This is a genomic window from Amycolatopsis sp. TRM77291 (assembly GCF_054166285.1).
The window spans coordinates 4297272-4352226 of the sequence record NZ_JBSZHF010000001.1; the positions used below are offsets into that span (position 1 = coordinate 4297272).

The 54955-nt window shown below is 69.1% G+C and carries 58 protein-coding genes and 1 pseudogene (1 of these 59 running past the window's edge); 31 read left to right on the top strand and 28 right to left on the bottom strand.

Annotation, left to right across the window (positions count from 1 at the left end; translation table 11 throughout):
* Positions 1-164 precede the first annotated feature (164 nt).
* Together ACXIZN_RS19715 and ACXIZN_RS19720 are read right to left on the bottom strand one after the other, a co-directional pair.
* Complete coding sequence (locus tag ACXIZN_RS19715) at positions 165-1271, bottom strand: NAD(P)H-dependent flavin oxidoreductase (protein ID WP_457956119.1); 1107 nt, start codon at positions 1269-1271, stop codon at positions 165-167.
* Positions 1272-1455: 184 nt separating this feature from the next.
* Complete coding sequence (locus ACXIZN_RS19720) at positions 1456-3072, bottom strand: acyl-CoA synthetase (protein ID WP_457956121.1); 1617 nt, start codon at positions 3070-3072, stop codon at positions 1456-1458.
* A 58-nt stretch (positions 3073-3130) separates the two neighbouring features.
* On the opposite strand from ACXIZN_RS19720, the gene ACXIZN_RS19725 reads away from it, so the two are divergent.
* Positions 3131-3919: a crotonase/enoyl-CoA hydratase family protein gene (locus ACXIZN_RS19725; RefSeq protein WP_457960559.1), complete on the top strand. Its 789-nt coding sequence runs from the start codon at positions 3131-3133 to the stop codon at positions 3917-3919.
* 67 nt (positions 3920-3986) lie between these two features.
* On the opposite strand, the gene ACXIZN_RS19730 is transcribed toward ACXIZN_RS19725, so the two are convergent.
* On the bottom strand, positions 3987-5546 hold the full coding sequence (locus tag ACXIZN_RS19730; RefSeq protein ID WP_457956123.1) for an acyl-CoA synthetase: 1560 nt from the start codon (positions 5544-5546) through the stop codon (positions 3987-3989).
* Positions 5547-5599: 53 nt separating this feature from the next.
* On the opposite strand from ACXIZN_RS19730, the gene ACXIZN_RS19735 reads away from it, so the two are divergent.
* The 3 genes from ACXIZN_RS19735 to ACXIZN_RS19745 are packed head-to-tail and all read left to right on the top strand — an operon-like array spanning position 5600 to position 8849.
* Entirely contained in the window at positions 5600-6628 is a 1029-nt protein-coding gene (locus ACXIZN_RS19735; RefSeq protein WP_457956125.1) for a Zn-ribbon domain-containing OB-fold protein, read from the top strand.
* An 8-nt stretch (positions 6629-6636) separates the two neighbouring features.
* On the top strand, positions 6637-7692 hold the full coding sequence (locus ACXIZN_RS19740; RefSeq protein ID WP_457956127.1) for a thiolase domain-containing protein: 1056 nt from the start codon (positions 6637-6639) through the stop codon (positions 7690-7692).
* Positions 7689-8849, top strand: a complete 1161-nt coding sequence (locus ACXIZN_RS19745) for a thiolase domain-containing protein (protein ID WP_457956129.1) — start codon at positions 7689-7691, stop codon at positions 8847-8849. Before ACXIZN_RS19740 ends, ACXIZN_RS19745 begins: the two co-directional genes overlap by 4 nt.
* 4 nt (positions 8850-8853) lie before the next feature.
* On the opposite strand, the gene ACXIZN_RS19750 is transcribed toward ACXIZN_RS19745, so the two are convergent.
* From ACXIZN_RS19750 to ACXIZN_RS19765, 4 genes are read right to left on the bottom strand one after another with little or no spacing between them, the layout of a single operon-like run.
* Positions 8854-9060 (bottom strand): hypothetical protein, encoded by a 207-nt coding sequence (locus ACXIZN_RS19750; RefSeq protein ID WP_457956131.1) that lies wholly within the window; start codon positions 9058-9060, stop codon positions 8854-8856.
* 18 nt (positions 9061-9078) lie between these two features.
* A complete protein-coding gene (locus ACXIZN_RS19755) occupies positions 9079-10101 on the bottom strand; it encodes a YhjD/YihY/BrkB family envelope integrity protein (RefSeq protein ID WP_457956133.1) in 1023 nt (340 codons plus the stop codon).
* 48 nt (positions 10102-10149) lie between these two features.
* Entirely contained in the window at positions 10150-10938 is a 789-nt protein-coding gene (locus ACXIZN_RS19760; protein WP_457956135.1) for a transglutaminase-like domain-containing protein, read from the bottom strand.
* Positions 10939-10965: 27 nt separating this feature from the next.
* Complete coding sequence (locus tag ACXIZN_RS19765) at positions 10966-12192, bottom strand: cytochrome P450 (RefSeq protein ID WP_457956136.1); 1227 nt, start codon at positions 12190-12192, stop codon at positions 10966-10968.
* 243 nt (positions 12193-12435) lie between these two features.
* Here ACXIZN_RS19765 and ACXIZN_RS19770 point away from each other — a divergent pair, with 243 nt between their 5' ends.
* Positions 12436-13599, top strand: coding sequence for a steroid 3-ketoacyl-CoA thiolase (locus ACXIZN_RS19770; RefSeq protein ID WP_457956137.1), 1164 nt, complete (start codon positions 12436-12438; stop codon positions 13597-13599).
* A 117-nt stretch (positions 13600-13716) separates the two neighbouring features.
* Here ACXIZN_RS19770 and ACXIZN_RS19775 read toward each other — a convergent pair whose 3' ends face one another.
* Both ACXIZN_RS19775 and ACXIZN_RS19780 read right to left on the bottom strand, forming a co-directional pair.
* Positions 13717-14202 (bottom strand): pyridoxamine 5'-phosphate oxidase family protein, encoded by a 486-nt coding sequence (locus tag ACXIZN_RS19775; RefSeq protein WP_457956138.1) that lies wholly within the window; start codon positions 14200-14202, stop codon positions 13717-13719.
* Positions 14203-14242: 40 nt separating this feature from the next.
* Positions 14243-15088 carry an SCO6745 family protein gene (locus ACXIZN_RS19780; RefSeq protein ID WP_457956139.1) on the bottom strand — a complete coding sequence of 282 codons (846 nt, stop codon included), beginning with the start codon at positions 15086-15088 and terminating at the stop codon, positions 14243-14245.
* A 63-nt stretch (positions 15089-15151) separates the two neighbouring features.
* Between ACXIZN_RS19780 and ACXIZN_RS19785 the strand changes: the two genes are divergently transcribed.
* Positions 15152-16021 carry a GNAT family N-acetyltransferase gene (locus tag ACXIZN_RS19785; RefSeq protein ID WP_457956141.1) on the top strand — a complete coding sequence of 290 codons (870 nt, stop codon included), beginning with the start codon at positions 15152-15154 and terminating at the stop codon, positions 16019-16021.
* 408 nt (positions 16022-16429) lie between these two features.
* Here the strand turns inward: ACXIZN_RS19785 and ACXIZN_RS19790 are convergent, their stop codons facing one another.
* The gene (locus tag ACXIZN_RS19790; RefSeq protein WP_457956142.1) at positions 16430-17335 is read right to left on the bottom strand and encodes an SDR family oxidoreductase; all 906 of its coding nucleotides are present in this window, start codon (positions 17333-17335) and stop codon (positions 16430-16432) included.
* Complete coding sequence (locus ACXIZN_RS19795; protein WP_457956143.1) at positions 17332-18129, bottom strand: SDR family oxidoreductase; 798 nt, start codon at positions 18127-18129, stop codon at positions 17332-17334. The genes ACXIZN_RS19790 and ACXIZN_RS19795 overlap by 4 nt, the downstream gene beginning before the upstream one ends.
* A gap of 91 nt (positions 18130-18220) precedes the next feature.
* Here ACXIZN_RS19795 and ACXIZN_RS19800 point away from each other — a divergent pair, with 91 nt between their 5' ends.
* From ACXIZN_RS19800 to ACXIZN_RS19820, 5 genes are read left to right on the top strand one after another with little or no spacing between them, the layout of a single operon-like run.
* Positions 18221-18970: an enoyl-CoA hydratase family protein gene (locus tag ACXIZN_RS19800; RefSeq protein ID WP_457956145.1), complete on the top strand. Its 750-nt coding sequence runs from the start codon at positions 18221-18223 to the stop codon at positions 18968-18970.
* Positions 18970-19830, top strand: coding sequence for a CoA transferase subunit A (locus ACXIZN_RS19805; protein WP_457956146.1), 861 nt, complete (start codon positions 18970-18972; stop codon positions 19828-19830). Before ACXIZN_RS19800 ends, ACXIZN_RS19805 begins: the two co-directional genes overlap by 1 nt.
* Positions 19827-20552: a CoA-transferase subunit beta gene (locus ACXIZN_RS19810; protein ID WP_457956147.1), complete on the top strand. Its 726-nt coding sequence runs from the start codon at positions 19827-19829 to the stop codon at positions 20550-20552. Before ACXIZN_RS19805 ends, ACXIZN_RS19810 begins: the two co-directional genes overlap by 4 nt.
* Positions 20549-21595, top strand: coding sequence for an NAD(P)H-dependent flavin oxidoreductase (locus ACXIZN_RS19815; RefSeq protein WP_457956149.1), 1047 nt, complete (start codon positions 20549-20551; stop codon positions 21593-21595). The genes ACXIZN_RS19810 and ACXIZN_RS19815 overlap by 4 nt, the downstream gene beginning before the upstream one ends.
* 31 nt (positions 21596-21626) lie before the next feature.
* Entirely contained in the window at positions 21627-22418 is a 792-nt protein-coding gene (locus tag ACXIZN_RS19820; RefSeq protein ID WP_457956150.1) for an alpha/beta fold hydrolase, read from the top strand.
* A gap of 353 nt (positions 22419-22771) precedes the next feature.
* Here ACXIZN_RS19820 and ACXIZN_RS19825 read toward each other — a convergent pair whose 3' ends face one another.
* Positions 22772-23248, bottom strand: coding sequence for a DUF2000 domain-containing protein (locus ACXIZN_RS19825; protein WP_457956151.1), 477 nt, complete (start codon positions 23246-23248; stop codon positions 22772-22774).
* 103 nt (positions 23249-23351) lie between these two features.
* Between ACXIZN_RS19825 and ACXIZN_RS19830 the strand changes: the two genes are divergently transcribed.
* Complete coding sequence (locus tag ACXIZN_RS19830) at positions 23352-23819, top strand: Lrp/AsnC family transcriptional regulator (protein WP_034317178.1); 468 nt, start codon at positions 23352-23354, stop codon at positions 23817-23819.
* Here the strand turns inward: ACXIZN_RS19830 and ACXIZN_RS19835 are convergent.
* The 4 genes from ACXIZN_RS19835 to ACXIZN_RS19850 all read right to left on the bottom strand — a co-directional run bounded on the left by ACXIZN_RS19835 (position 23816) and on the right by ACXIZN_RS19850 (position 27204).
* Positions 23816-24373 carry a sugar O-acetyltransferase gene (locus ACXIZN_RS19835; protein WP_192745445.1) on the bottom strand — a complete coding sequence of 186 codons (558 nt, stop codon included), beginning with the start codon at positions 24371-24373 and terminating at the stop codon, positions 23816-23818. The two genes, ACXIZN_RS19830 and ACXIZN_RS19835, sit on opposite strands and share 4 nt — an antisense overlap.
* Positions 24374-24575: 202 nt before the next feature.
* Complete coding sequence (locus ACXIZN_RS19840) at positions 24576-25697, bottom strand: DUF1996 domain-containing protein (RefSeq protein WP_457956152.1); 1122 nt, start codon at positions 25695-25697, stop codon at positions 24576-24578.
* Positions 25698-25900: 203 nt separating this feature from the next.
* A complete protein-coding gene (locus ACXIZN_RS19845) occupies positions 25901-26656 on the bottom strand; it encodes an anti-sigma factor family protein (protein WP_457956153.1) in 756 nt (251 codons plus the stop codon).
* Positions 26653-27204 (bottom strand): sigma-70 family RNA polymerase sigma factor, encoded by a 552-nt coding sequence (locus tag ACXIZN_RS19850; protein ID WP_034317190.1) that lies wholly within the window; start codon positions 27202-27204, stop codon positions 26653-26655. The genes ACXIZN_RS19845 and ACXIZN_RS19850 overlap by 4 nt, the downstream gene beginning before the upstream one ends.
* Positions 27205-27430: 226 nt before the next feature.
* On the opposite strand from ACXIZN_RS19850, the gene ACXIZN_RS19855 reads away from it, so the two are divergent.
* From ACXIZN_RS19855 to ACXIZN_RS19875, 5 genes are read left to right on the top strand one after another with little or no spacing between them, the layout of a single operon-like run.
* Complete coding sequence (locus ACXIZN_RS19855) at positions 27431-27991, top strand: hypothetical protein (protein ID WP_457956155.1); 561 nt, start codon at positions 27431-27433, stop codon at positions 27989-27991.
* Complete coding sequence (locus ACXIZN_RS19860) at positions 27975-28742, top strand: DUF4142 domain-containing protein (RefSeq protein ID WP_457956156.1); 768 nt, start codon at positions 27975-27977, stop codon at positions 28740-28742. Before ACXIZN_RS19855 ends, ACXIZN_RS19860 begins: the two co-directional genes overlap by 17 nt.
* Complete coding sequence (locus ACXIZN_RS19865) at positions 28735-29340, top strand: ferric reductase-like transmembrane domain-containing protein (RefSeq protein WP_457956157.1); 606 nt, start codon at positions 28735-28737, stop codon at positions 29338-29340. The genes ACXIZN_RS19860 and ACXIZN_RS19865 overlap by 8 nt, the downstream gene beginning before the upstream one ends.
* An 18-nt stretch (positions 29341-29358) precedes the next feature.
* A complete protein-coding gene (locus ACXIZN_RS19870; protein ID WP_007033644.1) occupies positions 29359-29595 on the top strand; it encodes a ferredoxin in 237 nt (78 codons plus the stop codon).
* Positions 29588-30910, top strand: coding sequence for an NAD(P)/FAD-dependent oxidoreductase (locus ACXIZN_RS19875; protein ID WP_457956158.1), 1323 nt, complete (start codon positions 29588-29590; stop codon positions 30908-30910). The genes ACXIZN_RS19870 and ACXIZN_RS19875 overlap by 8 nt, the downstream gene beginning before the upstream one ends.
* Positions 30911-31289: 379 nt before the next feature.
* Here the strand turns inward: ACXIZN_RS19875 and ACXIZN_RS19880 are convergent, their stop codons facing one another.
* Complete coding sequence (locus tag ACXIZN_RS19880; protein ID WP_192745452.1) at positions 31290-31742, bottom strand: winged helix-turn-helix transcriptional regulator; 453 nt, start codon at positions 31740-31742, stop codon at positions 31290-31292.
* Between the two features lie 46 nt (positions 31743-31788).
* Between ACXIZN_RS19880 and ACXIZN_RS19885 the strand changes: the two genes are divergently transcribed.
* On the top strand, positions 31789-32952 hold the full coding sequence (locus tag ACXIZN_RS19885) for an MFS transporter (protein ID WP_457956159.1): 1164 nt from the start codon (positions 31789-31791) through the stop codon (positions 32950-32952).
* On the opposite strand, the gene ACXIZN_RS19890 is transcribed toward ACXIZN_RS19885, so the two are convergent.
* Genes ACXIZN_RS19890 through ACXIZN_RS19905 form a run of 4 tightly spaced genes read right to left on the bottom strand, consistent with a single transcriptional unit; the run spans position 32936 to position 36572 of the window.
* Positions 32936-34087, bottom strand: coding sequence for an acetyl-CoA C-acetyltransferase (locus tag ACXIZN_RS19890; protein ID WP_457956160.1), 1152 nt, complete (start codon positions 34085-34087; stop codon positions 32936-32938). The two genes, ACXIZN_RS19885 and ACXIZN_RS19890, sit on opposite strands and share 17 nt — an antisense overlap.
* A complete protein-coding gene (locus ACXIZN_RS19895) occupies positions 34080-34682 on the bottom strand; it encodes a TetR/AcrR family transcriptional regulator (RefSeq protein WP_016332873.1) in 603 nt (200 codons plus the stop codon). Before ACXIZN_RS19895 ends, ACXIZN_RS19890 begins: the two co-directional genes overlap by 8 nt.
* Positions 34683-34689: 7 nt before the next feature.
* Positions 34690-35457 carry an SDR family oxidoreductase gene (locus ACXIZN_RS19900; protein ID WP_457956161.1) on the bottom strand — a complete coding sequence of 256 codons (768 nt, stop codon included), beginning with the start codon at positions 35455-35457 and terminating at the stop codon, positions 34690-34692.
* Positions 35454-36572, bottom strand: coding sequence for an acyl-CoA dehydrogenase family protein (locus ACXIZN_RS19905; RefSeq protein ID WP_457956163.1), 1119 nt, complete (start codon positions 36570-36572; stop codon positions 35454-35456). Before ACXIZN_RS19905 ends, ACXIZN_RS19900 begins: the two co-directional genes overlap by 4 nt.
* 72 nt (positions 36573-36644) lie before the next feature.
* Between ACXIZN_RS19905 and ACXIZN_RS19910 the strand changes: the two genes are divergently transcribed.
* From ACXIZN_RS19910 to ACXIZN_RS19935, 6 genes are read left to right on the top strand one after another with little or no spacing between them, the layout of a single operon-like run.
* The gene (locus tag ACXIZN_RS19910) at positions 36645-38135 is read left to right on the top strand and encodes a FadD3 family acyl-CoA ligase (protein WP_457956165.1); all 1491 of its coding nucleotides are present in this window, start codon (positions 36645-36647) and stop codon (positions 38133-38135) included.
* A complete protein-coding gene (locus tag ACXIZN_RS19915; protein ID WP_457956167.1) occupies positions 38132-38965 on the top strand; it encodes an enoyl-CoA hydratase in 834 nt (277 codons plus the stop codon). The genes ACXIZN_RS19910 and ACXIZN_RS19915 overlap by 4 nt, the downstream gene beginning before the upstream one ends.
* On the top strand, positions 38965-40098 hold the full coding sequence (locus tag ACXIZN_RS19920) for an acyl-CoA dehydrogenase family protein (protein ID WP_457960560.1): 1134 nt from the start codon (positions 38965-38967) through the stop codon (positions 40096-40098). The genes ACXIZN_RS19915 and ACXIZN_RS19920 overlap by 1 nt, the downstream gene beginning before the upstream one ends.
* Entirely contained in the window at positions 40095-41024 is a 930-nt protein-coding gene (locus tag ACXIZN_RS19925) for an acyl-CoA dehydrogenase family protein (protein ID WP_457956168.1), read from the top strand. Before ACXIZN_RS19920 ends, ACXIZN_RS19925 begins: the two co-directional genes overlap by 4 nt.
* Positions 41021-41992 (top strand): acyl-CoA dehydrogenase family protein, encoded by a 972-nt coding sequence (locus tag ACXIZN_RS19930; RefSeq protein WP_457956169.1) that lies wholly within the window; start codon positions 41021-41023, stop codon positions 41990-41992. The genes ACXIZN_RS19925 and ACXIZN_RS19930 overlap by 4 nt, the downstream gene beginning before the upstream one ends.
* Positions 41993-41996: 4 nt before the next feature.
* Positions 41997-42404, top strand: coding sequence for an HIT family protein (locus ACXIZN_RS19935; protein WP_457956171.1), 408 nt, complete (start codon positions 41997-41999; stop codon positions 42402-42404).
* On the opposite strand, the gene ACXIZN_RS19940 is transcribed toward ACXIZN_RS19935, so the two are convergent.
* Complete coding sequence (locus ACXIZN_RS19940; protein ID WP_457956172.1) at positions 42395-43300, bottom strand: RNA polymerase subunit sigma-70; 906 nt, start codon at positions 43298-43300, stop codon at positions 42395-42397. The genes ACXIZN_RS19935 and ACXIZN_RS19940 overlap by 10 nt on opposite strands.
* Positions 43301-43363: 63 nt before the next feature.
* Between ACXIZN_RS19940 and ACXIZN_RS19945 the strand changes: the two genes are divergently transcribed.
* Positions 43364-43732, top strand: a complete 369-nt coding sequence (locus ACXIZN_RS19945) for a nuclear transport factor 2 family protein (RefSeq protein ID WP_457956173.1) — start codon at positions 43364-43366, stop codon at positions 43730-43732.
* Positions 43733-44122: 390 nt separating this feature from the next.
* On the opposite strand, the pseudogene ACXIZN_RS19950 reads toward ACXIZN_RS19945, so the two are convergent.
* Positions 44123-44419: pseudogene (locus ACXIZN_RS19950) on the bottom strand (HNH endonuclease signature motif containing protein); the annotation flags it as partial.
* A gap of 65 nt (positions 44420-44484) precedes the next feature.
* Here ACXIZN_RS19950 and ACXIZN_RS19955 point away from each other — a divergent pair.
* The gene (locus ACXIZN_RS19955) at positions 44485-45516 is read left to right on the top strand and encodes a fatty acid desaturase family protein (RefSeq protein WP_457956174.1); all 1032 of its coding nucleotides are present in this window, start codon (positions 44485-44487) and stop codon (positions 45514-45516) included.
* Here the strand turns inward: ACXIZN_RS19955 and hsaB are convergent.
* From hsaB to ACXIZN_RS19980, 5 genes are read right to left on the bottom strand one after another with little or no spacing between them, the layout of a single operon-like run.
* Positions 45482-46036 (bottom strand): 3-hydroxy-9,10-secoandrosta-1,3,5(10)-triene-9,17-dione monooxygenase reductase subunit, encoded by a 555-nt coding sequence (gene hsaB / locus ACXIZN_RS19960; RefSeq protein ID WP_457956176.1) that lies wholly within the window; start codon positions 46034-46036, stop codon positions 45482-45484. The two genes, ACXIZN_RS19955 and hsaB, sit on opposite strands and share 35 nt — an antisense overlap.
* Positions 46033-46947 carry an iron-dependent extradiol dioxygenase HsaC gene (hsaC, locus tag ACXIZN_RS19965; protein WP_457956177.1) on the bottom strand — a complete coding sequence of 305 codons (915 nt, stop codon included), beginning with the start codon at positions 46945-46947 and terminating at the stop codon, positions 46033-46035. Before hsaC ends, hsaB begins: the two co-directional genes overlap by 4 nt.
* Positions 46947-47795 (bottom strand): 4,5:9,10-diseco-3-hydroxy-5,9,17-trioxoandrosta-1(10),2-diene-4-oate hydrolase, encoded by an 849-nt coding sequence (gene hsaD, locus ACXIZN_RS19970; protein ID WP_457956179.1) that lies wholly within the window; start codon positions 47793-47795, stop codon positions 46947-46949. Before hsaD ends, hsaC begins: the two co-directional genes overlap by 1 nt.
* Positions 47795-48970 (bottom strand): 3-hydroxy-9,10-secoandrosta-1,3,5(10)-triene-9,17-dione monooxygenase oxygenase subunit, encoded by a 1176-nt coding sequence (hsaA, locus tag ACXIZN_RS19975; RefSeq protein WP_457956181.1) that lies wholly within the window; start codon positions 48968-48970, stop codon positions 47795-47797. Before hsaA ends, hsaD begins: the two co-directional genes overlap by 1 nt.
* A 40-nt stretch (positions 48971-49010) precedes the next feature.
* Positions 49011-50609, bottom strand: a complete 1599-nt coding sequence (locus tag ACXIZN_RS19980) for an FAD-binding protein (RefSeq protein WP_457956182.1) — start codon at positions 50607-50609, stop codon at positions 49011-49013.
* A gap of 99 nt (positions 50610-50708) precedes the next feature.
* Here ACXIZN_RS19980 and kstD point away from each other — a divergent pair, with 99 nt between their 5' ends.
* The 5 genes in view from kstD to ACXIZN_RS20005 are tightly spaced (at most 9 nt apart) and all read left to right on the top strand, a layout consistent with a single transcriptional unit that may run on beyond the window.
* Positions 50709-52379, top strand: a complete 1671-nt coding sequence (gene kstD, locus ACXIZN_RS19985) for a 3-oxosteroid 1-dehydrogenase (RefSeq protein WP_457956184.1) — start codon at positions 50709-50711, stop codon at positions 52377-52379.
* Positions 52376-53515, top strand: coding sequence for a Rieske 2Fe-2S domain-containing protein (locus ACXIZN_RS19990; RefSeq protein WP_457956186.1), 1140 nt, complete (start codon positions 52376-52378; stop codon positions 53513-53515). The genes kstD and ACXIZN_RS19990 overlap by 4 nt, the downstream gene beginning before the upstream one ends.
* A complete protein-coding gene (locus ACXIZN_RS19995; protein ID WP_126737608.1) occupies positions 53512-53772 on the top strand; it encodes a hypothetical protein in 261 nt (86 codons plus the stop codon). The genes ACXIZN_RS19990 and ACXIZN_RS19995 overlap by 4 nt, the downstream gene beginning before the upstream one ends.
* Positions 53769-54794 (top strand): 2Fe-2S iron-sulfur cluster-binding protein, encoded by a 1026-nt coding sequence (locus ACXIZN_RS20000; protein WP_457956187.1) that lies wholly within the window; start codon positions 53769-53771, stop codon positions 54792-54794. Before ACXIZN_RS19995 ends, ACXIZN_RS20000 begins: the two co-directional genes overlap by 4 nt.
* Before the next feature lie 9 nt (positions 54795-54803).
* On the top strand, positions 54804-54955 hold the 5' end (the start) of the coding sequence (locus ACXIZN_RS20005) for a MaoC/PaaZ C-terminal domain-containing protein (RefSeq protein ID WP_457956189.1). 712 nt of this gene lie beyond the right edge of the window; only the first 152 of its 864 coding nucleotides appear in the window; it begins with the start codon at positions 54804-54806; its stop codon lies beyond the right edge, outside the window.

A 54955-nucleotide genomic window follows, 5' to 3' on the forward strand; every position in this document is an offset into this window, starting at 1 on the left:
CCCGTGCCGCAAAGCCCTCTAGCCGAAAACCACGGGCCCCAAATGGGGCTTCCGCGACACGAACTCGGTGCCGGTGCCGGTGCCTCACAGCAGCCGTCGTGGTGAAGGCCTCCTTCCCTACCTTCAGGGTAGGCAAGGAGGCCTTCACGGACTTTGCAGGCAAGTCAGCGGGTTTTGTCCAAACGCGACAGTGTCTCTTCGTACCCCGACACCAGTTCCGCGATCACGTCGGAGACCGGGCGCACCCGGTCCATCCGCCCGACGATCTGCCCCACCGGCATCGAGACCACGCTCGGATCGGCCGCGTGGTGGATCCGGTTGTGCGCGTGGGAGACCAACAGGTTCTGCAGCGGCATCGGCAGCGGTTCGGGCGCGTCGGGCGCGGCCCACGCCTCGGTCCACCGCGTCTTGAGCAGCCGCGCCGGTTTGCCCGTGTAGATCCGCGTCCGGACGGTGTCGGACGACCCCGCCGCGACCAGTGCGCGCTGCATCGCCTCGGACTCCCCCATGGTCTGGAGGTACTCCTCGGTGGCGAGCCAGAAGGAGCCCATCCACACCCCGGACGCGCCCAGCGCGAGCGCCGCCGCGACCTGCCTGCCCGAGCCGATCCCACCGGCGGCGAGCACCGGCACGCGGTCGCCGACGGCGTCCACCACTTCGGGCAGCAGGACCATCGACGCGATCTCGCCGGTGTGCCCGCCCGCCTCATAGCCTTGCGCCACCACGATGTCGACGCCGTTGTCGACGTGCCGCACGGCGTGTTCGGCCTTACCCGCCAAGGCCGCGACCGGCACGCCCTTCGCGTGACACTGCTCGATGACGTCGACCGGCGGTGACCCCAGCGCGTTGGCGATCAACCGGATGGGGTGTTTCAGCGCGACCTCGACATGCGACCGGGCGACCGAATGCAGCCAGCCCAGCACTCCGGCGCGTTCGTCGGTGTCGTCCGGCAGCGGCGGCACCGCGAGATCGCGCAGCGTCCGCTCCACGAAGTCGCGATGCCCCTGCGGGATGTGTTTCGCGAGATCGATCGACGTCCCTTCGGCCGGGATCTTCGCGGGCATCACGATGTCGACGCCGTAGGGCTTCCCGCCGGTGTTCTCGTCCATCCAGGACAGGACGGCGTCGAGCTCGGCGGCGTCGTTGAACCGCACGCAGCCCAGCACGCCGAGACCGCCCGCCCGGCTGATCGCCGCGGCGACGTGCTCGGACGGGGTGAACCCGACGATCGGCAGCTCGATCCCGAGCCGGTCGCACAGAGACGTCCGCATGTAACTCCTTACGTGCCGGTTGGTGAACCCGCGTCCGCGATCGACGTCGGCAGGACGCCGACCGTCCTCGGCCTCACCAATGCGGAGAGGGCGTCCTGCCACCGCGATAGCGGGGCCTGCGGCCGGGCGGGTTCACGCGTTTGGTCGCTTTCCAGGTGACTCTTCAGCTCCGCCGACAGGCTGCTCACGCCGGTTGGATGCTGATGGGCTCGTGCTCGGCGGCGTACCGCTGCGCCCACGGGTAGTCCGGTTTCCCGCTGGGCGACCGCCCGATCTCCTCGGCGAGCCAGAGACTGCGCGGCACCTTGTAGCCGGCGATCTCGGTCCGCACGTGTGCTTCGAGCGCGGTGACGTCGAGCTCCTTGCCGTCACGCGGCTGGATCACCGCGGCCACCCGCTGGCCGAGCCGGTCGTCGGGGATGCCGATGACGAGCGCGTCGAAGACGTCGGGATGCGATTTGAGCGCGCCCTCGACCTCTTCCGGGTACACCTTCTCGCCGCCGGTGTTCACGCACTGCGACCCCCGGCCGAGCAGGGTCACCGTGAGGTCTTCCTCGTAGCGCGCGTAGTCACCCGGGACGACGTAGCGCTTGCCGTCGACCTCCACGAAGATCTTCTCGGTCTTCGCGGGATCCTTGTAATACCCGAGCGGGACGTGCCCGCGCCGGGCGATCAGGCCGATCGCGCCCGGTTTCGGCTCGACGAGCGCGCCGTCGTCGTCCACGAGGATCGCGTCCTTGCCGAAGTTGACCCGGGGACCGGCGGAATGATCGCTGTCCTTGCTGACCATGCCGATCCCGGTGAACCCGCTTTCGGACGAACCGATCGCGTCGGTGATCACCACGTGCGGGAGCAACGACAGGAATTCCTGCTTCACCGATTGGGAGAACAGGGCGGCGTGACTCGACACCGCCACGATCGACGAAGCGTCGTAGCCGCCCTCGCGGTAGGCGTCGATCAGCGGCCGCGCCATCGCGTCGCCGACGATGGTGAGCACCTGGACCTTGTTGTCCTGCACGGCTTTCCAGACTTCGTGCGCGTCGAACCGCGGGACGAACACGACCGGGCTGCCGGTGAACAGCGCGCCGAACGCGGCCCACTGCGCGGCGCCGTGGATCAGCGGCGCGGCCGGGAGCCGGACCAGGCTGCCCGACTTGCCCTGTTCGGCGAGCGTCCATTCGTCCGGGACGTACTCGCCGGTGACGAAGTTGATTCCGCCGCCGAGCGCGCGCCAGATGTCCTCGTGGCGCCACAGGACGCCCTTGGGATACCCGGTGGTGCCGCCGGTGTAGAGGATGTAGATGTCGTCGGCGCTGCGCTCGGCGAAGTCCCGCTCGGGGGAGCCTTCGGCGAGCGCGGCTTCGTAGTCCACACCACCGTAGGACGAGTAGTCGCCGTCGCTTCCGTCTTCGACAACGACAACGTGTTTCAGTTTCGGCGTCTCCGGCAGGACGGCGGCGACCTTGTCCGAATACTGGCGCTCGTGGACCAGCGCCACGAGGTCGGCATTGTCGAACAGGTACCGCAATTCGCCGTGGACGTAGCGGTAGTTGACGTTGACCGCGATCGCGCGCAGCTTGTACGCGGCGATCATCGATTCCAGGGCCTCGATCGAGTTCCGGGAATAGACACCGATGTGGGATCCGGGTCCCACGCCGTGTGCGGCGAGATGGTGCGCCAGCCGGTTGGCGCGCTCTTCCAGTTCGGCGAAGGTGACCCGCCGATCGCCGCAGACGACCGCGATGCGCTCCGGCACGGCGTCGACGGCGTGCTCGAGTAGATCCGCGATGTTGAGTGCCACTTCCTCAAAGTAGAACATGTTATCGTTCTGGGCAATGGCCGCTCTTTGGGAGGTTTTGGTGGGCGAACCGCACGCGCTGGTGGAAAAGATCGAACACACCCTCGTGGTCACGATGAACCGGCCGGAGGCCCGCAACGCGCTCAGCGGCGAGATGCTCGGGATCATGGTCGAGGCGTGGAACCGGGTGGACGAGGACGACGACATCCGGTGCTGCGTGCTCACCGGCGCGGGTGGCGCGTTCTGCGCGGGCGCGGATCTGAAGTCGATGTCGAAGAACTCGCCGTCGGACTCCTTCGAGAAGGGCACGTTCGACCCCAGCAGGATCGAGGGCCTGCTCAAGGGGCGGCGGCTGACGAAACCGTTGATCGCGGCCGTCGAAGGCGCCGCGATCGCGGGCGGGACGGAGATCCTGCAAGGTACGGACATCCGGGTCGCGGGCGAGAGCGCGAGGTTCGGGGTGTCCGAGGCGCGGTGGAGCCTGTTCCCGATGGGCGGTTCGGCCGTGCGGCTGCCCCGTCAGATCCCGTACACCGTCGCCGCCGACCTGTTGCTGACCGGACGGCACATCAAGGCGGCCGAGGCGCTGGAGATCGGCCTGATCGGCCACGTCGTCCCGGACGGGAAGGCGCTGGACAAGGCGCTCGAACTCGCGGGCCTCATCTCCGCGAACGGTCCCTTGGCGGTCCGCGCGATCCTCAAGACCATGCGGGACACCGAGGGCATGCACGAGGAAGAGGCCTTCAAGCTCGACGCCCAGTACGGCATCGAGGTCTTCGCGAGCGAAGACGCGAAGGAAGGCCCCCGCGCCTTCGCCGAGAAGCGCAAGCCCGTCTTCCGGAGCCGCTGACCCCGCGTTTCGTCCTCTGGATGCGGTAGTTCGCCGGTGAACTACCGCATCGAGAGGACTAAATGCGTCAGGGGACGCGGTGACCTTCCCAGTAGGGGTCGCGGAGCTTGCGCTTGTAGAGCTTCCCGTTCGGGTCGCGCGGGAGTTCGGGCAAGTAGTCGACGGAACGCGGGAGTTTGAACTTCGCCAGCCGCGACGCCGCGTACTCCAGGATCTCCGCGGTCAGCTCCTCGGAGGGCTCGACGCCGTCCGCGGGCTCGACGACGGCCTTGATCGCCTCGCCCCAGTCCTCGTGCGGGACACCGAACACCGCGACGTCGGCGATCTTCGGGTGCATCACCAGTTCGCCCTCGATCTCCGCCGGATAGATGTTGACACCGCCCGAGATGATCAGATCCGCCTTGCGGTCGTGCAGGAAGAGATAGCCGTCCTCGTCGAGATGCCCGACGTCGCCGAGGGTGAACAGGTCCCCGACCCGCGCCTTGTCGGTCTTGGCCCGGTCCTTGTGGTACTCGAACTTCGAGTCGCCCATCTTCATGTACACCGTGCCGGTCTCGCCGGCGGGCAGTTCCGCGCCCTCGTCGTCGAGGATCTTGATCGTCGAACCCGGCCACGGCAGCCCGACCGAACCCGGTTTCCTCAGCCACTCCTCCCCCGAGATCGCCGTCCCGCCGCCCTCGGTGGCCGCGTAGTACTCGGTGACGACCGGGCCCCACCAGTCGAGCATCCGGCGTTTGACCTCCAGCGGGCACGGCGCGGCGCCGTGGATCATCACCCGCAGCGAACTCAGGTCATAGGCCGCGCGGACGTCGTCCGGCAGCGCGAGCAGGCGGCGGAACTGCGTCGGGACCATGTGGCTGTGCGTGACGCGGTGCCGTTCGATCAGCCGCAGCATGTCCTCGGCGTCCCAGCGATCCATCAGCACCGCGGTATGCCCCAGCTGCAGGGAGATCGCGACGAAGTTCAGCACCGCCGTGTGATAGAGCGGCGACCCGCACAGATGCACGTGGTCGTCGTGCGGCGCCAGCCCGAAGATCCCGAAGAACCACGTCGACGCGGCCGGCACGGAGTCGGGGTCGGCGCCGGTCAGCGGCCGCCGGACGCCTTTGGGCCGCCCCGTGGTGCCGGACGTGTAGAGCATCGGCGAGCCCGCCGTACGCCGCTCCGGACGGCCGTCGCCCTCGCCGGAGCCGAGTTCTTCGATCCGGCGGAAGCCCGCGACGTCGCCCACCGCGAACCGCGCGCGTTCCGGGATCCCGGCCTCGTCCGCGGCCGCGATCGCGACGTCGGCGAAGCGTTCGTGCGCGAGGAACGCCTTGGCGCCGGAGTCGGACAGGATGTAGGCGACCTCCGGCCCGACCAGATGCCAGTTGACCACCACGATGTACAGGCCGGACTGGATGGCGGCGAAATAGGCCGCGACGAGTTCGTCGCCGTTGGGCTGCAGGACGACGACCACGTCCCCGGCCTCGAGCCCGAGGGCTTGGAGCCCCCGCGCGTACGCGTTCGCTTTCGCGGCGAGGTCCCCATAGCCGATCGAGCGGCCGTCCGGATCGACGAGTGCGACCCGCTCCGGCTGGCGTTCGGCGATATTCCAGACCCCAAGTGTCCCGGTGGCAGTCGACATACCCGCAAATCTAGAACGCGTTCCACCTAAGAGCAACCGTCAGCAAGGCCCAGATGTGCAGTCTTGCCGGAAAATCGAGAACGTGTTTCACTCAGGACGTGAGCGCACCCGAACTTCCGCTGTCGGCCCCGCTCAACGTGGGCTTCGACTACACCCGCTCGGTCGGCCCCGTGCTCGGCCGGTTCGTCGATGCCCTGCGCGAGCGCCGTGTCGAAGGCGTCCGCGGCAGCGATGGCCGCGTCCACGTGCCCCCTTTGGAGTACGACCCCGTGACCGCCGAAGCGCTGTCCGACTTCGTACCCGTGGCTTCCGAGGGCGAGATCGTCTCCTGGTCCTGGATCGCCGAACCCGTCGACGGCCAGCCGTTGTCGCGGCCGTTCGCGTGGGCGCTGATCCGGCTCGACGGCGCCGACACCCCGATGCTGCACGCCGTCGACGCCGGTTCCCCCTCGAATGTCCACACCGGACAGCGGGTCCGGATCCGCTGGGCGGACGAGACCGTCGGCCACATCCGCGACATCGCCTACTTCGTCCCCGCCGACGGGCCCGACACCGATGCCACCGAGGCGCCTCCCCCGGTCGCGAAACGCGAAGAGGGCGCGCCGGTCAGCGTGGTGATCACGCCGATCCACCTGCGTTACCAGCATTCCGCGTCGCCGGAGGAAAGCCGGTACCTGCGCGGGCTCGCCGAGGGAAAGCTGATCGGCCAGCGCTGCCCGTCCTGCGAGAAGGTCTACATCCCGCCGCGCGGTGCCTGCCCGACCGACGGCGTCCCGACCACCGACGAGGTCGAACTGCCCGACACCGGCATCGTCACGACGTTCTGCATCGTGAACGTGCCGTTCCTCGGCCAGAAGATCAAACCGCCGTACGTGGCCGCGTACATCCTGCTCGACGGCGCGGACATCGCGTTCCTGCACCTGGTCCTCGGCTGCGACGCCGCCGACGTCCGGATGGGCATGCGGGTCCGGGCAGCGTGGAAGCCACGGGAAGAATGGTGGACTTCGCTGGAGAACATCGGCCATTTCGAGCCGACCGGCGAGCCCGACGCACCGTACGAATCCTTCGCCCACCATCTGTGAGGACCACCGTGCCAGATGTAGCAGTCGTGGGCTTCGCGCAGGCCCCCAACGTCCGCAGTACCCCGGGCACCACCAACGGCGTGGAAATGCTGGTGCCGATCTTCGCCGAGGTCTTCGAGCACACCGGTCTGTCCAAAGAGGACATCGGGTTCTGGTGCTCCGGTTCCTCGGACTACCTCGCCGGCCGCGCGTTCTCGTTCATCGCGGCCGTCGACGCCATCGGCGCCTTCCCGCCGATCCACGAGTCGCACGTCGAGATGGACGCCGCCTGGGCGTTGTACGAGGCTTGGCTGAAGATCCGGATGGGCGAGGTCGAGACCGCGCTGGTCTACGGGTTCGGCAAGTCCTCCGCCGGGCAGCTGCGGCGGGTGCTGGCCTTGCAAATGGACCCGTACGTCGTCGCGCCGCTGTGGCCGGATTCGATCAGCGTCGCCGGGATCCAGGCGCGGCTGGGACTCGAATCCGGGCTCTGGTCGGAAAAGGATCTCGCCGAGGTCGCCGCGCGCAGCCGCGCGGACGCCGCCGGGAACCCGGCCGCGCAGCTCTCCGGAACGGTCGAGGTCGCCGAACTCCTGGACGCCCCTTACTTCGCGGATCCCTTGCGGGCCCACGACATCGCCCCCATCACCGACGGCGCCGCCGTGCTCGTGCTCGCGTCGGCCGAGCGGGCGGCGGACCTCGTCGACAGCCCGGCGGTGATCACCGGGATCGAGCACCGCGTCGACTCCCCCGCGCTCGGTGTCCGGGACCTCACCAAGTCGCCTTCGACGGCGGCCGCCGGGCAGGCGCTCGACCTCGACGGCGTCGAGATCGCGGAACTGCACGCGCCGTTCACGCATCAGGAACTGATCCTGCGCGACGCGCTGGGCCTCGGCGACCAGGTGCGGATCAACCCCTCCGGCGGCGTCCTGACCGGCAATCCGATGTTCTCGGCGGGGCTCGCGCGGATCGGCGAGGCCGCGAGCCGCATTCTCGACGGCAGCGCGCGCAAGACCCTCGCCCACGCGACCAGCGGCCCCGTCCTCCAGCAGAACCTGGTCGCCACCTTGGAGGTCCTCTCGTGAAGCACCTCGCGGCCGTACTGGGAACGGGCCAGACCCACCACAAGGCCAAACGCACCGACGTGTCCATGCCCGGCCTCCTCCGGGAGGCCATCGACCGCGCGATGCTCGACGCGCGGACCGGCTGGGACGACATCGACGCCGTCGTCCTCGGCAAGGCGCCGGATCTGTTCGAGGGCGTGATGATGCCCGAACTGTTCCTCGCCGACGCGCTCGGCGCGACCGGGAAACCGTTGCTGCGCGTGCACACCGCCGGCTCGGTCGGCGGCTCGACCGCGCTCGTGGCGGCGTCGCTCGTACAGGCCGGCGTGCACAAGCGGGTGCTGACGGTGGCCTTCGAGAAGCAGTCGGAGTCGAACGCGATGTGGGGCCTGTCGATCCTGCCGCCGTTCCAGATGCCGGTGGGCGCCGGGGCGGGCGGCTATTTCGCGCCGCACGTGCGCTCGTACATCCGGCGATCCGGCGCGCCCGACCACGTCGGCGCGATCGTCGCGGCCAAGGACCGCCGCAACGGCGCGTTGAATCCGTATGCCCACCTGCGGCAGTCCGACATCACGGTGGAGTCGGTGCAGGCGTCGCAGATGCTGTGGGACCCGATCCGCTACGACGAGACGTGCCCGTCTTCGGACGGCGCCTGCGCGATGGTGATCGGTGACGAAGCGGCGGGTGACGCGGTTCCCGGTGGCGCGGCGTGGATCCACGCGACCGCGATGCGCACCGAGCCGACCACGTTCGCCGGACGCGACCAGGTGAACCCCCAGGCCGGACGGGACGCCGCCGCGGCGTTGTGGCGGGACGCGGGGATCACCGACCCACTGTCCGAAGTGGACGCCGCCGAGATCTACGTGCCGTTCTCGTGGTTCGAGCCGATGTGGCTGGAGAACCTGGGGTTCACCGGCGAAGGTCAGGGCTGGAAGCTCACCGAAGCCGGTGAGACCGCGATCGGCGGGCGCCTGCCGGTCAACCCGTCGGGGGGCGTGCTGTCGTCGAACCCGATCGGGGCGTCCGGGATGCTCCGGTTCTCCGAAGCGGCCAAACAGGTGATGGGCCGGGCCGGGGACTACCAGGTCGACGGCGCGCGGATCGCGCTCGGGCACGCGTACGGCGGCGGTTCGCAGTTCTTCTCGATGTGGGTGGTGGGAGCGGCCAAACCGAGCTGATCCTTCAGCCGGCTCTGGCTTCCTCGACCTTCCCGCGCCTGACGTACAGGCGAATCCTGTTCGGCCGGTGGTCCAGCGTCACCGCTCCGTGTCCTTCCAGATCGACGACCTCGACCTGGAAGCCGTCGGCCTCACATTTGGAGCGCGCCTCGTCCACCCGCGAACCCACGAGTTCCGACAAGGCGAACGACGGTGTTCGTTCACCGGACATCGGGGCTCTCCCTTTCGGTCAGGGGCGGCGGCGCGGCCGGAGGCGCTGCGCGGCCAGGGTGGCGACCACCCCGGTCACCGCGCCTACCAGCACCGGCTTGAGTCCGTGCCGGTCCGGTGCCGCCACCACGGGCCGGACCACCACGGGCGGCGGCGGCCGCACCGGGTCCGGCGGGGCGTCGCGTGCGGTCGCCGTCCAGGCGGTCACGAACACCAGCATCCGGGCCACCAGCGAGATGAAGAAGATCAGGCCGATGATGGAGCCGAACGCGACCCCGGTCGGCGAGTTCCCGATCAGGCGCAGGTAGATCCCACCGGCCAGCTTCAGGAGTTCGAAGCCCAGCGCCAGCGCGACCGCGCCGCGCATCGCGCTGCGGACACCGACCGGTTTCCGCGGCAGCCGGGTGAGCACCCAGAGGAAGACGAGCCAGTTGGCCAGCAACGCCAAGGGAATCGAGATCGCCGACAGCACGTTGTGCCCCCAGGCGGTGTCGTCCACCCCGGCCAGCCCCAGCAGGTACCGGCCGAGCGCGGACCCGGAAATGGTGATGGCGAAGGACACCAGCAGCGCGCTCGCGAGGCCGAGCAGCGCGAGCAGGTCCGCGGCGATCGTGCGCAGGAGCGGGAGATCCGACCGATTCTGGCCCCACAGCGCGGTGAGGGCGTCACGGAGCGCGTTCATCCAGTTCCAGCCGGAGTACAACCCGATGATCAGACCGATGATCCCGACGCTGGTGCGCTGCTCCACGAACCCGGTGAGCAGTTCCCCCGCCTTGTCACCGAGACCGCCGGGCAGGGTGCCGGTGAGCGCGCTCAGCATCGACTCGATCAGTTGCGGCTGGCTCGCCAGCACGAAGCCCGCCACCGAAACCGAGACCATGAGGATGGGCACCAGCGAGAACAGGCTGAAATAGGTGATCGACGCGACGTAGTGGTAACCGCCGTACTCGATGTAGCGGTTCACGGCCCGCGCCACGTGGTCCAGCCAGCGGTAGCGGGCACGCAGCCGCTGCCATTTCGTCGGTGCTTGCTTCTCCCTCACACGCCAATGTCTACCCCAGCGAGGTCACGGCTCGTGGTCAACACGCGATCAAGCGAGCGCGATCAGCTCCGAACCGTCGTCCTCCGGCAGTGACGGGCCCGCGGTCGCCAGCACGGTGTTGCCGAGAAAGTCCAGCTCACAGCCGAGGGTGGAGAGGAACGCGGTGTCGGCGGCGTCCCGGCCGGTCGCGATCCGGCACAGGCTCTGCCTCGGCGCGAGGCCGGTGGCGTCGAACACGTACCAGCGGCCGTCGATCGCGGCCTCGAACACGGCGTGGAAGTCCATTGGGGACAGTCCGGGCGCGTAGACCGCGGCGAACCGGGCGGGGATGTCGAGCACGCGGCACAGCGAGATGCAGACGTGCGCGTAATCGCGGCACACCCCTTCGCCTGCGAGGTAGGTGTCGACGGCGTCGTCGGTCGGCGAACCGGAACCGACCACATAGGACAGGTGCCCGCCCACGTGCCGGACGATCGCCTCCACCTGGGCCCGCGCGCCGGGCAAGCCGCCGAAGCGGGACAGCGCGAGCCCGCCCATCCGGTCCGAGGGACAGTACCGGCTGGGCCTGGTGTAGCGGATCAGATCTTCTTGGCCGAGCGGCTCGGCGTCGGCCGGGCCGAGCGCGCGTTCGGCGCGGTACCGCACGACGTGTTCCCCGGACGGCAGGTCGACGACCTGGGCCCGGGTCCCGTGTTCGAACGCCACCTGGCGCGGCGGCGCGGGATAGGCGAATTCCTCCTGGGCGGCCCCGCCCGCGAGCGCGACCACGAACGCGGCGGGGCCGGGTTTCGTGACCCGGAAGGACAGTTCGACGTCGACCTGAACGTGGGGACCCATGACCACATGGTGCCCCACGGCACCGGCTCAGGCGTAGCGGACCTGGTAGTGCTTGATCCCGTTGAGCCAGCTCGACCGGAGCCGGTCCGGCGGGGCCACTTCGGCGATGTCCGGCATGACGTCGGCGATGGCGTTGAAGATCAGGTCGATCTCCAGCCGCGCGAGGTTGGCGCCGATGCAGTAGTGCGAACCCGTGCCGCCGAAGCCGACGTGCGGGTTGTCCTCGCGGAGGATGTCGAACTTCTCCGGCTCGTCGAAATGGTCCGGGTCGAAGTTCGCGGAACTGTAGAACATCCCGACCCGGTCACCCTTGCGGATGTGCTGGCCGCCGAGCTCGGTGTCCCTGGTCGCGGTGCGCTGGAAGGCGACCACCGGGGTGGCCCAGCGGACGATCTCGTCCGGGGCGGTCTTCGGCCGCTCCTTCTTGTACAGCTCCCATTGGTCCGGGTGATCGAGGAACGCCTTCATCCCGTGGGTGATCGCGTTGCGCGTCGTCTCGTTGCCCGCGACGGCGAGCAGGATGACGAAGAAGCCGAACTCGTCCGACGCCAGCGACTCGCCGTCGACGTCGGCCTGCACCAGCTTCGTGACGATGTCGTCCATCGGGCACTTGCGCCGTTCTTCGGCCATGTTCCAGGCGTAGCCGACGATCTCCGCGGACGCGGCCAGCGGTTCGACCTCGTACTCGGGGTCGTCGTAGGCGACCATCTGGTTGGACCAGTCGAAGACCTTGAGCCGGTCTTCCTGCGGGATGCCGATCAGTTCGGCGATGGCCTGCAAGGGAAGTTCGCAGGCGACGTCGACGACGAAATCGCCGGAGCCCTTCTTCTTCGCCTCGCTGACGATCCGTTCCGCGCGGTCGCGCAGGGTGTCCTCGAGCTTCGCGATCGACCGCGGCGTGAAGCCCTTCGACACGATCCGTCGCAGCTTCGTGTGCTGCGGGGCGTCCATGTTGAGCAGGACCAGGCGGTTGGCTTCGAGGCTGTCGTCGGTCATGTTCTCGTCGAACCGGATGATCGCGGTCTTCTCCCGGGAGGAGAACAGCTCGCTGTCCCTCGACACCGCCTTGACGTCATCGAGCCGGCTGACCACCCAGTAGCCGTCATCGCGGAAACCCGCGGTGTTGTGGGGCTGGGGGTTCCACCAGACCGGTGCCGTACGGCGGAGTTCGGCGAACTCCTCCAGAGGCAGTCTGGTGGCGTAAAGATCCGGATCGGTGAAATCGAAACCGGCGGGGATCAGGGGAGCGGCCACGGGCTACCTCCTACGCGGTTCGCCAATGAAACACGTTCTAGACCCGATTGAAGCATACGGTGTTTACCAAGAGAAGAGTTTCTAGTGAAACCCGTTAACTCAACCAGCTTGGAGCATCCAACCCCAGGAAGGAGCAGGAACCGCGACCAGTGATCAAAATCGAGCCGACCCTGCGGCTACTTGCTCAAATCAGGAACATGTTCTACTTTTCGAGGCAGCGAACAGTGTTCCCGGGAGGCGAACGTGGGTAGTCCGGTGATCGTCGAGGCGGTCCGCACCCCCATCGGCAAGCGCAGGGGTCACCTGGCGGGGCTGCACGCCGCCGAGATCCTCGGCGCGGCACAGCGCGCCCTGCTCGAACGCGCGGGGCTGGATCCCGCGCTGGTCGAGCAGGTGATCGGCGGTGCCGTGACCCAGGCAGGCGAACAGGCGGGCAACGTCACGCGCACCGCGTGGCTGCACGCCGGGCTCCCCGAGGCCACGGGCGCGACCACCATCGACGCCCAGTGCGGTTCGGCGCAGCAGGCGACGCACCTGATCGCCGGGCTCATCGCGGCCGGCGCGATCGACGCCGGCGTCTCCTGCGGGGTCGAGGCGATGAGCCGGGTCCCGCTGGGCGCGAACCGCGGCGAGGGCATCGGCACGCCCCGTCCGGAGTCGTGGTCGATCGACATGCCCAACCAGTACGGCGCGGCCGAGCGGATCGCGGAACGCCGCGGTATCACCCGGCAGGACGTCGACCGGTTCGGCACCGCGTCCCAGGCCAAGGCCGCCGCCGCCTGGGCCGCGGGACACTTCGACCGCGAGGTCGTCGCGGTGAAGGCCCCCGTGCTCGGCGAGGACGGCGCACCGACCGGCGAGACACGGCTCGTGTCCCGCGACCAAGGTCTCCGCGAGACGACCGTCGAAGGCCTCGCCAAGCTCAAGCCCGTTCTCGACGGCGGCGTGCACACGGCCGGGACCTCGTCGCAGATCTCCGACGGCGCGGCCGCGCTCCTGCTGATGGACTCGGACCGGGCCAAGGCACTGGGCCTCAAGCCCCGAGCGCGGATCGTCTCGCAGGCGTTGGTCGGCGCGGAGCCGTACTACCACCTCGACGGCCCCGTGCAGGCGACCGAACGCGTCCTTGCCAAGGCGGGGATGACGATCGGCGACCTCGACCTCTTCGAAGTCAACGAGGCGTTCGCTTCAGTCGTGTTGTCGTGGCAACGGGTGCATCGGCCCGACGAAGGCAAGGTCAACGTGAACGGTGGCGCGATCGCGCTCGGGCATCCCGTCGGCAGCACCGGCGCCCGCCTGCTGGCCACGGTGTTGCACGAACTGGAACGCCGTGACGCGAGCACCGCGCTGGTCACGATGTGCGCCGGTGGCGCGCTTTCCACCGGCACGATCATCGAACGGATCTAGCCGCCCAGGCCACGAGATCTCCCTCGGCGTGAGGGGTGTGTGGAAATAGGGACGTTCACTGTCCCTGTTTCCACACAGTGCTCCCGACCGGGCCGGTCATGAGTGACCGCGACACGCCTAGTCCACGGCGACCTCGACCACCGGACCGTTGTCCGGCCTCGCGAGCCGTTTGCTTCCCTGACCCTCCTTCCAGTAGTCGAAAAAGATGGTGTTGCCCTCGACCCAGGTCAGCACCGCCTCGGTGAGGTCCAGCCGGAAGACGTGCGCCTCCCCGTCGTCGCCCTGCAGGCGGGCGACCTCCGCCGGATCGGTGATCTCGACCGCCTTTCCCGACACCTTCGCGTCCGCTCCGCCCTCGTCGATCGCCGAGGCGGCGTGGATCGCGAACCTGCCGTCGCGTCGCAGATCCTTCGCCTTCATCGCGCCGATCATCGAACCGATCAGCAGGTCCCGCTCACGGAAATCGACCTCACTGCCACTGACCCTGGGTGAGCCGTCCCGCCGGACCGTCGCCAGCACATGCGACTTCGCCGCGGTGAACCGCTCCTTGATCTTCTCCGCCAGCGCGGGTGCCTCTTCACTGAACTGCTGCCACGTCGCCATGCGGAACAGCGTCCCACCGGGGTCCGACAGTTTCGAGGCCTCAGGGCCGCGGCGCCCCCATCGGGTTCGGCAGCGGGATCGCCCCGGCGTCGAAGACGCGGCGGCTCAGCGGGACGGCGAGCCGCACGGTCTCGGCGGCCCCGTCCTCGCCGAGTGCTTCGAGCGGGCCGGTGGCGAGACGGTCGGTCTCGTCCTCGATCCGTTGGCGCAGCGCGATTCCCGGACCGGTGAGGGTCAGATCGCCGTCGAGGATGCCCCGTTCGGACAGCCGCGCGACGCTCTCGTCCCACTCGTCGTCGGACCAGCCGCGGTTGACCTGGATGACCTCGCGGGTCACCGCTCCGCTGCCGATGTGGGTCAGCGTGGTGTCGAGCCCGCGCAGCCCGGCGGCGACGGCGGACAGCACGTGACCGTCCCCGCGATGCTCGCGCAGCACCGTCGCCGCGAGCCAGACCCGGCCGGCAGGCGTGGCGGGCCTGGTCACCGAGGACCAGGCGGCGGCTAGCGGCCTGCCGTCGTAATCGCAGCCGGTGACGGCTTGTTCGAGCAAGTCGGCGAGGTCCGCGAGAGGCGCGCCGGCGGGCAGGATCCGGTTCAAGGCTTCCTCGACGGCGTCCATCCGGCTCTTCAGCACGACCGCCGGTTCGGCGTATTTCCACGCGTCGGGCAAGGACCGCGCGACCATCCTCGGGGCGAACCCGAAGAGCATCGCGGTCGCCGGTGGTTCCGGCAGCGGCCCGAGCGGCGCGACCCGGCCGGCGAAATAGCCCATCCACCACCCCGGCAGGCCGGCCGCCTTGGCCGCGGCCGCCGTTTCCGGGGCGAAGTAGACGACGGCGTGCAGCGGCTCGACCGCTTCCCAGAGACGGCGCTGAGGTGACTTCACGCCACCATCTTGCCTCGCCGAAAACCGGATGCGGGCGATCGCGGTGTGGTGTGTGATCACGGCATGGTGATCAGCTTGGAGAAACCGGGACCCGATGGGCTGAACGAGGCCGTCGACGCGCTGCGGGAGTGGCAATCCGAAGGCGTGGCCTGGCAACTGCATCCCGGTGACCTCGGCTGGTTCTGGCGTTCGGGGGCGGAGGCGACGGCCGCGGCGGTCCGGATCTGGCGCCGGGACGGGCGGATTCTCGCCGTCGGGCTCCTGGACGGAGCCGACCTCCTGCGCGTGACGACCGCCCCCGATGTCCGCCGGGACGAGGAACTGGCGCGGCGGATGGCCGAAGACGTGATCGCGCCGGAGCGCGGTGTGCTGCCACCGGGGGAGGTGTCCGTCGAGGCTCCGATGGACGCTCTGCTCCAGGAACTGCTGCCCGGCCACGGCTGGCACGCCGGCGAACCGTGGACTCCGCTGCGCCGCGATCTCACCGAACCGGTGAAGGACCCGGGTCTGCGGATCGAGACGATCGGCCCGGACGACTGCCACGTGTGGGCCGACGTGATGCGGGGAGCCTTCGACGGCTCGACGTTCACCCCCGAGAAGTGGCGCACGATGGCGACGGGTGCGCCGTACGCCGACGCCCGGTACCTGGTCGGGTACGACGCGCGGGACGACGCCGTCGCGGCGGTGGCCGTGTGGGCGGCCGGGCAGGGCAAACCCGGTGTGCTGGAACCGATGGGCGTGCACCGGGACCATCGCGGGCACGGCTACGGCAGGGCGATCACCTTCGCCGCGGCGGCCGCGCTCCGGGAGCTCGGCTCGTCGAGCGCGGGCGTGAACACGCCGAGTTCCAATGTCGCCGCCGTCGCGACCTACGAATCGAGCGGGTTCCAGCGGCTTCCCGAGGTCCGGGATCTGACGCGGGACGCCTCGTAAGTGATGGGGCCTTGGCTACCAGCTGACACTCGACGATCGGCCACGTCCGCCACACGGATACCTGCAGTCACAGCGGCTGCGTGGGTGGTGTTGCGAAAGCCACTTTCGCAACCTTCAACGTTGCGAAAGTGCCTTTCGCAACGTCGGCCGCGGCCGGGCACAGTACCGCCCTGGCGATCATGTCGCGAAAGCCACTTTCGAGACGTCTGGTGTCCTGAAAGTGGCTTTCGCGACACCGNGTGGTGTTGCGAAAGCCACTTTCGCAACCTTCAACGTTGCGAAAGTGCCTTTCGCAACACCACCTCCCGCCCTGGCGCGACACCCAGCGGGACCCAGAAGTACATGAAGGCCCCCTTCCTTGCGCCTAGGTACAGGAAGGGGGCCTTCATGTACCAGGGTCTCGAAATCCTAAGCCCCGTATACGGGTTCAGGTTCGGGAGCCTCCGCCAGCAACTCCGCCACCACCGGCCCGAGTTCGGCGGGCGACCACCGGGAACCCTTGTCCCGCACCGTGCCGTGCCGCCAGCCCCGCGCGATCGAGACGCGCCCGCCGTCGACCTCGAACACCCGTCCGGTGACCCCGGACGACTCCTCGCTGCCGAGCCACACCACCAGCGGTGACACGTTTTCCGGTGCCATGGCGTCGAAACCGTCCTCCGGCGCGGCCATGTCGTCGGCGAAGGCGACTTCGGTCATCCGGGTGCGGGCGGCCGGGGCGATCGCGTTCACGGTGACGCCGTACCGCGCGAATTCGGTGGCGGCGACCAGCGTGAGCCCCAGGATCCCGGACTTCGCGGCCGCGTAGTTCCCCTGCCCGACGCTGCCGAGCAGACCCGCGCCCGAACTGGTGTTGATCACCCGCGCGGTCCGCGTCCGGCCGGCCTTCGCCTCGGCTCGCCAGTATTCGGCGGCGTGCCGCGTCGGCGCGAAATGCCCCTTCAGGTGGACGCGGATGACCGCGTCCCATTCGTCCTCGCCGAGGTTGACCAGCATCCGGTCGCGCAGGAAACCCGCGTTGTTGACCAGGACGTCCAAGCCACCGAACGTTTCGACGGCCGTCCGCACCAAGGCCGCGGCGCCGTCCCACGAGGCGATGTCGTCGGTGTTCGCCACCGCCTTGCCGCCGAGCGCCTCGATCTCGTCGACGACGTCCTGGGCGGGCCCGGCCGATCCTCCGCTCCCGTCGATCCCGGCGCCGAGGTCGTTCACCACCACCCGCGCGCCCTCGGCGGCGAACGCGAGCGCGTGCGCCCGGCCGATGCCACGACCGGCTCCGGTCACCACCACGATCCGGCCGTCGGCGATCCCGCTCACACCGGCTCCTTTCGTTCTTTCACCAGGGAATTGGAAGCGGCGAGGAAGGCAGGAACCTCTCCCCCGCCGTGCACGGTCAGGCAAGCGCCGCTGACGTAGGAAGCCAGCGGGGAAGCCAGGAACACCGCGCAGGCACCGATCTCGTCCGGATCGGCCAACCGTCCTAACGGGACGGTCGCGCCCACCGCCTCGATGCCCGCTTCGTCGCCGTAGTGCAGATGCGAGTGCTCCGTCCGCACCATGCCGACGTCGAGCCCGTTGACCCGCACCTTCGGCGCCCACTCGACGGCGAGCGACGCGGTCAGGTTGTCCAGGCCCGCTTTCGCCGCGCCGTAGGACGCCGTGCCCGGCGACGGTCTCGTCGCGCTGACACTGCTGATGTTCACGATGACGCCGCCGCTTTCCTGCTCCTGCATGACGGCGTTCGCCGCACGTGCGACGGCTAGCGGCGCCAGCAGGTTCAGCGCGACGATCTTCTCGTGGAACCGCGGCGACGCGGTCGCCGCCTCGGCGTACGGCGCGCCGCCCGCGTTGTTGACCACGACGTCGAGCCTGCCGTGCCGCCGGACGACCTCTTCGACGAGCGCGTCGACCTCTTTCGGGTCGCGGACGTCGCAGGAGATGAACGTCGACGTCCTGTCCCCGGCACAGACGGGCCGCTCGGGTTCGGTGCGCGCGCAGGTGACGACTTCGGCCCCGGCACGCAGGAAAGTCCTGGTGACACCGGCGCCGACGCCGCGGACCCCACCGGTCACCAGCACCACGGCGCCGTCGAGCCGGAGTTCGAGTGCCATGCCGGGCCTCCTTCACGTCGCTGTACCCGGGCCGGACGTCCTGCTAACGTACCAAGCAAATGCTAGGTTTGGTAGCGGAGAAGGGTGCACGATGACCGTTTCCACCCACTCACCGGAGCCCGGCATCGCCGTGGTCACGGTCGACGCGCCCCCGGTGAACGCGCTGAGCGTGAAGGGATGGTTCGCCCTCGCGTCCGCCGTCACCGACGCCGGACGCGATCCGGCGACCCACGTGGTGGTGCTGCGCGCGGAGGGCCGCGGGTTCAACGCCGGGGTCGACATCAAGGAGATCCAGCGCGACCCGGGGTACGGCGCGCTGATCGGCGCGAACGAGGGCTGCGCGGCGGCGTTCTCCGCCGTGTACGACTGCGCCGTCCCGGTGATCGCCGCGGTGCGGGGTTTCTGTCTCGGCGGCGGGGTCGGCCTGGTCGGCAACGCGGACGTGGTGGTCGCCAGCGAGGACGCGACCTTCGGGCTCCCGGAGGTCGATCGCGGCGCCCTGGGCGCGGCGACTCATCTCGCGCGGCTGGTCCCCCAGCATCTGATGCGGGCCTTGTATTACACGGCTTCGACGATCACCGCGGACCAGTTGCACCACCACGGTTCGGTCTACGCCGTGGTCCCGCGGGAGGAACTCGACGAGACCGCGCTCGGCCTCGCGCGGCAGATCGCGGCGAAGGACACCCGCGTGATCCGCGCGGCGAAACAGGCCATCAACGGCATCGACGTCCAGCCCGTGCACCGCAGCTACCGCTTCGAGCAGGGATTCACCTTCGAACTCAACCTCGCGGGCGTCTCGGACGGCGCGCGTCAGGAGTTCTTGGACGGTAAGGGGAAGTGATGGCCGACAAGCGGATGACGCCGGACGAGATCGCCGCCGAACTGAAGGACGGCATGACGATCGGGATCGGCGGCTGGGGCTCGCGGCGCAAGCCCATGGCGCTGGTGCGCGCGATCCTGCGTTCTCCGGTCAAGGATCTCACCGTGGTCTCCTACGGCGGGCCGGACGTCGGGCTGCTGGCGTCGGCGGGCAAGATCAAGCATCTCGTCTTCGGCTTCGTCACCCTCGACTCGATCCCCTACGACCCTTGGTTCTCCCGGGTGCGGGAAGCCGGGTGGATCACCGTCACGGAGTACGACGAAGGCGTGTTCGGCACCGGCCTTTCGGCTGCCGCGCAACGACTTCCCTTCCTGCCGACCCGCGCGGGCCTCGGCTCCGGCGTCATGGACCTGAACCCGTCCTTGCGCACCGTCCGCTCGCCGTACGACGACGCCGAAGAACTGCTGGCCGTGCCCGCGTTGAAGCTCGACGCGGCCTTCGTCCACCTCAACCGCGCCGACGCCCGGGGCAACGCGCAGTACCTCGGGCCCGATCCGTACTTCGACGAGCTGTTCGCGCTCGCCGCCGACAAGTGTTACGTGTCAACGGAAAAGATCGTCGAGACGGCCGAGCTCACCGAAGCGGGGCCGGTGCAGAGCCTGCTGCTGAGCCGGATGCTCGTCTCCGGGGTGGCCGAGACGCCGAACGGCGCGCATTTCACCACCGCCGTCCCGGACTACGGGCGCGACGAGCGTTTCCAGCGTCATTACGCCGAAGCGGCCAAGGATCTCGACGCGTGGCCGAAATTCGTCGACAGGTTCCTGTCCGGCGACGAAGCGCACTACCAGAAGGCCGTCGCCGAATTCGGGGAGTCCGCGTGAGTGACATCAGCCGTGCCGAAGTGGCCGTCGTGGCCTGCGCCGAACTGTTCCGCGGTGACGGCGAGATCGTGGTGAGCCCCATGGGTTTCATCCCGTCGCTGGGCGCCAGGCTCGCCAGGCTGACGTTCGAGCCGGACATCCTGCTGTCCGACGGCGAGGCTTATCTGATGACCCCGGACGCCGTCGTCGAAGGCTGGCAACCGTTCCGCAAGGTGCTCGACACCGTGGTGCCGCGCGGAAAACGGCATGTGGTGATGGGCGCCAACCAGATCGACGGCGAGGGAAACCAGAACATCTCGGCGATCGGCGAGCATTCCCGGCCGAAGAAACAACTTCTCGGTGTCCGCGGCGGGCCGGGCAACACGGCCAACCACCGCACGAGCTACTGGGTTCCCAGGCACGGCAAGCGGGTCTTCGTCGAGCAGGTCGACGTCGTGTCCGGCGTCGGCTACGCCAGGGCACGCGAGGCGGGGCTGCGGTATCACGACGTCCATCGCGTCGTCACCAACCTCGGCGTCCTGGACTTCGGCGGCGAAGACCACGCGCCGAGGCTGCTTTCCGTGCATCCGGGGGTTTCCGTGGACGAGGTCGTCGAGGCGACGTCGTTCCCGCTGATCACCGACGGGGTCACCGAATCCCGGCTGCCGACCGAGACCGAACTGCTCCTGATCCGCACCAGCCTCGATCCGAAGTCCTTGCGTGACAAGGAAGTCCCATCGTGAAGACCGCGCTGACCGAACTGGCCGGGATCCGGCATCCGATCGTGCAGACCGGGATGGGCTGGGTCGCCGGTCCGCGGCTGGTGTCCGCGACGGCGGAAGCGGGCGGTCTCGGCATCCTCGCGTCCGCCACGATGTCCTACGACGAGCTGGCGGCGGCGATCAAGGAGGTCAAGAGCCGCACGTCCCAGCCGTTCGGGGTCAACCTCCGCGCGGACGCCGACGACGCCGCGCGCCGGGTCGAGCTGCTCATCACCGAAGAAGTCCGCGTCGCGTCCTTCGCGCTCGCGCCGAAGAAGGACATGATCGCGCGACTCAAGGACAACGGCGTCCTCGTCGTGCCTTCGGTCGGCGCGGCCAGGCACGCGGAGAAGGTCGCGGGCTGGGGTGCCGACGCCGTCATCGTGCAGGGCGGCGAGGGCGGCGGGCACACCGGCGGGGTCGCGACGACCTTGCTGCTGCCTTCGGTGCTCGACGCGGTCGACATCCCGGTGGTCGCCGCGGGCGGCTTCTTCGACGGCCGTGGCCTGGCCGCCGCGCTCGCCTACGGGGCGGCCGGCGTCGCCATGGGCACCCGGTTCCTCCTGACGAGGGAAAGCACCGTCCCCGACGAGATCAAGCAGGCCTATCTCGCCCGTGACCTCAACGGCACCGTCGTCACCCGGAAGGTGGACGGGATGCCGCATCGCGTACTCCGGACGGAATTGGTCGACGCGCTCGAGTCCGCCGGTCCGGTGAGCGGGTTCGCCCGTGCCGCCCGCAACGCCGCGAAGTTCCGCAAACTGACCGGGCTGTCGTGGCGTTCGCTGGCGACCGAAGGGCTGCGGATGAAACGCGGCGGCGACCGGACGTGGTCCCAGGTCCTGATGGCCGCCAACACGCCGATGCTGTTGCGCGCCGGGCTCGTCGAGGGCGATCGGAGCGCCGGGGTGCTGGCGTCCGGGCAGGTCGTCGGCCTGCTCGGTGACCTGCCCGCGGTCGGCGACCTGATCGAGACGATCGTCGCCGACGCCACCGGCATCCTGCGGCGGCTGGCCTCGGAGTGAGGGCCCGGGCACGCTGTGCTTGACTTCGGCCATGATCTCGGAGAGTCGTTGTCCGGTCGAGGACGGTGAGCTGTACGTCCGCAGCACCGGCGAAGGGCCGCTTCTGCTCCTGATCGCGGGCGGGCTGGGCTCGGCGGACACCTTCCGGGCGATGACGAAGCTGCTCGCGGACGACTACACCGTCGTCACCTACGACCGGCGCGGTCACTTCCGCAGCACGGACACCAGCACCGGCCCGGTCAGCGTGCCGAAGCAGGCCGACGACGCCCACGCGGTGCTCCAGCACGTCGGGGGCGGCCCCGCGAGCGTGTTCGGCACCAGCGCGGGCGCCATGATCGGTCTCGACCTCGTGGCCCGCTACCCGGACGCGGCGACCGTGCTGGTCGCCCACGAACCGCCCGCCATCCAGCTGCTGCCCGACGCGCTCGGCTGGCTCGACGAGGCCAACGCGCAGGTCCGGCTCGCCCAGGCGGGCGACCTGATGGGGGCGTTCAAACGGTTCACCGACGGGATCGCCGGCGCCGCGCTGCCCGAACTGCGCGCGATCCGGCTGCCGAACGAAGAGGAGTGGAAGCGGCTGTTCGGCCGCGAGCTGGCCGAAATCCTCGACTACCTTCCCGATCTGCGGGCACTGCGGCGGAGCAGGACCGAGATCGTCCCTGTCGCGGGCGTCGGGAGCCGCGGGCACTACCACTATCAGCCCGCGAAGATCCTCGCGCTCGAACTGGGGTTGCCGTTCACCGAGGTGCCCGGCGCCCATCTGGCGCCGCAGCGGAATCCCGCCCAGTTCACCGAAGCGCTACGGGACCTGCTCGAAGGCTGACCGCGGGTTGTGAAGGCCTCCTTGCCTACCCTGACGGTAGTGAAGGTGCCCTTCACCACCACCTGGGTGCCGCATGGTCAAGACGTGTCGCGAAAGCCACTTTCGCGACGTCTGAGGTCCCGAAAGTGGCTTTCGCGACGTCGCCCTCACGCGGTCGCGAGCCGAGCGGCGTCTCACGCCGCATGGGCCAGCGTCAGCGCACCACCCGCCGCCGAAAGCACCAGAACGGACCACNGCGAAAGCCACTTTCGCGACGTCTGAGGTCCCGAAAGTGGCTTTCGCGACGCCGCCGCTGAGTCTCGCGCAGGGACGCGGTGGGGCGGCACGTCAAGGGACAGGGGCACGGGCCTCTGTCAGGGCATCAGGGGCAGCTTCCCGACGAGCTTGTCGATCCGGTTGCGCGGGCCGACGATGCCGATCGCGCAGAAGTCCATCTCTTCGGTCGGGATCTCCTTCATCGTCGCGAGGAAGTCGGTGTAGACCCGGATCTGCTGGGCGACGGCGGGCATGTCGGCGACGTGGCAGCCCGGCGCCGCGGCCGCCTTGGCACGGATGGCCCGGAGCGTCCCGGCGTCGGCCGACAGGATCGAGCAACCGGCCCAGGGCAAGCCCGTGTAGTGCTCGCCGCCGGCGTCGACCGCTTCGTCTCCCAGGAGCCCAGTGACCCCTTGCGCGGTGGCGACGGCGGTGCAGACCGCCGCGTTGACCGCGCGTCCCGGCGGCAGTTCGCTGTTGACCACGATCACCCATTTCAACCGGGCCGACCGGGTGGACGCGGTGAAGTCGATCTCCTCGGGGGCGAATCCGATGGCCGTACCGTGCTCGGACATTCGGCTGGTCTCCTGCTCACTTCAACGGATGAACAAGGCCAAGCTAGGAGGACATACGAGTAGAGTCCATCGCGTTCGTACTTAATACGGCGAGAGGGCCGAGATGGCGCGACTGGACGAACTTGATAAGGCGATCCTGGCGCAATTGCAGTCGGACGCACGGAAGACCAACCGCGAGGTGGCCGCCGCGGTGGGCGTTTCGCCGACCACCGCGCTGGACCGCACCCGCGGGCTGCGGGAACGCGGCGTGATCCGCGGCGCGCTGCTGGACGTGGACCTGCCGTCGATCGGCCGCGGGGTGCAGGCGCTCATCGCGGTGCGGGTGCGGCCGCCCTCGCGGCGCAATATCGAAGGCTTCCGGAACTGGGTCAACGCGCTGCCCGACCTGGTCGGGCTCTATGTGACCACCGGGACCGAGGATTTCATCCTGCATGTGGCGGTGCCCGACAACGACAGCCTCTACGCCTTCGTGATCGACAAGCTGACCGAACGTCCCGAGGTGGCCGACGTGCGCACCTCCATGGTGTTCGAACACAGCAGGCGCACCAAGATCACGCCGGTGGACCGCTAGAGCTCGCGGATGACGCGGGCCGGGTTGCCCGCGGCGAACACCTTCGACGGCAGGTCACGCGTGACGACGCTGCCCGCGCCCACCACCACGTCGTCCCCGATGGTCACTCCCGCGCACACGATGACGCCGCCGCCGAACCAGACGTTGTCCCCGATGGTGATCGGTGCGGCGGATTCCCAGCGCTGCCGCCGCAGTTCGTGGTCCTCCATGGGATGCAGCGCGGTCAGCAGCTGGCAGCGCGGGCCGATCGAGCAGTCCGAGCCGATCCTGATCGGCGCGCAGTCGAGCAGGATGGCGTCGTAGTTGAGGAAACTGTTGGCGCCGATCTCGATCAGATAGCCGTAGTCGCACTGGAACCGCGGCATGATCCACGAGCCCTCGCCGAGCTTTCCCAGCAGTTCGCGCAGGATCGTGTCCCGCTCACCGGTCTCCTCGGCGCCCGTGCCGTTGAACCGGTCGACGAGTGCCTGCGCGCGCCTGCGGTCCGCGACCAGTTCGGGGTCGTTGTCCCGGTACAGCTCGCCGCGCAGCATGCGGTCCTTCTGCTCACCCATGCCGTCAACCTACCGAAAAGCGTCCTGCCGGCGGGCCTCCCGGGGAGGCCGCCGACAGGACGGGTGAATGCTTGCGGAGCGTTTTCAGTTGTGTCGATCGGTTTCCGGGCCGGCCCGGCGGGTGGGTGAGGTGTAGGGGGGGACCCGCCGGGCCGGAGTATCTTCCTTTCTCTTCGCAGGTTCCTGCTTCCGCTTCAGGGCGTCATTCGCGGCACTGGCGGCCTTCGTTGACGCAGTCGACGAGGCGATCCATGATCCGGTCGGACATCACGTTCGCGAAATCGTCGTGGTCGGAGAACGGGTTGTGATCCTCCTCGGGGAACGAGTCCACTTTGTACTGTCCGGCGGCCTGGATCCGCCGCGGGATCTCGTAGGTCAGCGAGATGGTGAGCTCCGGGACGGCGGTGAGGCCGTTCGCGCATTCGCCGTTCTCGTCCGGATACTTGATGTGGTCCCGGTGGTTTTCGCTGTCGATGTTGTCGCCGTCGAGACAGCTGGGGAACGTGTGCACCCGCTTGACATCACTGCCTTCGGGACAGATCGGGTACTGTTTGATGAGCCTGTTCTCGAAGCCGGTGCAGGTCCAGCTCTCCCGCGCGTTGGCGGGCCCGTTGGTGCTGACTTTCGCGTCACCGTAAAGGATACGGAGGAACTTCGGCATCTTCTTCACCTTCTCCTGGGCGTTGCCCTTGAAGGTGATGTCGACGACCGCGGGACGCTGGATCTCCCCGTCGTTGCCGGCGAGTTCGTTGTCCGCGTCCGGTTCTTCCAGCCGAGCCTCGTCCTGCTGGTTCTGGTCGTTCTGGTTCTGGTCGTTCCGCTGCCGGTTCCGGTCACCCTGCCGCCGCTCTCGGCCCTGTGGCTCTTCGGCTTCTTCCGCGGTGTCGATCCGCACCACCGGCCAGAAGTACGTCGACTCGTCGCCGTTGCGGCAGGTGGTGCCGGCGCCGAGCAGGCTGTCGTTGTCCGAGTCCGCGTTCGTGGAAAGGTTCCCGACGTAATCGTGCAGATGCTGGGCGCCGTTGCGCACCCCGGGCTGCGCGATGAAGTTGTCGGGATTGAAATGCCCGTTCTCGTTCCTGCCGCAGTCGACGGTGAACGAACCGGTGGAGGCGTTCCGGCCCGGCTCCGGCTTCTCGACGTTCGGCCGGACCTTGGTGATGTCCACGAACTGCGACTTGTCCACCTCGTCCGCGGCGGCGCGTTCGGGATCGCCGGTCGTGGTGGACACCACCAGGGCTCCGACCGCGATCGACAGGCCCAGCAACGCGGTCGCGATCTTGGTCCTGCGGGCGATCCGATGGCGCCCTTGATTTCGTGCCATTAGCTGCTCACCTCATTCTTTTCCGGGCACGCTGAAAACTCGCACCCGGGCATGAGCCACGCATTAGTCGAATACGGGAATTCACCGAATTCGCGGCGAACCCTTCTGTCCGCCCGCCGGTCCAGATCCGGCTACTGGGGAATACGGCTCCGGCCGGGAACCGGTTCAAAACGCGATCCGGCCGTTATCTTTCCGTTATATGACTACCGGCGCACGATGGCCAGCACGGTGCCGTCCCGCTTATGGACCTCGAAGCGTTCGATGTCGGCCTTCCGCAGCGCCGTCGAACCGGTGATGACGAGGGGCGCCGGGGAACCGGGCACGCCGTAACCCTTGGCCGGCACACTCCAGTTGTTGACGACGTAGGCCTCTCCGCCGTGGGAGTAGGCGAACAGCTGGCAGGTCATCGGGCCGACGAGACCGCGCAGTTCGAGCTCGACGGCGCTGCCCCATTCCTTCTCCTGCACCGTGACCTCGGCGGCGACCGCGTTGCCCGCCTCGGACCAGCCGAACGGGGCGGCGCCGCCGTCCGGCCCCGTCTCGCGTCCCCGCGACGACGACGGAGGCGGCACCACCGACGTGACGATGGTGGGCGCCGCCTGCGTCACGACCGGTTCACGGTCGGTGAGCGAAAGGACGGTGACCGGCCCGCCGACGACGAGCACGAGTACGGCGGCGGCCGTCGCGAGCCGGATGATCTTGCGGCGACGGCCCGCCTTCGCCGCGTCCGCGAGCAGCATCCGCAGCACTCGCGGGCCCGGCCCCTTCACGGGCGGGTCGGGCCAGCTCTTCTTGACCATGTCGAGGATGTCGGGCAGGTGGTACATCTCCACCAGCTCGACCTGACACTCGGGGCACTCCAGCAGATGCGCTTCGAACCTGGCGTGGTCCTCCTCGCCGAGGACGCCGAGCACGTAGGCGGCGATGTCCGTGTGGACGGTTCCGGACACCTCGCTCACCCCCGCTCCTGCAGCGCCCTGCGCAACGCGCGCACAGCGTGGTGGATCCGCGATTTCACCGTACCCGGCGGGACCCCGAGCGTCGCCGCGACCTCGTTCACGGTGCGGTCACGAAGATAGGTCTGCTGAACAGCCTCGCGTTGTTCCGGGGAAAGATTGCGCAGGGCCTCGTAAACGATCATGGCCGCGAGCGTCTTCTCCGATTCGTCCGGCACTCCGATCGAATCCGACTCCAGTTCCTCCACCTCTTGAGGGCGGGCGCTCCGGCTCCGCCAGCCGTCGATGACGATGCGCCTGGCCACGGTGAACAGCCACGCGCGCAGCATTTCCGGCTGCCGGTCGAGTTTGCCGGCGTTGCGCCACGCTTTGATGAGCGTCTCCTGGACCACGTCCTCGGCCCACTGGCGATCGTGGCCGGTCAGCTTCAGCACGAACGCCATCAGGCTGGACCCGAACTCCTGGTACAACGCCCTGATGAGGTCGTCATGCCCGTTCGACGCGGGTTCATGATCGACGATTGGCTGCAGTATCCGAGAGTGGCGTCCCACGCGGCACATCTTTGTGGGCTCGGGGGCGATAAGTCCAGAGCGAAAGTTTTTTGAACCGTTTCCCGCTCGTGACCGTATCCCCTACCGAAGACCCCCGACCCGGCGCTGTCCCCCGCACCGCCGAATCCACTGTGGATCATGACTGTCCATAGTGGACCTGAACCTGCCTGCACACCATCTCCCCGCGGTGATGGCGTTCTCCTCTGGCCCCGACAGGAGGATTTCCGTGAACCCCGTGTCACGCTCGGTCATACCTCTTACCCTCACCTTGGCCGCGGTCGCGCTGACCGCCGCCTGTACCACCGGTACCGCGGGACCGAACGGTTCTCCGGGCGCGGCCCCCGCCGCCGGAGCGGCGCAGATCCCCGGGATGCCCGATCCCGCTGCCGAACCCGCCCCCGGTGTCACGGCGGCGATCCTGTTCGACCTCGGGCCGATCGTCACCGACACCAACGGTTTCACGCTTTACCGCTACGACAAGGACACGGTGAATCCGCCGAAGTCGAATTGCACGGAAACCTGCGCGCGGACCTGGATTCCCGCCAAGGCGGACGGCGACCTCGTGGTCACCGGGATCGACCGCGCCCTGGTCGGCACCGTGACCAGGGACGACGGCACCGAGCAGATCACGCTCGCGGGCTGGCCGCTCTACCGCAACGCGAAGGACGCGATGCCCGGCAACACCGGCGGGCAGGGCGTCGACGACGCGTGGTTCCCCGCCAAGCCGGACGGCACGAAAGTGCTGCTCACCGCGGACACCTGGCAGGCCGATGACCTCGGCATCTGATCTCCCCAGACCCGTGCGCCCGCTGCTCGTCCTGCTGACGGCGGCCATCGTGAACCTGTTCGGCCCGGTCGGCGAGGCGCACGCCCAAGAACTCTCCGCCGCGGACAAGAACCTGATCGTCAACGTCAAACTGGCCGGGCTGTGGGAAATGCCCGCCGGGATGTGGGCGCAGGAACGCGGAAAGAGCCAGCGGACCCGCGAAGTCGGCCGGACGCTGATGATCGACCACGGCAGGCTCGACACCGCGACGCACGCCATCGCCGACCGGTTCGGCGTCGCGCTGCCGTCCGAGCCCTCGGATCAGCAGTCCGCGTGGCTCGGCGAGATGAAGGCCGCCCGCGACGACAGCGAGTTCGACCGGATCTTCGCGAACCGGCTCCGGTACGCGCACGGGATCCTGTTCCCCGTCATCGCGCAGGTCAGGGCCGGTACGCGCAACGACGTCGTCCGCGACTACGCCACCACGGCCAACCAGGCGGTGCTGCGGCATATGACCTTGCTGGAGAGCACCGGCGTCGTCGACCAGTCGCTGATGCCGGAGGCCCCGGTGCCGCAGTCGAATTCGGCCAACGCCGCGATGGACGTCGGCTTCGGCGACTTCGCCCTCGGCCTGCTGCTCACGGTGGTGCTCGGCGGCGGGCTGTTCTACGCCCTCCGGACGGTGCGCGGCAAGAACACCCGGACCCGCGACCGCGCGGCCGCCGCCGAACCGGCCCCGGTTCCCAGTGCCCCAGGAGAGATCAATGTATGACCAGTGGTCCGAGGTGGTGATCGTGCTGACCCAGAAATCGGACACCGACACCGGTATCAAGGGCATGGCGCAGACCTCCGCCCGGATCTCGTACGGCTTCATGTGCCTCACCCTGTGCTGGGGCGTGCTCACCGCGACCGGCTGGATCAAGTCGCTGACCGGGCGGAAGGCCCTGCGCAACTCGCATATGGTGCTCGGCATCCTGACGTTGTCGTTCGGCGTCGTGCACGCGATGTCGTTCCTGTTCCTGCCCGACGGTTTCACCCTCGCGCAGGTCACGATCCCGCTCCTGCCGGGCACCTTGGCGCGGCACGAACTCGGGGTCATCGGGCTCGAGGTGATGATCGCCGTCGCGCTGACCGGCGGGATCAGCCGGTTCAGCTCCTACCGGCGCTTTCTGTGGATCCACCGGCTCGCCTATCCGGCGGTCGCGATCACCGCGCTGCACGCCTTCTTCGGCGCCATGGCCAACGGGCATCTCGGCCTGCTGTGGTTCGGCGGGATCACGCTGCTGGTCCCCGCGGTGCTGCTGACCGCGCTGCGGTTCACGCCGACCCGCTACCTGGAACGGCTGGGCCTGGTCGAAGAACTGGTCTGACGACTTGGAGAACGAGAAATGATCTTCGGAAGCATCCGGCGCGGCACCCGCGTCAGCGTCGACAACGAGCGGTGCGAGATCTTCGGCTTCTGCGAGATGGAGGCGCCGTCGACGTTCAAGATCGGCCCGGACGGCAAGCTCCGCATCCGCCGGATGGTCGACCGGGACGGGCTGGACCAGGCCATCTCCGCCGCCCGCCTCTGCCCGAAACAAGCCATCAGAGTCAAGGGAGAAGGAGCGTACGACGATGAGTGACGGAGATCGGATCGTCATCGTCGGCGCGGGCGTCGCCGGCCTCCGCTCGGCGGAACGGTTGCGGGAACTCGGTTTCGACGGCGAGATCGTGCTGGTCGGCGACGAGCCGCGGAAGCCGTACCACCGGCCGATGGTGTCGAAGGAGCTCATCACCGGCGGGGTGAAACCGGTGGCCGCGAGCCTGGAGCCGTACGTCGACCTGGACGTCCATTGGCGGCTGGGCACCCGTGCGACCTGGCTCGACAGCAAGGAGCGCACCGTCCACCTGCCGGGTGGTGAATCCCTTTGGTACGACGGGTTGATCATCGCGACCGGCGTCTACCCCCGCCATCTTCCCGGATCGCCGCGCCACGACCCCCGGGTCCGGGTGCTGCGCACCGTGGAGGATTCACTGGCCGTCCGGCGGGCTTTGGGGAACAGCAACAAATCCGTCGTGGTGATCGGCAGCGGCCTGATCGGGAACGAGTTCGCCGCGTCGATGCGGTACATGGGCCGCGACGTCACGCTCATCGGGCACGCGAAGGCGCCTTTGCACCGCTTCGGGGAGCGGATCGCTTCGGCGCTCACCAAGGAACATCAGCACCATCGCGCCAAGCTGGCGATGAACACCGAGGTGCGGAACTGGATCAGCACCAAGGAGACGGTGGGGCTGCACCTGACCAACAACCAGTTCCTGGTGGCCAGCTGCGTGGTGCTCTCGATCGGCAGCGTGCCGGCCGTGGACTGGCTGCGCGGATCGGAGCTGACCATCGACGACGGCGTGCTGTGCGAATCGACCCTGTTCGCCGTCGGGGCGGAAGACGTCGTGGTCGCCGGCGACGTCGCGAAATGGCCGAACCTGCGGATCGACGAGACCCCGCGGCGGGTCGAGCACTGGATGAACGGCGTCGAATCCGGGCGCGCGGCGGCGGAAAGCCTGATGCTGGGCCGCGGCAACGCGCGGCCGTACACGCCGCTCCCCCGCGCCTGGTCGTCCCTGTACGACGCGCGGTTGCAGACCGTGGGGATGCCGTCGCTGGGCAGGGACACGATCGAACTCTCCGACGGGGTCACCGGTTTCGTCCGCGACGGCAGGCTGATCGGCGCGGCGGGCTGGGACCGGCCGAAGGCGATGATCCACTGGACCGCCGAACTCGGCCGGCGGCTGCCGGTGCCCGAGCCGGCGTTCCCCGCCCCCGCCGCTCCTTCGCCGGCGTCGACGCCGATCGGGGAGGACATCCTGGCCCCGTTCGAGCGGGACTTCCTGTCCGAGACGCCGACCGAGGCCGTCCCCGCGCCGGAAAGGATGCCCTGGGCTCGCGTTCCCGCCGGGTGACCCGGGATCGCGAACGGACCGGGGCCGCGCGCGGCGGCCGCGGTCCCCTCAGGTGGCGGTGGGTCGCTGGGCCTCCGCGCCCACCGCCACCCCCTGGGGACGCCGGGAGGTACCGGGACCGACGGTGATTCGGGCTCCGCCGGGTACCGCCCTCCGGGCTCCCCGCTTCCGGTCGGGGCCCTTCCAGGCCTGACTCACCTGGATGGGCCCCGATCCATGCACTGAGTATTTCCCGCTCCGCGTGCTCGAAGGCGTATCTCGCGTGCTTGGAGGCGTATCTCGCGTGCTTGGAGGCGGAACACACGAGTTACGCCTCCAAGCACGCGAGTTACGGCTCTGCTCACGCGAGATCGCCCTTCCCGCACGAAGGCGGCACGGTTCACGAGGACGGCGCCTTCACGACCACGGTGTCCTCCGGCCCGACCACCCGCCCGTCCGAAGCCCGGATCTCCAGCTCCCGCAACGGAAGCCCGCCGTCGCGGTCCACCAGTTCCGAACGCGGCTCGCCTTCGGCGAAGAAGTGCGCCTCGCCCCATTGCCGCAGCGCGACGATCACCGGGAACAGGTCGCGCCCCTTCGGCGTCAGGACGTACTCGCTGTACGTGCTCCCGTCCGAAGCCGGGACCATGTCGAGCACCCCGTGTCCGACGAGCGCCCGCAGCCGCGCGGACAGGATGTTCTTCGCGACGCCGAGGCTGCGCTGGAACTCCCCGAACCGGCGGACGCCGTCGAAGGCGTCACGCACGATCAGGAGCGACCACCAGTCGCCGATCGTGTCGACCGAGCGCGCCACCGGGCACGAAGCTTCGTCGAACGTCGTCCGCTTCACCATGGTTGCATCTTACTACCGAACTCCTCTACCGTCCGTTGGTAGCAACTTGAAACCATCTGGAGGGTTCGTGCACCGCGGTGTCGTCCTGTTGTTCGCCGTGGCCGCCGGGACGGCCGTCGCCACGATCTACTTCGCGCAGCCGTTGCTCGTCACGATGGGCGCCGACCTCGGCATCGCCACGTCGACCGTCGGCGGCATCGTCACGCTCACGCAGCTCGGCTACGGCCTCGGCCTGTTCCTGCTGGTCCCGCTCGGTGACCTGCTCGACCGGCGGTTGCTCGTCACCGGTCAGCTGGCCCTGCTGGCGATCGCCGAACTCGTCGCCGCGACGGCCGCGAACGGTGTGGTGCTGTTCGCCGGGATGGCGGCGATCGGCGTGCTCGCCGTCGTCACGCAGCTCCTCGTGGCGTTCGCCGCGTCGCTGGCGGAACCCGGCGAACGCGGACGTGTGGTCGGTCTCGTGACGACCGGCGTCGTCCTCGGGATCCTGCTCGCGCGCACGGTATCCGGCACGCTGGCCGATCTCGCGGGCTGGCGCGCGGTGTACGTCGTGTCCTCGGGCGTGACCGTGCTGATCGCGATCGTGCTGTATCGCGTACTTCCCGCCACGGCCCCGGGAAAGTCCATGGGCTACGGGCGGCTGCTGCGTTCCACGTGGTCGCTGTTCGTCGAGGAGCCCGTCTTCCGGACGCGCGGCACGCTCGCGCTGCTGATCTTCGCCGCGTTCGGCACGTTGTGGAGCTCGGTCGCCCTGCCACTCACCGAGGACGGCTTGTCGCACACCGCCATCGGCGCGTTCGGGCTGGCCGGAGCCGCGGGCGCGCTGGCGGCGGCGCCCGCCGGACGGCTCGCCGATCGCGGCCGCGCGCGGTGGACGACCGGCCTCGCCCTCGGCCTGCTCCTACTTTCCTGGATACCGCTGGGTTTCACCCGCGAGTCACTGTGGGCGCTGGCGGCGGGAGCGATCCTGCTCGACCTCGCCGTCCAGGCCGTGCACGTCACGAGCCAGACCCTGATCTACCCGCTGCGGCCGGACGCCGGCAGCAGGCTGATCGGCGGGTACATGATCTTCTACTCCGTCGGCAGCGGCCTGGGCGCCATCGGCTCGACCGCCGTTTACGCCGTCGCGGGCTGGACCGGCGTCTGCCTGCTCGGTGCGGCGTTCAGCACGGCGGCGCTCGTCGTGTGGAGTGTCAGAGACACTCGATGATCGTGACGTTCGCCGTTCCGCCGCCCTCGCACATCGTCTGCAACCCGTAACGCCCGCCTCGCCGCTCGAGTTCGTGGAGCAGGGTCGCGAACAGCTTCGTACCGGTCGCCCCGATGGGGTGGCCGAGCGCGATCCCGCCGCCGTTCACGTTGACGCGGTCCGGATCGGCGCCCGTCTCCTCGATCCACGCCAGGACGACACTCGCGAACGCCTCGTTGACCTCGAACAGGTCGATGTCGTCGATGCTCAGCCCGGTCTTCCGCAGCGCGTGCGCGGTCGCCGGGATGGGCCCGGTCAGCATCCACACCGGATCCGCCGCCCGCACGGAAAGGTGGTGGATCCTGGCGCGCGGGGTGAGACCGTGGTCCTCGACGAACTTCTCCGACGCGATGAGCGTCGCGCTGGCGCCGTCCGAGATCTGGCTGGCCACGGCGGCGGTGATCCGCGAACCCTCGCTCAGCGGTTTCAGCCCGGCCATCCGTTCCACCGTGGTGTCGCGCCTGGGCCCCTCGTCCAGGGCGGCACCGGCGAACGGCGCGATCTCGGCGGCGAACCGGCCTTCGTCGATGGCCGCGATCGCGCGCTGATGGCTGCGGAAGGCGAACTCCTCCATCGCCTCACGGGTCAGATCCCAGTGTTCGGCGATCATGTCGGCACTGCGGAACTGCGACACCTCGACGCTGCCGTAGCGCTCCTGCCAGCCCTTCGAGCCGGAGAACGGGTCCTCGAAGCCGTACTCGCGTCCGGCCAGCATCGCCGCGCTGATCGGGATGGCGCTCATGTTCTGCACGCCGCCGGCGAGGACGAGGTCCATCGTCCCGGACAGCACCGCCTGCGCGGCGAAGTGCACGGCCTGCTGGCTCGAACCGCATTGGCGGTCGATCGTCACGCCCGGCACGTGGTGCCCGAAGCCCGCCGCGAGCCACGCCGTGCGCGCGATGTTCCCGGATTGCGGGCCGAGCGTGTCGCAGCAGCCGAGGATGACGTCGTCGACCAGGTCGGCCTCGACGCCGGTCCGCTCGACCACGGCCTGGATGACGTGCGCACCGAGGTCGGCGGAGTGGACACCGCTGAGCGCTCCCCCGCGTTTGCCGACCGGTGTCCGGACAGCGTCCAGAACGTAGGCTTCAGCCACGGCGCCTCCTCTTGGTCGCGATGCCGTCCAGCAGGATCCCGAGGTACTGCTGCGCGACGTCGTCCGCGCTCAGCGTGCCGCCGGGGTTGTACCAGCGCACCGCCACCCAGACGGTGTCGCGGATGAACCGGTAGGTGAGTTCGACGTCGAGGTCCTCGCGGAACACGCCTGCCGCGATGCCGTCGGTGAGGATCCCGTTCCACAGTTTGCGGAATTCGGTGTTGCGGTCGTTGAGGTAGCCGAACCGTGGCAACTGCATGAGGTGTTTCGCCTCGGACTGGTAGATCGCCACCTCGGCGGGACGCCGGTGAATGGATTCGAACGACGCCACCACGACGGCTTCGAGCGTTTCCCGCGGCCCTTTCCCTTCCGCGACGATCTCGGCGTAGGCGCCGAAGAGTTCGTCGAGGAACCCGGTGAGGATCTCGTCGGCCATCGACTCCTTCGAGTCGAAATGGTGATAGAGACTCCCCGAAAGGATGCCCGCCGCGTCCGCGATGTCCCGCACGGTGGTGGAGACGTACCCGCGCTCGGCGAACAACTTCGCCGCCAGGGCGAGCAGTTCGGCGCGGCGGGACCCGGGGCTGGCTTTCATTACTACCTCACGCATGCTGGGAACTCACGGACACGACCTCACCGGTGAGGTACGACGAGTACTCACTGGCGAGGAACACCATCACATTCGCCACTTCCCACGGTTCCGCCGCCCTCCCCGAGACCTCGCGCGCGGTGAGCTCGGTGAGCAGTTCCTCGCTGGTCACCTTGGCCAGGAAGGGATGCATCGCCAGGCTCGGCGCGACGGCGTTGACCCGGATGCCGTGTTCGGCGACGTCGACGGCCGAACACCGGGTGAGCGCCATGACCCCCGCCTTCGCGGCCGCGTAGTGGGCCTGCCCGGCCTGCGCGCGCCAGCCGATCACCGACGCGTTGTTGACGATCACCCCGCCGTCGCCTTGGGCGATGAACCGGTTCACCGCGGCCCGCGTCGCCCGGAACGTGCCGTTGAGGGTCACGTCGATGACCCGCGCCCATTCGTCGTCCGCCATGTCCACAATGGACTTCGTGCCGCCGAGCCCGGCGTTGTTGATCAGCACGTCGATCCGGCCGTAGTGTGCCGCGGCGCCGTCGATGAGCGCCTTCACCTGGTCTTCCTGGGTGACGTCGCAGGGGATCGCGTGGACGTCGCCGAGTTCGGCCGCCTTCTCGCCGAGGCGGCGCTCGTGCCAGTCGCTGATCACGACGCGGGCGCCTTCCTCCAGCGCGCGTTTCGCCACCGCGGAACCGATCCCGGTGCCGGCCGCAGCCGTCACCACGACCACCTTGTCCCGCAGGAGGTTCGCCCCCTCGGGGTACTTCGGCACCGGGATCACGGGCGTACCTCCCTTGGCAGGCCGAGCACCCGCTCGGCGATGACGTTGCGCTGGATCTCGTTGGAGCCGCCGTAGATCGTGTCGGCCCGGGTGAAGAGGAACAGCCGTTGCCAGGCGTCGAGCCCGTCTTCCGCGAGCATTCCCCGCGCGCCGCGGACGAGCATCGCGAGCTCCCCGAGGTCACGGTGCCAGTTCGCCCAGACCAGTTTGGACACTTCCGCCACGCCGGGCGACGAGTCTCCGAGCGTGCGGATCGCCTGTGCCCGCATGACCTCCAAGCCGACCCAGGCGCGGTCGATCCGCTCGGCGATCACCGGGTCGTCCGGCGCGAGCCTGGTGAGTTCTTCGAGTTCCCGGCGGAACCCGACCTGTTGCCCGAGCGTCGCGACGCCACGCTCGAACGCGAGCGTGCCCATCGCCACCCGCCAGCCGTCGCCGGGTTCGCCGACGACGAGGTCTTTCGCGGTTCGGGCGCCATCGAAGAAGACTTCGTTGAACTCGGAGGTTCCGGTGAGCTGCCGGATCGGGCGGACCTCGACGCCGGGCTGGTTCATCGGGACGAGCAAATAGGACAGTCCTTTGTGGCGTTTCGAGCCGGGTTCGGTGCGGGCCAGCACGAAACACCAATCGGCCACGTGTGCGAGCGACGTCCATACCTTCTGGCCGTTCAGCACCCACTCGTCGCCTTCGAGGGTCGCCGTGGTCGACACGGCGGCGAGGTCGGATCCGGCGCCGGGTTCGGAATAGCCCTGGCACCACAGCTCCTCGACCGCCACGATCGGTGGCAGGAAACGCTTCTGCTGCTCCGGCGTGCCGAACGCGATCAGGGTCGGGCCGAGGAGTTCCTGCGCCAGGTGACTGACCCTCGCCGGCGCGCCCGCTCGCGCGTACTCCTCGTGGAACACGACCTGCTGTTCGAGCGTCGCGCCCTGGCCGCCGTGTTCGACCGGCCAGCCGACGCAGGTCCAGCCCGCCGCGGCGAGCCGCCGCTCCCACTCCACGCGCTCGTCGAAGGCCTCGTGCTCCCGGCCGGGACCGCCCAGACCGCGCAGTTCCGGCGGCAGGTTCTCCGCCAGCCAGGTGCGCACGCGGTCACGGAAACCGTCTCGGGCCACGCCTGCCTCCTCTAGCCAAACCAGAGCCTGCTGCGTAGGCTACCCTACCAAGCACTTGCTAGGGAGACTTCGATGACTGAAGGAACCATCCCGGCGGCGCTCGACAGGGCCGCGGAGCGCTTCGCCGCGCGGGAAGCGCTGGTCGACGGCGAAGTCCGGCTCACCTACGCCGAACTCGCCCGCCGCGTGCGCCAGGCCGCGCGGTTCTTCGAGGGCCACGCGCGGGTCGCGATCTGCTCCCCCAACACCTGGCACTGGGTCGTCGCCGGGCTCGGCGCGCTGTACGCCGGAGCGACGCTGATCCCGGTCAACACCCGCTTCACCGCCCGCGAGACCGTCGACGTCCTCGAACGCGCGAACGTTTCCGCGCTGGCGATCACCGGCACGTTCCTCGGCACGGATCGGCTGGCGGACCTCGGCTCTTCCCGCCCTGCCACCGTCCTGCGCATCCCCGTCGGAGGCCCGGAGGAACCGGTCGAGGGCGTGACGGAATGGGACGCGCTCGCCGGACTGGACAGCGACTTCGTCAGTCCCGCGAAACCGGACGACGTCAGCGACATCCTGTTCACGTCCGGGACCACCGGCCGCAGCAAGGGCGCGATGAGCAGCCACCGGCAGGCGCTGAGCGTCGCCGAGGCCTGGGCCGACTGCGGCGGGCTGACCGAGGAAGACCGCTACCTCGTCATCAACCCGTTCTTCCACAGCTTCGGTTACAAGGCGGGGATCCTCGCGGCCATCCTGCGTGGCGCGACGATCCTGCCGCAACGCACCTTCGATGTCCGGGAAACCCTGCGCCTCGTCGAATCCGAGCGGATCACCGTGCTCCCCGGCGCGCCGACGATCTACCAGGTCCTGCTGGACGCGCCCGAACGCGGGAACCACGATCTGTCCAGCCTGCGGCTCGCCGTCACCGGGGCGGCGACCGTGCCGGTCGCGTTGGTCGAGCGGATGCGGACGGAGCTGGGTTTCGACACCGTCCTCACCGCGTACGGGCTCACCGAGGCCGTGGTGGCCACGATGTCCCGCCCCGAAGACGACGCGAAACTGGTGGCACATTTCTCCGGCCGTGCGACGGCGGGCTTCGAGGTGAAACTCGGCGAGCTCGGCGAGGTCCTGCTGCGCGGGCCGAACGTGATGCTCGGCTATCTCGATGATCCGGATGCCACGGCGGAAGCCATCGACGCCGACGGCTGGCTGCACACCGGCGACGTCGGGGTGCTCAACGAGCGCGGTTATCTGCGGATCGTCGACCGGATCAAGGACATGTACGTCTGCAAGGGATTCAACGTGTATCCGGCCGAGGTCGAGCAGGCGCTCGGCTGGCTGGACGGCGTGGCGGAATCCGCGGTGATCGGTGTTCCCGACGCGGTGTACGGCGAGGCGGGCAAGGCCTACATCCGGCTTCGCCCCGGCGCCGAACTGTCCACTGAGGACGTCCTGGCGCACTGCAAAAGCAATCTGGCCAACTACAAACTCCCCCGGTACATCGAGTTCGTGGCGGAACTTCCGCGGAACCTGTCGGGGAAGGTGCTGAAACGCGTGTTGCGGGAGGAGAACGGATGACCGTCGAGTACGAGCGACGCGGGCCGGTGGCCGTCGTCACGATGAACCGGCCGGAGTACCGGAACGCGCAGAACTCGGCGATGACCTACGCGCTCGACGCGGCGTTCACCCGCGCCGTCGACGATCCCGAGGTCAAGGTGATCGTGCTGGCCGGCGCCGGGAAGCACTTCTCCGCCGGGCACGACATCGGGACGCCGGAGCGCGACGTGGACGTCTCGTTCGAGCGCAAGGCCGTCCTGTGGTGGGACCATATCGGCGCCGAGGGCGGTGATCAGCGGTTCGCCCGCGAGTCCGAGGTCTACCTCGGCATGTGCCGCCGGTGGCGCGAGATCCCGAAGCCGACCATCGCGAGCGTGCAGGGCGCGTGCATCGCGGGCGCGCTGATGCTGGCGTGGGTGTGCGACATGATCGTCGCCTCCGACGACGCGTTCTTCGCCGATCCCGTAGTACGTATGGGGATTCCCGGTGTCGAGTACTTCGCGCACCCGTGGGTCCTCGGTCCGCGCGCGGCCAAGGAGGTGCTGTTCACCGGTGAGCGCTTCACGGCGCAGCAGGCCAAGGAATGGGGCATGCTGAACCGCGTCGTCCCGCGCGCCGACCTCGAAACCGAGACGATGGCGCTGGCGGAGAAGATCGCGGTGATGCCGCGGATGGGGCTCGCGCTCGCCAAGAAGGCCGTGAACCAGGCGGAAGACCTCATGGGGCTCCGGTCCGGAATGGACTCCGTGTTCGGTCTGCACCACTTCGCGCACGCGCACAACGCCGAGGTTTCCGGCGGTGACTCGCTGGGCGGGCAGGACGCGCGCTCGATGCGTGACGCGAGTTCATGATGAACCTCGACCTGGATGAGCGGACGCTCGCCTTCCGTGACGAAGCCCGTGCCTGGCTCGCCGCGAACGTTCCCGCCGAGCCGCTGAAGTCGTTCGACACCGCCGAAGGATTCGCGCAGCACCGCGAGTGGGAATCCCGGTTGGCCGACGCCCGGTGGTCCGTCGTCTCGTGGCCGCGCGAGTTCGGCGGGCGGGACGCGAGCCTGCTGGAGTGGGTGCTCTTCGAGGAGGAGTACTACGCGGCGGGAGCGCCGTTGCGGGTCAACCAGAACGGCATCTTCATGCTCGCGCCCACGCTGTTCTCCCATGGCACGGAAGAACAGCAAGCCCGCATCCTGCCGAAGATGGCGCGCTCCGAGGAGGTCTGGGCGCAGGCGTGGTCGGAACCCGAGGCGGGCAGCGACATCGCCGCTCTGCGCAGCACCGCGACCCGCTGCGACGGCGGCTGGCGGGTCAGCGGGCAGAAGACCTGGAGCTCGCGGGCGACGTTCGCCGACCGCGCGTTCGGCCTGTTCCGCAGTGACCCGGACTCGGTGCGGCACAAGGGCCTCACCTATCTGATGGTGGATCTGCGGTCCGAGGGCGTCACCGTCAGGCCGATCCCCCAGCTGGACGGCGAACCGGGGTTCGCCGAGCTCTTCTTCGACGACGTCTTCGTCCCCGACCAGGACGTCATCGGCGCGCCGGGTGAAGGCTGGCGGGTCGCGATGACGACCGCGAACAACGAACGCGGCCTGTCGTTGCGCAGTCCCGGCCGGTTCCTCGCCGCGGCCGACCGGCTGGTCTCGCTCTGGCAGGACTCCGCGCGTCCGGCGCACACCGCGGACCGGGTCGCCGACGCGTGGATCGGTGCGCGGGCCTATCAGCTGTACACCTTCGGCACGGTCACCCGGCTTTCCGAAGGTGCCGAGCTCGGCCCCGAATCGAGTGTCAACAAGTTGTTCTGGTCGCACCTCGACGTCGCGCTGCACGAAACGGCGCTCGACATCCTCGGCCCGGACGCCGAACTGCGGGGCGGCTGGAGCGACGGCTGGCTGTTCTCCCTGGCCGGGCCGATCTACGGCGGGACCGACCAGATCCAGCGGTCCATCGTCGCCGAACGGCTGCTCGGCCTGCCGAAGGGGGCTCGATGAGGTTCGCACTCTCCGGCGAGCAGGAGCAGTTCTCCCGCAGCCTGCACGATCTGCTGTCCGGTGTGGACACCGATTCGGCCAACCGGTCCTGGGCGTCGGGCGATCCCGGGCCCGGCCTCAAGATCTGGCGGCGGCTGGCGGAACTCGGCGTGACCGCGCTGGCGGTCCCCGAGAAGTACGACGGTCTCGGCGCCACACCGGTGGATCTGGCCGTCGGCTTCGAACGGCTCGGCTACCACTGCGTTCCCGGGCCGTGGACCGACACCGTGGCCGTCCTGCCGTCCCTGCTCGACGACGAACTGCTGACCTCGGTCGCGTCCGGCGAGACGCTGGCGTCGGTGGCTTTCGCTCCGCATGTGCCGTATGCCCTGGATTCCGACGTCGCGGACGCGCGGCTCGCTGTCGAGAACGACCGGCTGCGCGCGTTCACCCCGGGCGAGCTTTTGTCCTCCGTGGACGGTTCGCGCCGGTTGTTCCCGCCGGTGGCCGGGGACGACCTCGGCACTGCACTGGACGCGGAGCGCGCGTTCGAACTGGGCTGTCTCGCCACCGCGGCGCAACTCCTCGGCGCGGGACGCTGGCTGCTCGACACGTCCGTCGCCTACGCCGCGCAACGCAAGCAGTACGGCCGGGAGATCGGCGGCTATCAGGCGGTCAAACACCTGCTCGCCGACGTCGCGACCGCGCTCGCGCTGGCCGAGCCGCTGCTGTTCGGCGCGGCCGTCACCCTGGACCGGCGGGACGTCTCCGCGGCCAAGGTGGCGTGCGGCGACGCCGCGCATCTCGCCGCCCGGACGGGGCTGCAGGTGCACGGCGCGATCGGCTACACCGCGGAACACGCGCTCGGCCTGCGGCTGACCAGGGTCCGCGCGCTGGTCGGCGCCTGGGGTACGCCGCGGTTCCACCGGGAGCGGGTGCTGTCATGACGTTCACCGCCGAACAGGACGCGCTGCGCGACAGCGTGCGGAAGCTGCTGGACCGGGAAGCGGATCCCTGGCCCGAGCTGTGCGAGCAGATCGGGGTGGCGGCGCTGGCCGTTCCCGAGCGGTTCGGCGGGCTCGGCGCCGGGACGACGGAACTGCAGGTGGTCGCCGAAGAACTGGGCAGGGTCCTCGCCGACGTCCCGTTCCTCGGCTCGGCCGTGCTCGCCGTGCACGCCGTCCTGGCCACGGGCAACGACGAGGCTTGCGAACGGCTGCTCCCCCGCCTCGCCGAGGGTGTTGTCGGCGCGGTGGCCTGGACCGATGCCGAAGGTCGCTGGGATGCCCCTGCCTGCCGCGTCGACGATTCCGGGGTGGAGGGTGAGGCGCACTACGTCCTCCACGGCGACGAGGCCGAGATCCTGCTGGTCGTGGCCGGCGATTCGCTGTACGAAGTCGCCGATGCGCGGCGAGAACGGACTCCGGCGATGGACGAAACGCGGCGACTGGCGAGGGTTCGTTTCGACGGCGCCTCTGCCCGGCTGATCGGCCCGGTCGACCTCGGCGCGCTGCGGGACGTCGCGTGCGCCGTTTTGGCCGCCGAACAGGCCGGGGCCGCGGCGCGGGCGTTCGAGCTGACGGTGGAGTACAGCAAGCAGCGGCACCAGTTCGGCAGGCCGATCGGCGGATTCCAGGCGTTGAAGCATCGGATGGCCGATCTCCACGTCCTGGTGGAAACCGCGCGCTCGGCGGCCTACGCGGCTCCGGAGTCGAGCAGGCTGGCCGCGGTGGCCAAGGTGCACTGCTCGGAGGCGCTGGCGACGGTGGCGGGCGAGATGATCCAGCTGCACGGCGGGATCGCGATCACCTGGGAGCATCCGGCGCACCGCTATTTCAAGCGGGCGCATGGCGCGGCGCACCTGTTCGGCTCGCCTGGCGACCACCTCGGACGGGTGCGGCCGCCGTTATCGTGAGCCGGTGGAGTGCGCGATCTGTGCCAAGCACCGTGGCGAAGGCCCGCTGGTGGGGCCGGCCGTCTGGGCCGACGACACGGTCGTCGTGTCGCACCGGCCCGGTGGCTTCCCCGGTTATCTGTTCGTGGAGACCCGGCGGCATGTGGCGGCGCTGGACGAGCTGACCCCGGACGAGGTCGCGGCGGTCGCGCGCGCGGCCTGGTTCGCGGCCAGGGGCCTGCGTGCGGAACTGGCTCCGGAGCACGTGTTCTCCGCCATCGCCGGGCGGAGTGTCGCGCATTTCCATCAGCACGTTTTCGTGAGGTACCGGGGAACGCCCTCGGAGCTCGGGTGGATGGACGGTCCCTCGTGGACGGGCGCGCCGGCCGCGGACATCCGCGCGCTGTGCGGCCGCCTGGCGGGTCACTTCTGATCCAGGAACCGGGTGATGGCGCGGATGCGGTCACCGTCGAGGGTGAGGACCATCAGTCCGGCCGGTGTCTCACCGTGACGGCAGACGAAGGCGGGCTGGCCATTGGCACGCGTCGGGGTCATGGTGAAGCGCTCCACGGGAACGGCCATGGTGACGCGGAGGAAGCCCGCGATCGCCTCGCGACCGTGGTACTCGTGCGGTGCCGGCGGCATGGCGAGCCAGGCGTCGTCGGTGAGCAGGCTGAGGACGCCGTCGAGGTCGCCCGCGGTGAACGCGTCGGCGAAGCGCCTGGTCAGCTCGCGTTCCCCCGGTGAGGGGCGGTGTGCCGTGCGGGCTCGATGCTTGTCGAGGGAGGCGCGGGCGCGCTGGAGGATGCCTTTGACCGCCGTCTCGGTGGTGCCGAGCATGCTCGCGACCTCACCGGCGGGGAAGCACAGGACGTCCCGCAGGACGAGCGCGGCGGCTTGTCTCGGCGGGAGGAGCTGGAGCCCGGTGATGAAGGCGAGCTCGACGGCCTCCCTGGTGGTGTAGCGCGCTTCGGGGCCGGGTTCGCTGTCGGCGAGCTCGTCCGGATACGGCTGCAACCAGGTCACTTCACCGCGTCGGCTCGGCTCCGGCGGATCGAACGGCGGCACCGGCTCGGGCGGGCGACGGCGGCCGGCGTCCCTCAATGCGTTGAGGCAGCGGTTGGTGGCGATGCGGTACAGCCAGGTGCGAAGCGACGAGCGCCCCTCGAAGCCGTCGAGGCCGCGCCAGGCGGCCAGGAGCGTCTCCTGGACGGCGTCCTCGGCGTCGGTGAGGGACCCGAGGATCCGGTAACAGTGCAGGTGGAGCTCGTGCCGATAGGTGTCGGCGAGCTCGCGAAACCCCTGCTCGTCTGTCGCCCTGGTGCTCACTGACCGTTCCTTTCGCGGCGGGAGTGGTGTCTGACTGGGTGAAGACCGACGAAAGGAACCATCATGACCAGTCCCGCCTTGGATGTCGCGCTCGCCTACCACCACGCGTGGACGGGCAAGGACTTCGAGAAGGCGATGACCTACATCGCCGAGGACATCGTCTGCCACACGCCCGGTGGGCCGCTTTCCGGCGCTGAGGCGTTTCGCGGGTTCATGGGCCCGTTCACCGAGATCCTGACCGGCTCGACGCTGCTCTCGGCGTTCGGGGACGAGACGACCGCGTTGCTTATGTACGACACGGCGACCTTGCCGGTCGCGAGCGCGCCCGGGGCCGAGCTGCTGACAGTGCGGGAGGGGAAGATCGTGGAGTTGCGGATCGTGTTCGATCGGGCTCCTTTCGATGCGGCGCGGGAGGCTGCTGCGGGGTCTTAGCCGGTTGCTCGGTGGCGCGTGAAGGGCTTCTTCCCTCGGTTCGACGGGGGAAGGGGGCTTCACGCGCCCTGTTTCCAGGGGTGCGGGTGTCGTCGCCTGGCGTGCGCGCCCGGGTGGCCGGGGCATACAGGAACCTGCCAACCAAGTAGTCCTAACGGACGGGCTCTGAGGCGCGCCGGTGCCACGACGTGACGCACATTCGGGCGGCTGCGGGGGCTGCCCACTGCGGGAGTCCAGACTGGACGGGCCTGGCCGCGCCGGTGCAACCGCCCGCCTATTTCCAGTGAGCCAGGGCGTGCTTATCGGCTTGCCGCGGAACCGCGCTTTGGGCACACCGGAGTCGCCGCCCGGTGTGAGGCCGGGTGGCTCCACGGCGTATTTCTGTACCGATCAGAAGGGTGGAGTGTCGTCCTCGGGTTGGGGTCGTGGGTCGTGGAGTGGTTCCGGGTTCGCGTGGTAGGTACGGCCGGTGGGGGTGGTGATGGTCATGCCGCCGTTGCCGGTGGGGGTGGTGGTCCAGCCGGGTTCTTCTTTGAGGTGGTTGTGGATGGTGCAGGCGGCGTGGCAGTTGTGGTGGTCGGTGTTGCCGTTGCGGGCCCAGGTGGTGATGTGGTCGATCTCGGAGAACTCCGCCGGCCGATGGCAGCCGGGGTAGGTGCATTCCCGATCCCGCGCCTTGATCAACCTGNCCCGCACCAACCCACCGGTGCACCGCATTCACCCCACCCCCACCCCGGACGAGACTCACAACGGTGACCGCAAACCTCCGCACAGGCAGCGATTTCGCCCGTCTGTCCCGCCGCGTCAGCGAAGCGGGCCTCCTCGACCGCCGTCCCGGCTACTACGTCTTCCGCATCGGCCTGGTCGCCACCCTCTTCGTCTCCGGCTGGGTCGCCTTCTTCGCGATCGGGGATTCCTGGTGGCAGCTGGGGATCGCCGTCTTCCAGGCGGTGATGTTCGGCCAGATCGCGTTGCTGTCGCACGATCTCGCGCACCGTCAGGTGTTCCGCACCCGCCACCCGAGCGAGATCGCCGGGCGGATCGCGGGGAACCTCGGTGTCGGCATGAGTTACGGCTGGTGGATGGACAAGCACACCCGCCACCACGCGAACCCGAACCACGAGCACCTCGACCCCGACGTCGATCCGGACATCCTCGTGTGGTCGAAGGACCAGGCGCGGGCCAGCAAGGGTCTCCCCCGGTTCATCGGCCGCTACCAGGCGTTCCTGTTCTTCCCGCTGCTCACCCTCGAAGGCCTGAACCTGCACTTCTCCGGGATCCGCGCGGTCGCGAAGCCGGGCCTCCGGCGGCGCGGGCTCGAAGCGGCGTTGCTGCTGGCGCACTTCGCGCTCTACTTCAGCGCGTTGCTCGTGGTCCTCTCACCCGGCAAGGCGCTCGTCTTCTTCATCGTCCACAAAGCACTGTGGGGTGTCTACATGGGATCGATCTTCGCGCCCAACCACAAGGGCATGCCGATCCTGTCCGGCGACACCGAACTCGACTTCCTCCGCAAGCAGGTGCTCACCTCACGCAACGTCCGCGGCGGCCGGATCGTCGACGTCGCGCTCGGCGGCCTCAACTACCAGATCGAGCACCACTTGTTCCCGAGCATGCCGTCGCCGCATCTGCGCCGCGCCCGGCCCATTGTCCAGCGCTACTGCGACGAGATCGGCGTCCCGTACCACGAGACCGGGCTCATCGAGTCCTACTCGCTCGCGTTACGCAGCCTGCACGACGCCGGCGAGCCGATCAGAGCCAATCGTCGGGACGCGGCCAGGGCATGAGCGCGGCGAGCGCGTCCGTCACCGGCTCGGTCACCGTGTACCGCCCGCGATGGAACAGCAGCGGCCGATCATCGGAGGGTTCCCCGAGCGCGGTGACCCTGCCGACGACGACGTAATGGTCACCCGCCTCGTGCACGGCTTCGAGGGCGCAGTCGATCCAGGTCAGGGCCCCGGTCAGCAAAGGGGATCCGGACGGGGCGGGCGACCAGTCGACCGACGCGAACTTGTCCGCCCCCCGCGCGCCGAACACCGCGCTGACCTCTTGCTGGTCCTCGGCGAGCACGTTGACGGCGAACCGGCCGGACTCGGCGAGCACCGCCCAGGTCCGGGAAGTCTTGGCAGGACAGAAGAGCACCAGCGGCGGATCCAGCGAAAGCGCCGCGAACGACTGGCACGCGAAGCCTACCGGAGCCGTGCCGTCGTGCCCGGTCACCACCGCGACACCGGTGCAGAAATGCCCGAGCACCGTCCGGAACCGAGCCGGATCGATGTCCGCGCCGAGGTCCGTCACCGGGGTCACGACTGCCCCGGCGGGCGGGCGCCGACTGAAAAGTCGTGTCCCCACAAGGAAACCGCCGTACTCTCTCGGGCGATCCAGCTCTCGTCGTCCACTTGACGCCCCTCGCAGCCGTATTCGACGTCGAAGCCGCCGGGGGTCTTCATGTAGAACGAGAGCATCAGATCGTTGACGTGCCGCCCGAGGGTCGCCGACATCGGCACCTTCCGGCGGATGGCCCGGTCGAGGCAGAGGCCGACGTCGTCGGTGTTCTCCACTTCGACCATGAGGTGCACGATGCCGCTGGGTGTCGGCATCGGGAGGAACGCGAGGCTGTGGTGCCGCGGGTTGCAGCCGAAGAACCGCAGCCACGCCGGAGCGCCGTCGGCCGGCCTGCCGACCATCTGCGGCGGCAGTTTCATCGAGTCCCGCAGCCGGAACCCGAGGACGTCACGGTAGAACCGCAGGGAAGCGTCATCGTCGTGAGTGGACAGGACGACGTGCCCGAGCCCTTGCTCACCGGTCACGAACCTGTGCCCATAAGGACTCACGACGCGCCGGTGCTGCAACGCGACGCCGTGGAACACTTCGAGCGTGTTACCCGAAGGGTCCTCGAAGGACACCAGACCGTCGACCCGGCGATCGGCCAGCTGATCCGGCGTGCCTTCCTTGTACGGCACAGAATGCGCGTCGAGCGAAGACCGGATCTCGTCGAGTTCGCCGGCGTTGGCGACCTCCCAGCCCGTCACGGCGAGCCGGTCGTGCTCACCGGGGAAGATCACGAGCCGCGCGGGGAAATCGTCCATGCGCAGGTAGAGCGCTTCCGGATTCGTGCCGGAACCCTCGACCATGCCGAGGACCTTCAGCCCGTATTCACGCCACGCGGCCATGTCGGTGGCTTCGATGCGGAGGTAGGCGAGCGATCGGATACCCATCAGGAGGCTCCCAGGAAGTCGAGTGCCAGCCGGTTGAATTCGTCGAACTTCTCCAGCTGCGCCCAGTGCCCGCAGCCGCCGAACACGTGCAGCTGGGCACGCGGGATCGTCTTGAGCGCGAGCAGCGCGCCGTCGAGCGGATTGACGCGGTCCTCCCGGCCCCAGATCAGGAGCACGCGCTGCCGCAGGCGATGCGCCTCACGCCACAGCATGCCCTCTTCGTAGGTGTCGGGCTGGGCGAACGACTTGCCCATCGCCTTCATCGCGGCCAGCGACTCCGGCGCGCTCGCGGCGGCGAACCGCTCGTCGATCAGTTCGTCGGTGATCAGCGACTGGTCGTGCACCATGATCCGCAGGAAGGCTTCGAGCTTCTCGCGACTCGGTCCCGGCGGGGCGCTGAACCGGCCGAGGTTCTTGATTCCCTCGGTGGGATCGGGCGCGAACAGGTTCACGCTCAGCCCACCCGGCCCCATCAGGACGAGCCGCCCGGCCCTCTTCGGGTGGTTGAGCGCGAGCCGCACGGAAGTCCCGCCGCCGAGCGAGTTGCCGACGAAATGCGCCCGTTCGATGCCGAGTTCGTCCATGAGCCCGACCACGGCGTCAGCGCTGTGGCGGAAGTATTGGGGATGCTCGGTCGGTTTGTCCGAGCGGCCGAACCCGGGCTGGTCGATGGCCAGCGTCCGGTAGTTCTTGCCGAACACCGGGAGGTTGCGGCCGAAGTTGCTCCACGCCGACGCGCCGGGCCCACCGCCGTGCAACAGGATCACCGTCTCGGAATGTTCCGCGCCCACCTCGTGGTAATGCAGCTTGAGTCCATCTCGGACAGTGACGTACTTGCCTTCGGTCATCAGACCATCGCATTCTCGACGGGCAGCCCGAAGGCGCCGGTTCCGAACATGACGTAGGCGCGCTCGGCGTCGTTCGCCGCGTGCACCCGGCCGGCGTGGGCGTCGCGCCAGAACCGCTGGATCGGGGTTCCGGCCCGCAGGGCGCGGCCGCCGGAGTTCTCGAAGAGCCTGTCGATCGCGAAGATCGCACGCTCGGTACCGCGGACCTGATCACGCCGGACCCGCAGCCGGGTGGAGAACGGCAGTTTCTCCCCCTTGCACGCCAGCTGGTACAGCTCGTCGATGTTGTGGGTCAGCTGGAGCCAGGCCGCGTCGATCTCGCTCGCCGCCTCGGCGATCCGCACCTTGGCGAACGGGTCCTCTTTGGACTGTTCACCCGCGTACGCCGCGCGTACGCGCTTGCCCTGGTACTCGACGTGCGCGTCGTACGCGCCTTGCGCCATCCCGATGATCGGCGCGGTGATCGTGCTCGGATGCACCGAGCCGTACGGCAGCTTGTACAGCGGCCCGGGATTGATCTCCTGCCCCGGCGTCTTGCACTTCGACGTCGCGATGAAGCTGAGCGCGCGGTGTTTCGGCACGAAGACGTCGTTCACGATGATGTCGTTGGACCCGGTGCCGCGCAGGCCCACGGTGTCCCAGACGTCTTCGATCGTGTAGTCGGCGATCGGCACCAGATACGTGCAGAAGTCGACGGGTTTCCCGTCCTTGAACACCGGCCCGCCCAGCAGCACCCAGGTCGCGTGGTCGCAGCCGGACGAGAAGCTCCAGCGCCCGCTGAGCCGGTAGCCGCCGTCGACGACGTCCGCCTTGCCCATCGGCGCGTACGACGAGGAGATCCGGACGTCGGCGTCGTCGCCCCAGACGTCCTGCTGCGCCTGCGCTTCGAACAGGCCGAGGTGCCACGGGTGGACGCCGAGGATGGAGGCGACCCAGCCGGTGGACCCGCACGCGCTCGCGACGAGTTTGACGGCGGTGTAGAAGCTCACCGGGTCGGCTTCGAGGCCACCGAACGTCTTCGGCTGCAGGAGTTTGAAGAACCCGGTCTCCTGCAGGGATTTGACGGACTCCTCGGGAACGCGCCTGGCGTCCTCCGCCTCCTGCGCCCGCTCCCGCAGGACCGGCAGCAGCTCCCGGATGCCCGCGATCACGTCCTGCGCGGCGTGCTCGCTCATATGCGTTCCCTCTCTCGTGCTCGGTGAACCGGGTCCAAGACTAGAACACGTTCTCGTTTTTGTCGACCGATCCCCGGTCGAGGGCACTGTGCAGTCCGGCACGCCGACCGGAAAACACGCAATCGGCCAGCGACAGACCGCTCACGTAGGACCTAGAACAGATTCCCACCGCGGTCCGGCCGGCCGCGTACAGCCCGCGGATCGGGGCGCCGTCGGCGGACCGCACCGCACCGGTCTCCTCGTCCACGACCAGGCCGCCCAACGTCAGCATCGGGCACGGATAGCCCAGGTTCGGCTTGATCGAGACGTCGATCAGCGAGTACGGCGGCCGGTCCAGCGGCCGCGCGAACTCCGCGGGCTTGCCCGTCGGATCCGCGCCGGACCTCGCCGCCTCGACACTGGCGGCCAGCCCGCCGGGATCGACGCCCGCCTTGCGCGCGACCCCGTCGAGCGACCCGGCGACGACGCGTTGCCGCAGCAGATACCGCACCTGAAGCCCTTGGAACCATTGACTTTGCCCGCGCGCGTCCCGCCGGACCTCCTGGACGATGGCGTCGTCGACCAGCAGCCAGCCACGCCCTTCATGGCCGGTGATCATGCGTTCGCCGACGGCCGCGCCGTACCGGGATTCGTCGATGATGCGGCCGCCCGTCTCGTCCACGAGCAGGCCGCCGAGGAACGCCGACGGCGGGGTGATGAACCGCCAGGCGGAGATCCGCCCGAGTTCCGCGGTGACCCCGCCCGCCTCGACCCCCATGCGGATGCCGGAACCGTCGTCGGCCGACGTCCCGAGCGCCAGCCCGCCGCGATACGCGGGCGCGTGCTCGCGCACCATCTCGCGGTTCGCGATGAACCCGCCCGCCGCGAGCACGACCCCGCGCGAGGCGGAAATCCGCAGCTCACGACCGTAACGGCGCTCGATCCGCTCCACCCTCCGGTGCAGCGGCTTCCGCAGCGAGGGCACGTAAATCCCCGGTTTGGCGGCATACGCCGAGAGCCTCCGGTGCGCCGCCCGCACACGAGCGGGAGCGTCCCGCAGCGTGGACACGACGACGCCGGTCACGGCCCCGTCGGCGTCCACGATCAGATTCCGCGCGGCGGTCTGCGGCAGTACCTGGATCCCACGGCTCCGGACCGCCTCCATCAGGCGTTTCATGAGCAGTTTCCCCGAGGTGCCGGGCCCTTTGACGCGATGCCCGCGCGGCGCGGGCTTGGCGGCGTCACGGAAACCGCCCGCCGCCTCGCTGCCCGAGTAGTACAGATAGTGCTTGTCGCTCGGGTACGACGTCTTGTACGGGCACAGACTGCCCTCGAAGGGCACGCCGTTGCCTTCCAGCCAGGAGATCATCTCCGTACTGCCCGCGCAGAAACGCCGCAGGGTCTCCTCGGAGACGACGTCACCGACCTCGAGCCGCAGGTAGTCGTACATCGCGTCGACACTGTCGTCGACGCCCGCGTCCCGCTGCCGTGCCGTCCCGCCACCGGCGTACACGACACCACCACTGACCGCGCTCGCGCCACCGCCGGAGAAGCGGTCCAGCACCAGCACCCGGGCACCGGCATCGGCGGCCTCGATCGCCGCACAGGCGCCGGCCGCACCAAAACCCACGATCACCACATCCGCGACGAGGGAGTCCATGTCCCCACCCTAGAACTAGAACACGTTCTCGTCTATGGTGACTGGAGCAGCGCGGATGCCGCTACATGCTTCCTACAACGTGTTTCAGGTGAGGGGCGTATGGAGTACGACGTGATCGTGGTCGGCAGTGGTGCCGCCGGGATGACCGCCGCACTGTCCGCAGCCCACCGGGGACTCGAGGTCCTGGTCGTGGAGAAGGCCGCCCATTTCGGCGGTTCGACGGCGCGCTCCGGCGGCGGCGTCTGGATCCCCGGCAACCACGCGCTGCGGGCGGCCGGGATCGAGGAGTCCCCGGAACGGGCACGCGAGTACCTCGAAGCGATAGTCGGTGACGTCGTCCCCGCCGAACTCCGGTCGGCTTTCCTCGACCGCGGCCCCGAGGTCCTGTCCTTCGTCTGCGACAAGACGCCGTTGCGCTTCCGCTGGGTCCGCGGCTACTCGGACTACCACCCGGAAGCCCCCGGCGGGCGCGCGGGCGGACGGTCGGTCGAACCGGCCGCGCTCGACGGCAACCTGCTCGGCCCGGAGCTGGCGAATCTGGAGCCGCCGTACAGCGCTCCCCCGCTCGGCGCCCCGATCACCCAGGCGGACTACCGGTGGCTGAGCCTGCTCGCCCGGCATCCGCGCGGCGTCCTCCGCGTGCTGAGTCTCGGCGGGCGCTGGCTCGCCGGCCGGATCCGGCGTCAGCGGCTTCTCTCCATGGGGCAAGCGCTTGCGGCCGGTCTGCGTGAAGGGCTGCGGCGGGCGGATGTCCCCGTCTGGCTGAACACGCCGCTGGTGGATCTGGAGAGCGAAGGCGACCGGGTGACCGGCGTCGTCGTCCGCCACGAGGGCGAGGAGAAGACGGTCCGCGCGCGGCTCGGCGTCGTCCTCGGCGCGGGCGGGTTCGAGCGCAACGAAGAGATGCGGGTCAAGTACCAGCGGGCACCCATCGGTACGGAATGGACCGTCGGCGCCGAGGCCAACACCGGTGACGCGATCGACGCCGGACTCAAACTCGGCGCGGCCGTCGACCTGATGGACGACGCCTGGTGGGGCCCGTCCATCCCGCTCACCGGCGGCCCGTGGTTCGCGCTCGCCGAACGGTCGCGGCCGGGCTGCCTCATGGTCAACGCGCGGGGCGAACGCTTCGTCAACGAATCGGCGCCGTACGTCGAGGCCGTGCACGCGATGTACGGCGAGGGCGACGGCCCCGGCGCGAACATCCCGACCTGGCTGGTGTTCGACCAGCGCAACCGCAACCGGTACATGTTCACCGGCCTCGGCCCGCGCCAGCCGCTGCCCGGACGCTGGTTCAAAGCGGGCATCGCGGTCAAAGCGAGCACCGTCGCGAAACTCGCCGAACGGATCGAGGTCCCGGCCGACGCGCTGGAAGCCACCGTGCGGCGGTTCAACGGCTTCGCCAGGAGCGGCGTGGACGAGGACTTCCACCGCGGGCGCAGCGCGTACGACCACTACTACGGCGACCCGCGGAACAAGCCCAACCCGAGCCTGGGCCCGCTGGACGTCGCGCCGTACTACGCGGTGAAGATCGTGCCCGGCGACCTGGGCACCAAGGGCGGTTTGCGGATCGACCCGCACGCGCGCGTGCTGCGCGAGGACGGGTCGGTCATCGACGGGCTTTACGCGGCGGGCAACACGAGCGCGGCGGTGATGGGCCGCACCTACGCGGGCCCCGGCGCGACGATCGGCCCGGCGATGGTGTTCGGCTACCTTGCGGCCGAGCATCTCGCGCAGCAAGATCACACCAAAGCGGGAGGCAGCCGATGACGACGGAATCCGTACGGCAGATCGACGCGGGCGCGCCCCCCACGCGGTTCGCGCGCGGGTGGCACTGTCTCGGCCTCGCCGAGTCGTTCCGCGACGGGAAGCCGCACGCCATCACGGCGTTCGGGACGAAACTGGTGGTCTTCGCCGATTCGTCCGGCAAGCTGAACGTGCTCGACGGGTACTGCCGCCACATGGGCGGCGATCTCACCCAGGGCGAGGTCAAGGGCGACGAGATCGCCTGCCCGTTCCACGACTGGCGCTGGAACGGCAACGGCAAATGCGTCTCGATCCCCTACGCCAAACGGGTTCCGCTGCGGGCGCGGACGAATTCGTGGACCGTGCTGGAGGAGAACAAGCAGTTGTTCGTCTGGCACGACCCGGAAGGCAACCCGCCGCCCGAGGACGTCGTCATCCCGCGGATCGAAGGCATCTTCACCGGCGAGTGGAGCAACTGGACCTGGGACTCGGTGCTCATCGAGGGCTCCAACTGCCGCGAGATCATCGACAACATGGTCGACATGGCGCACTTCTTCTACATCCACTACGCCTTCCCGACCTACTTCAAGAACGTGTTCGAGGGGCATATCGCCACGCAGTACCTGAACACGAAGGGCCGCCCGGACAAGGGAATGGCGTCGAACTACGGCGGCGAAGAGAACCTGCTGCGATCCGAGGCGTCGTACTTCGGTCCGTCCTACATGATCAACAAGCTGCTCAACACGTACCAGGGTTTCGAGATCGAGAACGTGCTGATCAACTGCCACTACCCGGTCACCGAGAACTCGTTCGTGCTGCAGTGGGGCGTGAGCGTGAAGAAGTTCGAGGGCGTCTCGGACGAGCACGCGGACAAGATCGCCGGGAAGTTCGCCAAGGGCATCGGCGTCGGCTTCCTGCAGGACGTCGAGATCTGGCGCAACAAGACCCGCATCGACAACCCGTTGCTGTGCGAAGAGGACGGGCCGGTCTATCAGCTGCGCCGCTGGTACGACCAGTTCTATGTGGACGCGGCCGACGTCACCGAGGACATGACGCGGCGGTTCGAGTTCGAAGTGGACACCAGCCGCGCCAACGAGGTCTGGGCGGCGGAGGTGGCCGACAACCTGGCACGGCAGCAGGCGGAAGAGGCCGGGGTGTGAAGCCCGAGACCGTCGAATTCCTCACCGCCGGGCTGCGGCCGCTGAGCTGCCGCGCGTGCGGGACGTGCGTGCTGGTCAAGAAGAACAGCATGCAGCACACCAGCATCCAGTGGACGAGCGACGCGTCCCGGAGCTGCCCGGTGTTCGCCGAACAGAAGGCGTCCGGCGCGCAGACGGCGTTGCTCGACACCTGCGGCAATCTCAGCGACAGCATCGACGCCGCGTTGAAGGACGGCCTGCTGGAGGTGCCCGAATGAGCGGTCCCGTCACCGTGACCGTGGCCGAGGTGATCACCGAGACCGCCGACGCGCGGTCGATCGTGTTCGAGATCCCGGCCGAGCACGCCTCCGTTTTCGCTTACACCCCAGGGCAGTTCCTCACGCTGCGCGTGCCGAGCGACCGGACCGGGTCGGTGGCCCGCTGCTACTCGCTCTCCAGTGCGCCGCACGAGAACCGTGTGCAGGTCACCGTCAAGCGCACCGCCGACGGCTACGGGTCGAACTGGCTCTGCGACAACCTCCGGGCCGGCCAGGAGGTCCAGGTCCTGCCGCCGGCCGGGGTGTTCAGCCCCGCGTCGCTCGACGAGGACTTCCTCCTGCTCGCGGGCGGCAGCGGTATCACGCCGGTGATGTCGATCCTCAAGTCCGCGCTGGAGCACGGCACCGGCAAGGTGGTGCTGCTGTACGCCAATCGGGACGAAGGTTCGGTGATCTTCGCCCGGGAGCTGGCGGATCTCGCCGCCCGGTATCAGGACCGGCTGGTCGTCGTGCACTGGCTGGAGAGCCTGCAAGGACTGCCGACGGAGGCACACCTACGCGCGCTGGTGGCGCCGTACACCGCGCACGAAGCGTTCATCTGCGGGCCTGGCCCGTTCATGGACGCCGTGCGCACGGTGCTCAAGGACCTCGGGCTGCCGCGCAAGCGGATCCACCTGGAACGGTTCCTGTCCCTGGGCGGGAACCCGTTCGAGGTGGCCGAACCCGTCGCCGTCGAAGAGGCCGAGACCCCGGCGTCGGTCGAGGTCACCCTCGACGGCGAGACGAAGAAGCTCACCTGGCCGCGCCGGACGAAACTGCTGGACCTGTTGCTGGAAAAGGGTTTCGACGCGCCGTACTCGTGCCGCGAGGGTCAGTGCAGCGCGTGCGCCTGCCGGGTCACCTCCGGCGAGGTGAAGATGCTGAACAACGAGGTCCTCGACGGCGACGACATCGCCGAAGGCATCGTGCTGGCGTGTCAGTCCCTGCCGCTGACCGACGACGTCACCGTCACCTACGAGTAGGAGCTATCCGTGCCCATCGATCCCTCGGTCGCGATCGGCGCCGACCTCGGCGAGGTGAGCTTCGCCTGGACCGCGTCGGACGTGCAGCTCTACCACCTGGCGCTGGGCGCCGGCGCGGATCCGATGAGCCCGCGCGAACTGCGCTACACCTATGAGGACGG

Excerpts from the sequence above, each read along its gene's own strand:
- ACXIZN_RS19715 (WP_457956119.1), bottom strand. The coding sequence starts at position 1,271 with ATGCGGACGTCTCTGTGCGACCGGCTCGGGATCGAGCTGCCGATCGTC.
- ACXIZN_RS19730 (WP_457956123.1), bottom strand. The coding sequence starts at position 5,546 with ATGTCGACTGCCACCGGGACACTTGGGGTCTGGAATATCGCCGAACGC.
- ACXIZN_RS19735 (WP_457956125.1), top strand. The coding sequence starts at position 5,600 with ATGTGCAGTCTTGCCGGAAAATCGAGAACGTGTTTCACTCAGGACGTG.
- ACXIZN_RS19750 (WP_457956131.1), bottom strand. The coding sequence starts at position 9,060 with ATGTCCGGTGAACGAACACCGTCGTTCGCCTTGTCGGAACTCGTGGGT.
- ACXIZN_RS19760 (WP_457956135.1), bottom strand. The coding sequence starts at position 10,938 with ATGGGTCCCCACGTTCAGGTCGACGTCGAACTGTCCTTCCGGGTCACG.
- ACXIZN_RS19775 (WP_457956138.1), bottom strand. The coding sequence starts at position 14,202 with ATGGCGACGTGGCAGCAGTTCAGTGAAGAGGCACCCGCGCTGGCGGAG.
- ACXIZN_RS19785 (WP_457956141.1), top strand. The coding sequence starts at position 15,152 with ATGGTGATCAGCTTGGAGAAACCGGGACCCGATGGGCTGAACGAGGCC.
- ACXIZN_RS19795 (WP_457956143.1), bottom strand. The coding sequence starts at position 18,129 with ATGGCACTCGAACTCCGGCTCGACGGCGCCGTGGTGCTGGTGACCGGT.
- ACXIZN_RS19800 (WP_457956145.1), top strand. The coding sequence starts at position 18,221 with ATGACCGTTTCCACCCACTCACCGGAGCCCGGCATCGCCGTGGTCACG.
- ACXIZN_RS19805 (WP_457956146.1), top strand. The coding sequence starts at position 18,970 with ATGGCCGACAAGCGGATGACGCCGGACGAGATCGCCGCCGAACTGAAG.
- ACXIZN_RS19820 (WP_457956150.1), top strand. The coding sequence starts at position 21,627 with ATGATCTCGGAGAGTCGTTGTCCGGTCGAGGACGGTGAGCTGTACGTC.
- ACXIZN_RS19825 (WP_457956151.1), bottom strand. The coding sequence starts at position 23,248 with ATGTCCGAGCACGGTACGGCCATCGGATTCGCCCCCGAGGAGATCGAC.
- ACXIZN_RS19830 (WP_034317178.1), top strand. The coding sequence starts at position 23,352 with ATGGCGCGACTGGACGAACTTGATAAGGCGATCCTGGCGCAATTGCAG.
- ACXIZN_RS19835 (WP_192745445.1), bottom strand. The coding sequence starts at position 24,373 with ATGGGTGAGCAGAAGGACCGCATGCTGCGCGGCGAGCTGTACCGGGAC.
- ACXIZN_RS19840 (WP_457956152.1), bottom strand. The coding sequence starts at position 25,697 with ATGGCACGAAATCAAGGGCGCCATCGGATCGCCCGCAGGACCAAGATC.
- ACXIZN_RS19860 (WP_457956156.1), top strand. The coding sequence starts at position 27,975 with ATGACCTCGGCATCTGATCTCCCCAGACCCGTGCGCCCGCTGCTCGTC.
- ACXIZN_RS19865 (WP_457956157.1), top strand. The coding sequence starts at position 28,735 with ATGTATGACCAGTGGTCCGAGGTGGTGATCGTGCTGACCCAGAAATCG.
- ACXIZN_RS19870 (WP_007033644.1), top strand. The coding sequence starts at position 29,359 with ATGATCTTCGGAAGCATCCGGCGCGGCACCCGCGTCAGCGTCGACAAC.
- ACXIZN_RS19875 (WP_457956158.1), top strand. The coding sequence starts at position 29,588 with ATGAGTGACGGAGATCGGATCGTCATCGTCGGCGCGGGCGTCGCCGGC.
- ACXIZN_RS19880 (WP_192745452.1), bottom strand. The coding sequence starts at position 31,742 with ATGGTGAAGCGGACGACGTTCGACGAAGCTTCGTGCCCGGTGGCGCGC.
- ACXIZN_RS19895 (WP_016332873.1), bottom strand. The coding sequence starts at position 34,682 with ATGAAAGCCAGCCCCGGGTCCCGCCGCGCCGAACTGCTCGCCCTGGCG.
- ACXIZN_RS19910 (WP_457956165.1), top strand. The coding sequence starts at position 36,645 with ATGACTGAAGGAACCATCCCGGCGGCGCTCGACAGGGCCGCGGAGCGC.
- ACXIZN_RS19915 (WP_457956167.1), top strand. The coding sequence starts at position 38,132 with ATGACCGTCGAGTACGAGCGACGCGGGCCGGTGGCCGTCGTCACGATG.
- ACXIZN_RS19920 (WP_457960560.1), top strand. The coding sequence starts at position 38,965 with ATGAACCTCGACCTGGATGAGCGGACGCTCGCCTTCCGTGACGAAGCC.
- ACXIZN_RS19925 (WP_457956168.1), top strand. The coding sequence starts at position 40,095 with ATGAGGTTCGCACTCTCCGGCGAGCAGGAGCAGTTCTCCCGCAGCCTG.
- ACXIZN_RS19930 (WP_457956169.1), top strand. The coding sequence starts at position 41,021 with ATGACGTTCACCGCCGAACAGGACGCGCTGCGCGACAGCGTGCGGAAG.
- ACXIZN_RS19945 (WP_457956173.1), top strand. The coding sequence starts at position 43,364 with ATGACCAGTCCCGCCTTGGATGTCGCGCTCGCCTACCACCACGCGTGG.
- hsaC (WP_457956177.1), bottom strand. The coding sequence starts at position 46,947 with ATGGGTATCCGATCGCTCGCCTACCTCCGCATCGAAGCCACCGACATG.
- hsaD (WP_457956179.1), bottom strand. The coding sequence starts at position 47,795 with ATGACCGAAGGCAAGTACGTCACTGTCCGAGATGGACTCAAGCTGCAT.
- hsaA (WP_457956181.1), bottom strand. The coding sequence starts at position 48,970 with ATGAGCGAGCACGCCGCGCAGGACGTGATCGCGGGCATCCGGGAGCTG.
- ACXIZN_RS19980 (WP_457956182.1), bottom strand. The coding sequence starts at position 50,609 with ATGGACTCCCTCGTCGCGGATGTGGTGATCGTGGGTTTTGGTGCGGCC.
- kstD (WP_457956184.1), top strand. The coding sequence starts at position 50,709 with ATGGAGTACGACGTGATCGTGGTCGGCAGTGGTGCCGCCGGGATGACC.
- ACXIZN_RS19990 (WP_457956186.1), top strand. The coding sequence starts at position 52,376 with ATGACGACGGAATCCGTACGGCAGATCGACGCGGGCGCGCCCCCCACG.
- ACXIZN_RS20000 (WP_457956187.1), top strand. The coding sequence starts at position 53,769 with ATGAGCGGTCCCGTCACCGTGACCGTGGCCGAGGTGATCACCGAGACC.